This window comes from Actinoplanes sp. NPDC049118 (assembly GCF_040648555.1).
In the GTDB taxonomy this organism is placed as follows: domain Bacteria; phylum Actinomycetota; class Actinomycetes; order Mycobacteriales; family Micromonosporaceae; genus Actinoplanes.
Genome location: NZ_JBEZDY010000002.1, coordinates 1 through 55,728, shown reverse-complemented (window position 1 = coordinate 55,728; position 55,728 = coordinate 1). Strand labels below are relative to the sequence as shown.

Here is a 55,728-nt window from a genome sequence, read left to right as displayed (position 1 = left end):
CAGGCCGCCCGGCGCCGAGGCGATGACGAAGCCGTGCTCGCCGGAGATGTCAGCGCCCATCCGGGCCAGGCCGGCCACGTGCATGTCGAGGCCGCGCGAGCCGATCGCGTCGCCGCCGGGGTGTGCCACCCGGACGTAGCCGCGGCGGGCCAGCAGCGGGCCCAGCACGCAGATGGACGCCCGCAGGCGGCGCACCAGGTCGTAGTCCGTCTCGCTGCCCGGCTCGGCGGGCACGTCGATGGTCGCGTCACCGCTTCCGAGCGACACGTCGCAGCCGAGCCGGCGTAGCACCTCGGCCATTATCGCGACGTCGGTGATGTGGGGGACGTTTGTGACCACGCTGCGCCCCTCGGCCAGCAGTGCGACCGCCATCAGCTTGAGTGCCGAGTTCTTCGCGCCACCGACCGTGACATCGCCGGAGAGACGCACGCCGCCCTTGACCCTGATCACATCCACGCGGGCAATCGTATGGGGCCGCGCACAGCCACCTCCGTAGGGTGGGGGGCATGGCTGTGCATCTCACCCGCATCTACACCCGCGCCGGCGACGCCGGCGCGACCCGGCTCGGCAACAACGAGGTCACCGCGAAGACCGATCCCCGGGTCGCGGCGTACGCGGACGCCGACGAGTGCAACGCCGCGATCGGCGTGGCGCTGGCAATGGGCTCCCTCGCCCCGGACGTGAAGAGCGTCCTGACGGCCGTGCAGAACGACCTGTTCGACGTGGGCGCCGACCTGTGCAATCCGCTGGCCGAGGACCCGCCCTACCCGCCGCTGCGGATCAACGAGGCCTACGTGACCCGCCTCGAGGGCTGGTGCGACGAGTACAACGACCAGTTGCCGGCGCTCGACTCCTTCGTCCTGCCGGGCGGCACGCCGGGTGCGGCGCTGCTGCACGTCGCCCGCACGGTCGCGCGCCGGGCGGAGCGGTCCGCCTGGGCCCTGCACGAGCTCGACGAGGCCCGCACGTCGCCGCTGCCGGCCAAGTACCTGAACCGGCTCTCGGACCTGTTGTTCATCCTGGCCCGCACCGCGAATCCGGGCGGGGACGTCAAGTGGGTGCCGGGCGGGGTCTCCTGAGCCTTCCCCAAGCGCGGCGCGGCCTGCCCGGCCCCTGTCCGGTCAGGTCTCGCCGGGCCTCCCGGCCCGAAAGCGAGCATGGCGAGAGGGCTGCGCGACGACGGGCCAGGGGTGTCTCACGATCGACCCGGACGTCGCCGACCGGGGCGTGGTTGATCAGCGCTCGGCGGGCCGGGGCGTGATCGACGGGCGGGGCGCGACCGAACCCGGCTGCCCAGGCGGGCCCGCCTCGAGCCACGAGAGGAAGCCGGTCACCGTCGACTCCGCCATGGCGATCTCGAGCTGAGCGCGGCCGGTCGTGCAGAGCAGGATCACGCAGTGGCCCGGCATGGTGAGCCGTTCCGGTCCCTCGGGCAGCCGCCGGCGGCCGACCTTGAGGGTGCGGCGGTCCAGCACGCGCTTGGGGCGGATGCCGAAGCTGAACATGCGGTGGAAGCGTAATTCGTCATCGACGAACTGGCCGATCCCGGAGGACCAGCCGCGGCCGAGGACCATCGTGCTGACCCGGACCTGAAGCCGGATGGTGCCGCCGCGGGCCATGAGCAGACGGCGGCGCAGGAAGACCGCGAGGAGGGCGACGAGCAGCGCGGCGAAGCAGATTCCGAAGACCACCAGAATCCGCATCGCCGACGTCAGTGGGCGTCGGGAGTGGCGGGGGTGGCGCTCTCGGCGAGTACCGTCACGCCGTCGGCGTCAACGGAGAGGAAACCACCGGCCACGTCGTAGGTCAGCTGCTCGCCACCGGCGAGCTTGACCCGCACCTGGGACGGCTCCTTGAGCAGGCCGAGGAGGGGCGAGTGGCCGGGCAGCACACCGAGCTCACCCTCGACGGTGCGGGCGACGAGCATCTCGGCCTCGCCGGACCAGACCTTCTCCTCGACGGCGACGACCTGGACGTGCAGCTGATTGGCCACGCTGTCTCCTTGTAAAGCCTGCGGACGCTCTTGTCATGAAGTCTAAACGGCTGGGTGACATAGCGGTGCCTGGGGTGGCGACCGCCACTGCGAACCATCAGAGTTTCTGGAAGAACTCCGGATGGTTGATCAAAAACGTCGTGATCGTGTCGTCGTTGACGGAGGCGAAGAAGTCGTCGGCGGACGGCTCGAGTGCCTCGCCGAGATACTTCTTGTTCTCGATCAGGCTCCGGCCGGGCAGCTTGACCAGGGTCATGTCGTCGGAGCGCAGGCTCTTGAGCGCGAGGCCCCAGTCGACGACCGTGTGGCCGTTGCCGTCGAAGATCAGCGCGTCACCGGCGGCCCGCAGCACGTTGTCGAGCTTGACCGGGTTGGTCACCACGTTCTTGCTCAGCGCCTGCGAGGCCATGGCCTTGATGAACTGCTGCTGGTGCCGCTGGCGGTCGTAGTCGCTGCGGGGCAGGCCGTAGCGCTGCCGCACGTAGTCGAGCGCCTGCCACCCCTCGAGGTGGTACGTGCCCTTCTTGTAGGACGCCTGCGGCCCGATGTAGGGGTGCTCGCAGTTGTTGGCCGCGCACTCGGGCCGGCGGTCCCGCGGCTTGCCGTTGGGCTTCAGGTGCTCCGACTTCACGTTCTGGTCGATCGTCATCGTGACGCCGCCCATCGCGTCGACGATGTCCTTGAAGCCGTTGAAGTTGATGATCGCGCCGGCGTCGAACCGCTTGATGCCCGTCAGCTTGCTGACCGTCTTGGCGAGCAGGTCGAAGCCCTGCGCCACGTCGTGCTTCCCGTTGCCGATCGAACTGCCGTACGACATCGCGGCGTTGATCTTCGAGGTGCCGCCCCGGAAGCCCGTCTTCTCGAAGGGCGGGATCTCGACCCGCAGGTCGCGCGGGATCGAGAAGAGGTAGGCCTGCTTCAGGCCCTTGGGGATGTGCACCACGATGATCGAGTCGGAAAGCGGCGCCGTGTTGGTGTTTCGCGGGTCGATGCCCACCAGCAGGATGTTGACCGGGCCCTTGATGTCGCTCTTCTTGGTGGCGCCCTCGGCAGCGTTGCCGAAGAGGTCCTTCTGCTCGACGGCGTTGGCGTAGCGGGCCACGAGCACCTGGCTCGTGACGAGCGCGCCGCCGCTGACGACCATCAGGACGCATCCGAAGATCGCGCAGAGCCGCGCCCACAGAGGCGCGCGCCGGCGGGTCCCGGATTTACTGCTCTTGGCCACTCGAACCCCAACCATGCCGGTCGATCCCATCCGCGATCAACGCCATGATCGCGGGGCTACACACCTAGCAGTGCCAGAGTATCCGATCAACAAAAGAAACTTTCACGTCCGAATACCTGCACTGCGTAGCTAAACGGACATAACGGGCTCTGGGAAACGCGTAAGCCGCGCCGACAAGCGTCGGCGCGGCTCACGTGAGATCCGCAAAGATCAGCCCTTCATGAGCTCGTGCGCGTTCTTCTCGAGGTCCTCGAGGCCACCACACATGAAGAAGGCCTGCTCGGGGTAGTTGTCGTACTCACCCTCGCTGATCTTCTTGAACGCCTCGATGGTCTCCTTCAGCGGGACCGTCGAGCCGGGAACGCCGGTGAACTGCTCGGCGGCGTACGTGTTCTGCGAGAGGAAGCGCTCGATGCGGCGGGCCCGCTGCACCGTGACCTTGTCCTCCTCGGAGAGCTCGTCCATGCCGAGGATGGCGATGATGTCCTGCAGGTCCTTGTACTTCTGCAGGATCCGCTGCACCTCACGGGCGACCGCGTAGTGCTCGGCGCCGACGAACTCGGGCGCCAGGATCCGCGAGCTGGAGGCCAGCGGGTCCACGGCGGGGTAGATGCCCTTGTCGGAGATCGACCGCTCGAGGTTCGTGGTCGCGTCCAGGTGGGCGAACGTGGTCGCCGGGGCCGGGTCGGTGTAGTCGTCCGCGGGCACGTAGATCGCCTGCAGCGAGGTGATCGCCTTGCCCCGGACCGACGTGATCCGCTCCTGCAGCTCGCCCATCTCGTCCGCCAGCGTGGGCTGGTAACCCACGGCGGACGGCATCCGGCCGAGCAGCGTCGACACCTCGGAGCCGGCCTGGGTGAACCGGAAGATGTTGTCGATGAAGAGCAGCACCTCCTGGTTCTGCACGTCCCGGAAGTACTCCGCCATGGTCAGCGCGGAGAGGGCGACGCGCAGGCGGGTGCCCGGCGGCTCGTCCATCTGGCCGAAGACGAGGGCGGTCTTGTCGAGCACGCCACCCTCGGCCATCTCCAGGATGAGGTCGTTGCCCTCGCGGGTGCGCTCACCCACGCCGGCGAACACCGACGTACCACCGAAGTTACGGGCGACACGGATGATCATCTCCTGGATGAGCACCGTCTTGCCCACGCCCGCGCCGCCGAACAGGCCGATCTTGCCGCCTCGCACGTACGGCGCGAGCAGGTCGAGCACCTTGATGCCGGTCTCCAGCATCTCGGTCTTCGGCTCGAGATCCGCGAACGCCGGGGGCTTGCGGTGGATCGGCCAGCGCTCGGTGATGTCCAGCGTGGAGGGGTCCACGTTGAGCACCTCGCCGAGGGCGTTGAACACGTGGCCCTTGGTCACGTCGCCGACGGGCACCGAGATCGGCGAGCCGGTGTCCCGGACCTCGGCACCGCGGACGAGACCGTCGGTGGGCTGCATCGAGATGGCGCGGACCAGGTTGTCACCCAGGTGCTGGGCGACCTCGAGGGTCAGCGTCTTCGTGCCCCCGGAGAGGGTCACGTCGACGTGCAGCGCGTTGAAGATTCCCGGCATGCCGTCACGGGGGAACTCGGCGTCGACGACCGGGCCGATGACCCGGACGACGCGGCCGACGCCGGTCTCCGTCTTGGTGGGCTCAGCAACAGCAGTCATCACTCATCACTTCCCGCCGCGGCCAGCGCGTTGGCGCCGCCGACGATCTCACTGATTTCCTGGGTGATCGCAGCCTGCCGCGCGGAGTTCATCTCGCGCGTGTACCGCTTGAGCAGGTCGTCCGCGTTGTCCGACGCGCTCTTCATCGCACGGCGCCGGGACGCCGACTCGCTGGCCGCCGAGTCCAGCAACGCCGCGTAGATCCGCGTGTTGAGGTACTTCGGCAGCAGCGCGTCGAGCAGCTCCTCGGCCTCGGGCTCGAACTCGTAGGCCGGACGCAGCCCGGGCTCGCGCTCCTGCTCCTCGACCTGCATCGGCGCCAGGAAGCGCGCCTCCGCGGACTGAGTCATGAGCGACTTGAACCGGGTGCTGACGATGTGCAGCTCGTCGACACCCTGGATGCTGTCCGGGCCGAACGACTCGTCGTTGTCCGCACCGGCGACGAACGCCTCGAGCAGCGCGTCGCCGATGGTGCGGGCGTCGGAGAACGAAGGCCGTTCCGAGAACCCGGTCCAGCTGGTCTCGATCGGCCGGTTGCGGAACCGGTAGTACCCGACGCCCTTGCGGCCGACGATGTACAGCGCCACGTCCTTGCCGTCCGCCCGCAGCCGCGCCATCAGCTGCTCGGCGGTGCGGATCGCGTTGGCGTTGTAGGCGCCGGCCAGGCCCCGGTCGCTGGTGATCAGCAGAACACCGGCCCGCTGCACCCGCTCGCGCGACTGCAGCAACGGGTTCTCGATCGTCGCGTTGGACGCAAGCGCCGTCAGGACCCGCGTGATCGCCTCCGCGTACGGCTTGGAGGCGGCCACCCGCTCCTGAGCCTTGGCGATGCGGCTCGTCGCGACGAGCTCCTGCGCCTTGGCGATCTTCTTGGTGGACTTGACGGTGCGGATGCGCCGCCGAAGTGCCTGTACCTGACCGGCCATGGCTTAGCTCTCGTCCCCGGGACGGACCTCGCGGGTCACGGTCTCCCGGCTCTCGCTGCCGTCGGCCATCGGCTCGGGCTGGGCCTCGTTACCCACGTTGCCGCGGGTCTCGCCCTGCTTGAACAGCACCTTGAACTCGTCGACGCCGCTCTGCAGCGTCTCGACCTGCTCGTCGCTCAGCTGGCCGGTCGACTCGATCGCCGTGAAGGTCTCGCCGCGGTTGCGCTTGATCCAGTCGAGCAGCTCGGCCTCGAAGCGCCGCACGTCGCCGACCGGAACGTCGTCGAGCTGGCCCGTGGTGCCGGCCCAGATGATGATGGTCTGCTCGGCGACCGAGTACGGCGAGTACTGCGGCTGCTTGAGCAGCTCGACCAGGCGCACGCCCTTGTCCAGCTGCGCCCGCGACGCCTTGTCCAGGTCGGAGGCGAAGGCCGAGAAGGCCTCCAGCTCGCGGAACTGGGCGAGGTCGAGGCGGAGCCGGCCGGAGACCCGCCGCATGGCCTTGACCTGCGCCGAGCCGCCGACCCGCGACACCGAGGTGCCGACGTTGATGGCCGGGCGCACACCCGAGGCGAACAGGTCGGCCTCGAGGAAGATCTGGCCGTCGGTGATCGAGATGACGTTCGTCGGGATGTAGGCCGAGATGTCGTTGGCCTTCGTCTCGATGATCGGCAGGCCGGTCATCGAGCCACCGCCGAGCTCGTCCGAGAGCTTCGCGCAGCGCTCGAGCAGGCGGCTGTGCAGGTAGAAGACGTCGCCCGGGTACGCCTCGCGGCCCGGCGGGCGGCGCAGCAGCAGCGAAACGGCGCGGTACGCCTCGGCCTGCTTGGTCAGGTCGTCGAAGACGATCAGGACGTGCTTGCCGGCGTACATCCAGTGCTGTCCGATGGACGAGCCGGTGTACGGGGCGATGTACTTGAAGCCGGCCGGGTCGGACGCGGGCGAGGCCACGATCGTCGTGTACTCCAGCGCGCCCTGCTCCTCGAGGGTGCCCCGGATGCTGGCGATCGTCGTCGCCTTCTGGCCGATGGCGACGTAGATGCAGCGGACCTGCTTCTCCGGGTCCCCCGACTCCCAGTTGGCGCGCTGGTTGATGATCGTGTCGAGCGCGACCGTGGTCTTGCCGGTCTTGCGGTCGCCGATGATCAGCTGGCGCTGGCCGCGGCCGATCGGCGTCATGGCGTCGATCGCCTTGATGCCGGTCTGCAGCGGCTGCTTCACGGGCTGCCGGGACATGACGTTCGGCGCCTGCAGCTCGAGCTCGCGGAAGCCCTCGCTCTCGATCGGGCCGCGGTCGTCGATCGGCTCACCGAGCGCGTTCACCACGCGGCCCAGGTAGGCGTCGCCCACCGGGACCGAGAGGACGCGGCCGGTCCGCTTGACCTGCTGGCCCTCCTCGATGCCGGCGAAGTCACCCAGAACAACGGCGCCGATCTCGCGGACGTCGAGGTTCAGTGCGACGCCCAGCGTGCCGTCGGCGAATTCGAGCAGTTCGTTCGCCATCGTCGAGGGCAGACCCTCGACGTGCGCGATCCCGTCGCCCGCATCGGAGACGATGCCGACCTCCTCACGGGAGACCTCGGGCGTGTAGGACGAGACGTAGCGCTCTAGCGCCCCCCGGATCTCGTCCGAGGAGATGGTCAGCTCGGCCATCCTCTGCCTTCTCTTGTCGGCTCGGGGCGTCGCCGCCGCCGAGGGCGTGCTCGGGACGTCGCCGCCACCGAGGGGAAGTAACTATTTAGCGAACGCCTGCCGGGCTTCGTTGAGTCGCCGCAGGATCGTGCCGTCGTAGAGGTCGGAGCCGACACGGACGCTGAGGCCGCCGATGATGCTCGGATCCAGGTCGAACTTCAGCGAAACCTGCCGACCGTAGATGTCGGACAACTTGGCGGCGAGCCGCTGCTCCTCGGCGTCGCCGAGCAGCTTGGCGACCGTCACATAGGCCACCTCGCGGTCCCGCTTCGCGCTGGTCAGCTCGACCAGCCGGACCAGCGAGGTCTCGAAGTTGCGCCCGCCGAAACCCTCGAGCGCCACCGCGATGAGCTGGATCGTCGCCGCCTGGGCCTTGCCGTCCAGCAGGTCCCTCGCCAGCTTAACCCGGCGCTCGGCCGGTGCGCCCGGGTCACTGAGCGTGACCGCGAGCTCGGCGTTGCCCCCGACGATCTGACCGAAGCGGAACAGCTCGTCCTCGACCTCGGCGATCGTGCCGGCCTTGTCGGCCGACGCCAGGACCATGTCCACCCCGAGCCGCTCCACCGCGTCGAGCAGCTCCGACGGCCGGGAGAAGCGCGCGGACACCAGGGTCGCGAGCGCGTCGACGGTGACCGTGCCGAGCTTGCCGGCGAGGATCGAGCGGAGCAGTTCCGCCCGGTCGTCGCCGCCGCGCGACGGGTCGGTCAGCGCACGGCGGAGCCGGAGCTCGCCGCGCAGCAGCCGGGCCACCGACAGGATCTCGTCGGCGGTCGTGGCGAGCTGCGCGGCCGTGGCCTGCCGCGTGTCCGCGGCCAGCTTCTCACCGGCCGCCGCGTACGACTCCCGGTTGACGCTCGCCATCAGCGCCGCCCGGTGCCGGTGCCGGCCCCGAGCTCGCTGATGAAGCGGTCGACGGTGCCCCGGCTGCGCGCCTCGTCGGCGAGCGACTCACCGACGATCTTGCTGGCCAGGTCCACCGCGAGCGTGCCCACCTCGGCGCGGAGCTCACGGACGATGCTCTCGCGCTGGGCGGCGAGCTGGTCGCGCCCGGCCGCGATGATGCGGTCGGACTCTTCCCGGGCCTTGGCGAGGACGTCCTGACGGATGCCCTCCGCGTCGGCACGCGCCTCGTCACGGATGCGAGCAGCCTCGGTGCGGGCCTCGGAGAGCTGGGCGCGGTACTGCTCCAGCAGCTCGTTGGCCTCCGCCTGAGCGACCTCGGCGCGCTTGATGCCACCCTCGATCGCGTCCACCCGGGCCGCGAAGGTCTTCTCCATGATGGGGAAGACGAACTTCATCAGCACGAAGCAGAGCACGGCGAAGGCGATCGTGCCGACCACGACCTCCTGCCAGATCGGGATGATCGGGTTGTGGCCGGACTCCTCGGCCACCTCGGTGGCTAGGTACGAAAGCATGTGAACCTCCGTTCGGCGGAGCAGCTTAGAGCTGGCCCTGCCAGATGAAGCCGAAGGCGATGCCCAGCAGGGCCAGCGCCTCGATGACGGCGAAGCCGATCCAGACGAACGGCAGGGTCAGGCGCGCCGACTCCGGCTGGCGGGCCGTCGACTGGATGTAGGCCGAGAAGACCAGGCCGACACCGATGCCGGGGCCGATGGCAGCGAGACCGTAGCCGATGGCGGCGGTGCTGCCCGTAAGGGCGGCAATAACGTCCATTACTGATTCCTCCTGGTATCTCGCGTGACTGTCACGCGGGACGACAACGGGGTGTTAAGCAGGCGGGCGGCTCAGTGCTCGTCGGCGAGCGAGCCCGCCACGTAGCTCGCGGTCAGGACCGTGAACACGTAGGCCTGGAGCACGATCACCATGAACTCGAGGAACGTCAGCGCGATCGTCATCACCCACGAGACGAGCGAGAACGGCAGGTACCAGACGTTCGTGCTGAGCATCGCAAAGCCGCCGAGCGTGAACACGAGCAGCAGCATGTGCCCGGCGAACATGTTGGCGAAGAGACGGACCGCCAGCGAGAACGGGCGGACCAGGAAGTTCGAGAAGAACTCGATCGGAATCAGCAGCGGCAGGATGAACCACGGCGCCGGCGGGATCAGAGCGGTCTTGAAATATTTTACGAAGCCGTGGTGCCTAATGCCGACGGCGATGAACAACACATAGCTGATCACCGCGAGAACCGCGGGGAAAGCGATGTGCGACATCGGCGAGATCTGGATGAGCGGCACGATACCGAAGAAGTTGTTCAGCAGGATGAAGCAGAACAGCGTCGTCAGATAGGGCGCGAAGGCGACGCCGCGGGGCCCGATCATCTCCACGGAGATGTTGTTGCGGACGAAGCCGTAGAGGCTCTCCGCGAGCCACTGCTTCTTGGTGGGGACGAGCTGCGGCTTCCGGTTCGAGACCAGGAAGAAGATGATGAGCGCCGCGACGGACACCCAGACCAGCAGGGTGATCTTGGTGAACCAGTAGGAGTGCTCACCCCACGGCGCGATGCTGGGCAGGTAGAAGTCCTCGACGCTCGGCGGGAACGGAACATCCGCTGCGAGGACGATCGACTGACCGGTCACCGTAGCCCTTTCCTGTCAGGCGCCGAGACGGCGCACGATGAGGTAGACACCGCCGGCGGTGCCGATAACGACACCGATTCCGGCGAAGATGCCCTTGGTCCCGACGTAGTGGTCGACTAACCAGCCGATGCCACCCCAGACCAACATTCCCCCGAGGAGATAGCTGAGCGCCGTCATTCCCATGCCCGTGTCGGGCGGGTTTTGACCGTCGTCGCCATGGGGGTTGCCGGGGGGTTTTTGACCAGTCATGACGGCCCGAACGATATCAGCAGGCCAGACGAAGCTAAGCGGGACCCCCCGCACAACCGCAGTTGTCCAGGCGTAAGGGGTCTCGCAACTCGCCATCACGCTACTCCTCCTCCGCCAGAACCGGACAACTTCGCCGTGCCGCAGTCACCGGATCGTGGACAGACAGCGCCTAAAGGGTCACTGACCAGTGGAAACGCGAGTGCAGAAGATCACTTCGAGAGGCTCGTGCGAGCCACCCACCAGATCTGCACGGCGGTCCAACCGAGCACGCCCGCGACGATTCCCCAACCCATCGCGAGTCGGCCCGGCCACTCCGAGGAGATCACAAACGCCATGATCACGCCGAGCAACGCGTACTTCACCACATAAGTCATCAGGCCAAGAGGCATCAGCAACGCCGGGCGTACGGTGTCCGCCCACGCCAGCACCAGGGTCGACATGGTGAAGCTGACCGTGACCACGGCCACTCCGGCGGCCGCGCCCATCGCCGCCGGCACACCGCCGACGAGGAAGCCGACGGACGCCCCGCAGAGCATCAAGGCGACGGAGAAGGCGGTGAGGAAGGGCAGATGCTCGACGCGCCAGCGCGGATCCGCGGGCAGCGGCGGCAGGTCGGGCAGCGGCCGCCCGTCCTCGAGGTCGTCGTCGACGGCGCCGGGCTGGGCCGGCACCACGCGGTCGGCGGAGTCGTTCACGCCGGCACCCCCACCTGTGCGTACGCCGGGAAGCCCCGGACCAGGACGGCTACCTCGCCGGCGGCGTCACGCAGCGCGGCGGCGCCGTCGGCGGAGTTCGGATCCGCGCGCACCGCGGTGGCGATCAGGCCGGCGATCTGGCGCATCTCGCCCTCCCGCATGCCCTGGGTCGTCACGCTCGGCGTACCGACCCGGATACCCGAGGCGGTCATCGGCTTCTCCGGGTCGTAGGGGATCGCGTTCTTGTTCAGGGTGATCCGGGCGAGGTCGCAGCGCGCCTCCGCGTCGCGGCCGGTGACCCCGATGTCGCGCAGGTCGACCAGGGCCAGGTGGGTGTCGGTGCCGCCGGAGACGGGACGCATGCCCTCACCGGCCAGCCCGGCGGCGAGCGCCTGGCTGTTCCTGACCACCTGGCGTGCGTACTGCTGGTAGTCGGGCAGCGCCGCCTCACGCAGGGCGACGGCCTTCGCCGCGACGACATGCATCATCGGCCCGCCCTGGGAGAACGGGAAGACGGCCTTGTCGATGCGCGCGGCGAGCTCCTCACGACACAGGATCATTCCGCCCCGTGGTCCGCGCAGCACCTTGTGGGTGGTGCAGCACACCACGTCGGCATGCGCTACGGGCGACGGCACGGCCCGGCCGGCGACCAGGCCGATGAAGTGCGCCGCGTCGACCATCAGATAGGCGCCGACCTCGTCGGCGATGTCGCGGAACACCTTGAAGTCGATCAGCCGCGGGTAAGCGGTCGCGCCGCAGACGATCAGCTTGGGCCGGTGCGCGAGGGCCAGGTCGCGGACCTCGTCGTAGTCGATGAGCTCGGTGTCGCGCCGCACCGAGTAGCCGACCGGGTGGTACCACTTCCCGGAGAAGTTGACCTTGCTGCCGTGGGTGAGGTGACCGCCGTGCGGCAGGTCCATGGCCAGCATGGTGTCGCCGGGCTGGATCAGCGCCGCGTACGCCGCCATGTTGGCCGCCGAGCCCGAGTGCGGCTGCACGTTCGCGTGCTCGGCGCCGAACAGCGCCTTCGCGCGCTCGATCGCCAGCTCCTCGGCGCGGTCCACCTCCGCGCAGCCGCCGTAGTAGCGCCGGCCGGGATAGCCCTCGGCGTACTTGTTGGTCAGCGTGGAGCCGAGCGCGGCCAGCACCGCCGGCGAGGTGAGATTCTCGCTCGCGATGAGCTGCAGGCCGCCGCGCTGACGCTCCAGCTCGCCCAGGACCACTTCCGCGATCTCCGGGTCCTCACGCTCGAGCGCACCGAAGTCGGGGCCCCAGAAGGTCTCCATGGCGCGCTCCCTCACGTCGGCGACGCTGCCGGATTCGAGCATATGGCTTATCGGGCCCTGCCTGCGGGCACAGTGGGGGTTATGCATTGTCTGGTCACGGGCGCCACCGGCTATATCGGCGGCCGCCTGGCGCCCCGGCTGCTCGAGGCGGGCCACTCCGTACGCTGCCTGTCGCGCAGCGCCGCCCGCCTGCGGGACGTGCCCTGGGCCGACCGGGTCGAGGTCGTCGAGGGCGACCTGTCCGACCCGGGCACCCTGCGGGCGGCCTTCGACGGCGTCGACGTGGCGTACTTCCTGGTGCACTCGCTCGGCCGGCCCGAGTTCGAGCGCCTCGACCGGGAGGCGGCCGGCAACTTCGCGGCGGCGGCCAGGGCCGCCGGGGTCTCCCGGATCGTCTATCTGGGCGGACCCGAGCCACCCGCCAGCGAGCATCCCTCGGCACACCTACGCTCCCGCGCCGAGGTCGCGAGGATCCTGCTGGGCAGCGGGGTGCCGACGGCGGTGCTGCGGGCACCGGTGATCATCGGCTCGGGCTCGGCCTCCTTCGAGATGCTGCGCTACCTGACCGAGCGGCTGCCGGTGATGGTCACCCCGCGCTGGGTGCGCAACCGGATCCAGCCGATCGCCGTCCGCGACGTGCTGCGCTACCTGATCGGCTGCGCCACGCTCCCCGGCGACGTCAACCGCGGCTTCGACATCGGCGGCACTGACGTCCTGACCTACCTGGAGATGATGCACCGGTACGCCCGGGTCGCCGGGCTGCCCCGGCGGATCATCGTGCCGGTACGCCCGCTGAGCCCCTGGCTCTCGTCGCACTGGGTCGGCGCGGTGACGCCCGTGCCGAACTCGATCGCCCGGCCCCTGGTCGGCAGCCTGATCCACGAGGCGTTCGCCCGCGAGAACGACATCGCCCGGTACGTGCCGGCCGACGGCCTGCTCGGCTTCGACGAGGCCGTCCGGCTCGCCCTCGGCAAGATCCGCGACGCGAACGTCGAGACCCGGTGGTCGAACGCGGCCGGCCGGGACGCGGCCGCGGAACCGCTGCCCAGCGATCCGGACTGGTCGGGCGGCAGCATCTACGTCGACGAACGCAGCCAGCCGGTCGAGGCGCCACCGCACGCCCTGTGGCGGGTGATCGAGGGGGTCGGCGGCGAGAACGGCTGGTACTCGTCCCCGCTCGCCTGGTCCGTACGCGGCTGGCTGGACCGGCTTGTCGGCGGCGTCGGCCTGCGCCGGGGCCGCCGCGACCGGGACCACCTCTACGTCGGCGAGGCGCTGGACTGGTGGCGCGTCGAGGAGATCAAGCCGGGCGAGTTGCTGCGGCTGCGGGCCGAGATGCGGGTGCCGGGCCGGGCCTGGCTGGAGATGTCCGCGGAGCCCGGTCCCGAGGGGACCAGCGTCTACCGGCAGCGCGCCATCTTCGTGCCGCGCGGGCTGGCCGGACATGCCTACTGGGCGAGCGTGCTGCCCTTCCACGGCGTCATCTTCAGCGGCATGGCCCGCAACATCGCACTGGGCGCTACGGCGCGGCCGCCCGACGCACCCTGTCCCGCTCGACCGGCCGGCCGGTCGAATCGCGAGAGCCGTGACATGGAATACCGCAACAAATAATGAATGCGGCGATCCAACTGTACGGAATGGTCGCCGATGTCGCCGCGGCGCGGATTGATTGTGGTCGCCGCCGGGCCCGACGGCGACCACAATTCAATACGAAATCACATGGCGGTGAGGCGCTTCAGGCCACTCGTCCGGCTAGCAGGTAACAACCTTGTCGTAGGACGCGAACGGCTGATTGAAAGCGTTGACGTCCTTGGAGGCGCCCGAGTTCACCGTGAAGCAGCCCGAGTCACGGGCGTTCCGCCAGACCACCCTGAGCCGGTGGCTGACCGAACAGTTGTTGTGCATCGTCACGGAGTTGAAGCTGTGCACGGTCACCGAGACGCAGCTCGGCTTGGGTGCCGCCATCGCCGGCGCGGCGACGCCGGCGACCGTCGCCCCCGCAAACCCCAAGACCGCGACCGCCCGAACCAGATTCTTCTTCATGAAGACTCCATCCTCTCGTTTCCCCGTTTTCCCCGTTTCGCGGGCACGCGAAAGCAACGACAAAGGACAACAGGGGCGCCCCTGTCGTGCAATGCACACAATGAAGCCTCGGCCGTTGATGAAGGCCTTCGCCGAGGTTAGCGCGGAAGACGGCAGCAGGATACGGATGGCCTATACAGATGAATCGGCCATGGACATGCATGGATCTGCTGCGCTCGCATCGAAATCTCCCCGTTAGCTGACGCGTGTTCGCAGATCCACGTTGTCATATATCAATATCCGACGCAACCCCGCCGTATCAATCCCGTGCGGACACATTGGAGTGAGGTGATCCCACGACGCAGGTCCGCGGGCGGGTGCTCACGCGGCCGCGCGTCGCAGCCTGTCCCGCACGGCCAGCCATTCCTCGGTCTCCGGCGGGGCCTGCACGATGATCGTGCCCACCCCGGCGTCGTCCAGCCGGTGCAGGGCCGCGTAGAGGTCGGCCGCGTACTCGCGCGGATCCGCGCTGAGCACCTCGGCGACGAGTTCGTCGGAGAAGTCCTCGACGCTCTCGTAGCTGAGCACCGCCACCGGACCGGTCAGGTCGCCGTGTTCCACCTCGCGCACGTCCTTCGCGAGGATCACGGTCGCCCTCGGCGCGTAGTGCCGGGCGCCCATGCCGGGCGAGGACCGCACCGCGCCGTCGACGACCTCGTCCGGCAACGCGATCGCGCCGGTCACCTCGCGCAGGTCCCGCAGGCCGAGCGCGCCCGGGCGCAGCAGCCTCGGCGTCTCCCCGGTCAGGTCCAGGACCGTCGACTCGATGCCCAGCGAGGCCGGGCCGCCGTCCAGGATGAGCGGGACGTCGGGCAGGCCGCGCAGCACGTGCTCGGCCGTCGTCGGCGAGATGCCCTCCGAGCGGTTCGCGCTCGGCGCGGCAAGCGGCAGCCCCGAGGCCTCCAGCAGCTTCAGCGCGACCTCGTGCGCCGGCACCCGCAGCGCGATCGTGTCGAGCCGCGGACCGACCGCGCCCAGGTGCCGGGCCCGCTCCACCACCAGGGTCAGCGGGCCGGGCCAGAACTGTGCCGCCAGCTCGTTCGCCACGTCCGGCCACCGCTCGGCGAGTCCGCGGGCCTCCGCCACGCCGGACACGTGCACGATCAGCGGGTTCCACGACGGGCGGTTCTTGAGGCGGTAGACCTCCGCGATCGCCTTCTCCGAGAAGGCGTGCGCCCCGAGGCCGTAGACCGTCTCGGTGGGGAACGCGACCACCGACTCTTGGCGAAGCAGCTCCACCGCCCGGCGCAGGCCGTCGGCGTCCGGTTCGACGATCGTCACGCGGGCCTCGGCGCGGTCGGCAGCAACGCGTCCACGATCGCGTACAGCGACTCGTCGATGTCGTCGGCGATGCGCTGGAAGGTCTGGTCGCCCCGGCCCCACGGATCGTCCAGGTCGTCGCCGGGCAGCGGCTCGGTCCCGCCGCGGCGGCGACCGGCCGCGGCGACCAGGGCGGCGGCGCGGGCGGCGAACGCCCCGGCGTCCGTACCGGCCGGCGGCAGCGCCGAGAGGTCCAGCTCGCGCACCAGGCGGCCGAGGTGGCCCAGCACGAACGTGCGGTCGGCCGCGCCTGGCACCAGCGCGTGCACGTAGTCGCTCTGGTCGGCGGTGGCGGTGAGGATCAGGTCGGCCTCGTCCAGCTGCGCACTCGTCAGCTTGCGGGCCGTGAAGCCGTCGGTGCTCCCGCCGCGGAGGCTGATCTGCCGGGCCGCGGGCGGGTTCATCTCCTCGCCCTCGTGCCAGCCGCCCGTACCCGCGCTGGCGCTGCGCAGCAGGTCGCCCAGGTCCACGTCGGGAGCGACCTTGCTCAGCCGCTGGCCGGCGGCGAGCACCAGCAGCCGCTCGGCCATCGGGGAACGGCAGATGTTGCCCATGCACACGTGCAGGACGGTGAACGGCATCGTCAGGCTCCCACGGCCAGGATGTCGGGCACGACCTCACGCAACTTCTCGAACGGGATCGCACCGTCGCGCAGCACCCGCGGCGCGTCGCCGGTCACGTCGACGATCGTGCTGGGCGCCGGGTCGGCGGCCGGCCCCGCCTCCAGATAGACCCGGACCGCGTACTCGAGCTGGTCGCGGGCCTCCTCGGCGGTGGCCGGCGCCGGTTGGCCGATCTTGTTGGCGGTGGTGACGGCCATGGGGCCCACCTCACGCAGCACCTCGAGAGCCACCGGGTGCAACGGCATCCGCACGGCCACCACCCCGCCGGTCTCGCCCAGGTCCCACTGGAGGCTGGGCGAGTGCTCGACGACGATCGTCAGCGCGCCCGGCCAGAACGCGTCGGCCAGCTCTCGGGCGGCCTTCGGCAGCGAATAGACCAGCCCGTCGAGGGTGTGCCGCGAGCCGACCAGCACCGGCGGGACCCGGCGGTCCGTGCCGCGCGCGTTCTGCAGGGCGTTGACGGCATGCGGGGTGAACGCGTCCGCGCCGACGCCGTAGACGGTGTCGGTGGGCAGGACGACCAGCTCACCGCCCTTGACCGCCTCGACGGCCGCGGCGATGCCGCGATCCCGTTCGGCCACGGTCCGGCAGTCGTAGAGCATCACAGGTTGCAGTGTGCCATGGCGCGGGTCTCGTCCCTATCTGCGCCGGGCTGTCGCGTATCGCGGGCGGCCCGCCAGGTCGGTGTGTGCGACGACGTCGGCGAACCGTCCGTCCGCGCGTACCAGATCTGGCACCGCCGAGGCGTGCACGTCGTCGTGCTCGATGCCGAGCGAGCCGCCGGGCCGCAGCAGGTCCGCCGCCAGAGCGATCACCGGCCGGATCACGGCGAGGCCGTCGGCGCCGCCGAACACCGCCTCCGCCGGGTCGTGCTCGGCGACCTCGGCGGGCACGACGGTGCCGTCCGGCACGTACGGCGGGTTGCAGAGCAGCACGTCGACCTGCCCCCGGTACTCCGCGAGCAGGCCGGGATCGGTGACATCGCCCTCGACGACCCGCACCACCGCGAACGGCGCCGCGTTGCGGCGCAGATATTCGAGCGCCGCCGACGAGCGTTCCACCGCGAAGACCCGCCCCGGCGCGGCCTCGTCCGCGACGGACAGTGCGATCGCACCGGTGCCGCTGCACAGGTCGACCACCGTCGCGCCCGGCTCGGTGCGCTCGATCCCCCAGCCCGCCAGCAGCTCGGTCTCGGGCCGCGGCACGAACACGCCGTCGCCGACGGCGAGCTCGAGATGGCGGAACGCGGCCGTGCCGAGCAGGTGCTGCAACGGGATCCGGCGCGCCCGTTCCTCGACCAGCCCGGCGAAGCGGCGCAGTTCGTCGGCGCGCAGGGTGTCGATCAGCGGCAGCCGGCCGCGGCCGACACCCAAGGCATGCGCGGCGAGCAGTTCGGCGTCGGCGCGCGGCGATGCCACGCCCGCCTGGGCGAGCCGCGCGGCCGCCCGCGCGAGCGCCGGCGCCAACCGCGTCCGTTCCGTCCCCTCGGAGGGGTGTTCGTGCGTCGGCGTCACGGCATAATCATGGAACGTCGTATCTCGAAGGTGACCGGCCGGGTCACCGCGATCGACGAACGGCGTCGGCAGGAGGGGCCTGGATGGCCATGGCGGCACCATGACGTGGTTGGACCAGCTCCCGGATTCAGTCGACGAACTGGCCAACGCCGGCGAGCTTCAGCAGGGCGGCCGCTCCGCGGAGGCGCTGGCGATCCTCGACAAGGTGCTCGCCACGACCGTCGACCCGCTCACCCGGGCGTACGCGGTGGTTCAGCGCTTCGGCGCGCTCATCAACCTGGGCCGCGTCGCCGAGCTCGCCACCGCCATGACGGTGGCCAGCAACGCCGTCCGGGACACCTCGGATCCCTACCTGCGCGGCCAGATGCACGCCTTCGCCGCCCTCGGCGCATATCTGCAGGGCGCCCTCGACCGCGGCGTCACCCACCTCGTGCAGGCCTCGCGGGCGCTGGCGGCGGTGCCGGAGGGCGACAGCGAGACGGCGTGGGGCTGGCACGACCTCGCCATGGCGTACAGCTATCTGGGTTTCCACGGCCACGCGCTGACCGCGATCGAGCAGGCCCGGCAGGTCGGCGCGGCGGCCGGCATGGCGAGCGAGGTCTTCGCCGCGCCGGGGATCCGGCTGCGCAACGCGGTCTCGCTGGACCACCAGGGCGACACCGACGGCTGCCTCCGGGTCCTGCGCGACATCGACGCGGAGCTGACCCGCTACGTCGCCACCGGCGCCGACGTGCGCCTGCGCCCGAGCAGCCGGCCCGTGTACGGCTACGCGCTCGCCCGCCGCGCGGCCCTCGGCGAGTCCACCGAGACCAATGTGGCCGCGCTGCTGACCGGCGGCGGCGACAGCGTCCGCTCCCGCGACCTGCGGCATCTCGGGACGGTGTGCCTGGACATCGCGGCGGACCGGCCCGGCGACGCGCTGCGCAAACTCGACGCCGTGCCCGTCTCCCAGGAGATCCTCGGGCCCTCCGAGCCGGCCCGGCTGCGCAGCATCTGCTACGCCTCGGCCGGCGACCACGAGGCCGCGCACATCGCCGACCGGCACGCGTTCCGCCTCGCCGCCCAGCGCATAGACCGGCTCCGGGACGGCTACCTCGACGGGGTGGCCGCCCGCCTGGACGCACAGGAGACCCAGCGCGATGTCGGCCGCTACAACGACGAGACCCTCACCGACCCGCTCACCGGCCTGCCCAACCGCCGGCAGCTCGAGCGCTACGTGGCGGCGATGCTGGCCCGCGGCGAGCGCGCGGCGATCGGCGTCTGCGACCTGATCGGCTTCACCGCGGTCAACGCGCGGCACGGCCGGCACTGCGGCGACCTGGTGCTGCAGCGCATCGCGGGCGTGCTCAACCGGGTCATGCGCCGCGGCGACTTCGTGGCCCGCTTCGCCGGCGACGAGTTCGTGGTGCTGCTGCCCGGCGCGGGCCCGAACCAGGCAGCCGAGGTCTCCCGGCGGATCAGCGCGGCGGCCGCCGGGGAGAACTGGCAGGTGCTGGTCCCCGGCACGCCGATCGGCCTGGCCGCGGGCTGGTCCGAGGTCGGCACGAACGGCCGCAGCCTCAGCGCCGCCCTGGCCACGGCCGCCTCGAACCGGACCCCGGCCTAGTCGTCGAGCATCCAGCGATGCATCGCGGCCGCATACGGGATCAGCTCCGCCTCGATCTCGGCGGCCGCCTCGGTGCTCACCGCGACGGCGGCCGGCGCCTGCGGCAGGCCGGCCATCCATTGCCGCCGGCGTCCGGGCGCCGGATGGCTGGCCAGCAGGGAGGCACGGGACCTGATGGAGAGCTGCAGGTGCAGCTCGGCCGAGTCAAGCCCGCGGTCGCGGGCCAGGGTCAGCATGCGCCGCCAGTGATCGCCCGCTCGCCGCCCCTCGGGCACGTGCGGTTGGACGTAGCCGCGTAGGTCGGGCACGAGCGGGAGCAGGTTGACCAGTTCCAGCGCCGCCTCGGATCCCGCTGCCCGGACAGACATCGCGTCCGCGCGCAGTTCGGCCCGCCGGCTGTCCCGGGAATCCAGGATGTGCACGCCCAGGTGAACGGCGAAGAGCAGCAGGGACACGAGGCCGCCGGCAGTCTGCCAGAGCAGGAGGAAGAAGGCGTACAAGCCGGACAGCTCCGGGTCGACGGCATTTCGGGGCGGCGGCCGCAGCAGCGCCGAGAGGGTCCCGAACGCGGTCCGGGCGGGTTGCGTCAGCAGCCGGCGGCTGCTGTCCTCGTGATGCAGGTGCCCGAGCTCGTGCCCGATCAGCGCGACGAGCTGCTGCGGTCCGAGCGCGAGCAGCAGCGGCACGCCCAGGACCAGCACCTTCGTCCGGCGGATGCCGACCACGCCGGCGAAGGCGTTCCAGGAGTAGTCGAGGGCCAGGACATCCGGAACCGGGGTGCCGGACTCCCGCGCGATCCGCTCGACCAGACCGTGCAGGGCGGGCGCCTGAGCCGCCGACACGACGTGGCTTTCCCGCACCAACTGCTTGAGCCGGCCGAGCCGCGGCCGCAGCAACCAGGCGGCGCCGAGCAGCAGCGCCCCCAGCAGGACCAGCGGCAGGCCCCCGCCGTGCACGATGAGCCGGACTCCCGCCGCGACGGCGGCGAACAGCAGCAGCATCAGGACCGCGGAGATGAGGACCAGAAGGCGAAAGCCGGCCTGCGGTACGGGAGCCTCGGGGTCCCGCAGGTACGCCTCCACGATGCGCCGGTCGACCCGGAAGCCCGCCCTGCTGTCCCACCTGTCGATCCGGCGCCACACCCAGCCGACGTTCTCGGCGGGAGCGAAGTCGTCGAGATTCCACTCGCAGGCTCCGCACCACGGAGCCGCGTCGGCCACCCTGCTCAAGGCGGCTTCACAACGGGGGCAGAGGTCCGGGGTCGTCACAGGCACGAGCGGGGATTATTCGGCTTCTCCCCGCTCTCGTCCAGCGAATGACCGGGCGCTCCCGCAACGCCCGCGCCCGGGACCTACCCTCGCCGTATGACCGTCATCGAGCTGGGGCTCGTCACGGACGGCGGCGACCGGCCGCCGTCCGCCCGTTCCCGGCGTCCCATCGGCCGGGCCGAGCTCCGGCGGGTGCTGGTGGCGGCCGTCGCGATCGTCTGCGTGCTCACGGTCACCGGCTCGGCGCGGCCCGAACCACACGGGCCGGCCCGGCTCTGGAGCACCCCGTTCCGCGAGGGCGCCGACACGTTCATGGTGGCCGGCGGCGGCGCCTACGTGCTCTCCCAGTCCGGCGGCACCCGGCTCACCGCGCACGACCTGCGCACCGGGGTGGTGCGCTGGTCGAACCCGGTTCCCGACAACGCCGACGTGCTCGGCCTGATCCAGGCGGGGGTGCTGCTGTTGCCGGCCGCACACACGACGGTGCGGTTCAAGGACCCGGACGGCCTGGAGGTCTACCGCGAGTTCAGCCGGGACACGATCGCCGTCGACGCGGTCACCGGGCGGCAGCTGTGGCGCCGGCCCGGCGAGCTGGCCGCGGCCACCGGCGACCGGGCCCTGCTGACGGAGTGGAACGACGACGGCAGCCGGGTCCGCGCGATGCAGATGGTCCGGGTCGCGGACGGCGGCACGGTGTGGTCGCGCCGCGCCGCGGACCTGGAGACCTGGGTGACCGACGGCCGGTTCCAGATCAGGGCGGACCGCCTCGTCACGGCGTCCGCGAAGGGCGACGTCGAGGTGTTCGACCTCGCCGACGGCTCGCCGGTGTCCGCGGCGACGCTGCCATGGGGACGGCCGCCGGCACAGGACTCCCGGGCGACGGCGCTCACGGTCGAGGGCCACCGCCTCTACGTCGAGCACTCCGACCAGGAGCGGACGACCGTCACCGCGTACGACACGGAGACGCTGCGGCGGCTGTGGCACATCGAGCCGCGCTCACCCGGCGGCGCGTTCGGCTGCGGACCGGTGCTCTGCCTCAACGGCCCGGACGGTACGGCCGGCTACGACCGCGACACCGGCGAGCTGCGCTGGCGGATACCCGGCTCGGCGAACGCCTTCCCGCTCGTCACCGGGCAGTTGCTGGTGGACGACGACGAGAGCGGCGCACGGCACCACCTCATCGACGCCGCGACCGGGCGGCGGCTCGCCGATCTGGGCACCGCGGCACCCGTGTGGAACCTCGGCACCACGGCATCGCCGTACCTGCTGGCCCGGACCCGGGAGCCGGCCGGGCTCATGTCGGTCAGCCGCTTCGACGAGCGCTCCGGCGAGGTGCTGCTGCTCGGCGCGATGCCGCCGGTCATCGAGTACGGCTGCCAGAGCGAGGGCACCCTGCTGGCGTGCATGACGCAGGACAGCCGACTGGCCGTCACGGACGTCGGCTGATCTCCGTCTCGCCGGCCAGCCGGGCGGCCCGGTCGGCCTCCGCGAGCGCGTCCAGCACCGCGTCCAGCTCGCCACCGAGCACCAGATCCAGGTTGTACGCGGTGTAGCCGATCCGGTGGTCGCTGATCCGGTTCTGCGGGAAGTTGTACGTGCGGATCCGCTCCGAACGGTCGACGGTGCGCACCTGCAACTTGCGGGCGTCGGAGGCGGCCGCGTCGGCCTGCTCCTGCGCCATGGCGAGCAGCCGGGAGCGCAGGATGCGCATGGCCGACTCCCGGTTCTGCAGCTGGCTCTTCTCGTTCTGGCAGCTCACCACGGTGCCGGTCGGCAGGTGGGTGATGCGCACGGCCGAGTCGGTGGTGTTGACGGACTGGCCACCGGGCCCCGAGGAGCGGAACACGTCGACCCGGATGTCGCCGGGCTCGATGTGCACGTCGACGTCCTCGGCCTCGGGCAGCACCAGGACGCCCGCGGCGCTGGTGTGGATGCGGCCCTGCGACTCGGTCACCGGCACCCGCTGGACGCGGTGCACGCCGCCCTCCCACTTGAGGCGGGACCAGACGCCGTGGCCGCCCTCGGGCACGCCCTTGGTCTTCACGGCCACCGAGACGTCCTTGACCCCGCCCAGGTCGGAGTCCTGCACGTCGATGACCTCGACGACCCAGCCGTGCTTCTCCGCGTAGCGGGTGTACATCCGCAGCAGGTCGCCCGCGAACAGCGCCGACTCCTGCCCGCCCTCGCCGGCCTTGATCTCGACGATGACGTCCTTGGCGTCGTGCGGGTCGCGCGGGATGAGCATCTCGCCGAGCTTCGCCTCCAGCGGGGCGAGCGCGGCGGCGACCGCGTCGACCTCCCCGGCGAAGGACGGGTCCTCGGCGGCGAGCTCCCTGGCCGCGGCCAGGTCCGCGCGGGCGGCCTCGAGCTCGGCGTTGGCGGCGTAGAGCGGCGCCAGCTCGGCGAAGCGCCGGCCGACCCGGCGCACCAGCGCCTGGTCGGAGTGGATGGAGGGGTCCTCCATCTGCTTCTCCAGCTGCGCATACTCCTCGAGCAGCGTAGACAACCGATCCGTGCTCATGCCATCACCTCCGCTGGCGCTCCGGCGCTGTCATGAGTCTTGGATTGAGTTGATGATTCGCTCGCAAGCTCGCTCATGCCGCCTCCTTGGTCACCCGGACAGACACACGAACGGCGCCCGACCCCGGAATCCCGGGGTGGGCGCCGTCGAGGCAGCTACTTCTTCTTGGCGGCGGTGACCTTCGCGTACTTCGCCTGGAACTTGGCGACCCGGCCCGCGGTGTCCAGCACGCGCTGCTTGCCCGTGTAGAACGGGTGGCAGGCGCTGCAGGTCTCGACGCGGATCTCACTGCCCTTGGCGGTGCTACGGGTCGTGAACGTGCTACCGCAGGAGCAGACGACCTCGGTGGTGGTGTACTCCGGGTGGATACCGCTCTTCATGATTTCTCGGTCCCTCTCGATGATGTGGTCGCCGGGTCGCCGTCACCGCCGAACCACCCCGCCAGGGCGGACGACTCGAGCGTGAACCGGAACCATTACTGGCCGATGGACCAGTCTGCCATGTCACAGGCCCCGATCAGAAATCAGGAGGCATTACTGGGTCCGTGGTCGATAACGTGAGCGGCCCTCGTCGCATTCCCGCGGCGGGCGCATCCGGAAGGAAGGCTGTCATGGCGCTGCTCGCGGACGTCCTCGACCCGGCTGAACTGGCCACCGCGGTCGAAAACGGACACGTGCGGGTTCAGCGTCACCCGACGCGGCCGTATGTGATCTACAACTACACCGAGGCCTGCCAGTACGCCGCCGCGTGGACGCCGATCACCCTGGCCTGCCGCGGCCTGATCGTGGACGGGGACACCGTCCTCGCCCGCCCCTACGCCAAGTTCTTCAACCATGATCAAGACCACGCGCCGCGGTTTCCGCCGGAGGCGGCGGTGACCGTCACCGACAAGGCGGACGGCTCGCTCGGCATCATCTACCGCGACGGCGCGGAGCTCGCGGTCGCCACCCGCGGTTCGTTCGCGTCGGACCAGGCCCGGCATGCGACCGAGGTGCTGCGCACCCGGTACCCGGACTTCGCGCCGCCCGACGGGCTGACGGTGCTGGTCGAGATCGTCTACCCGGGGAACCGGATCGTGCTCGACTACGCCGGGCTGGACGACCTGATCCTGCTCGGCGCCGTCGAGATCGCCACCGGCCGCACCTTCGGACCGTCCGCGGTGCCGCACTGGCCGGGACCGGTCGTCGACTCCTTCGCGTACGCGACGCTGGCCGAGGCGCTCGCCGCACCGCCGCGCGGCGGCCGGGAGGGACTCGTCGTGCACTTCGCCGGCACCGACGAGCGCGTGAAGATCAAGTACGCGGACTACGTCCGGCTGCACCGGCTGGTGACCGGGCTCTCCGCCCGTACCGTGTGGGAGGTGCTCGTCTCGGGCGGCGACCTGGACGCGCTGACGGAGCCGCTGCCGGACGAATTCCACGCGTGGGTGCGGGGCGTCGCCGCCGGACTGACAGCCGAGGTCGAGGCGCTGGCCGGCGCCGTCGAGGCGGAGTTCGCGGCGATCGTGGCGGGCCTGCCCGACGGCTGGGGCCGGCGCGAGTTCGCGGCCCAGGCCGTGCGCAGCGAGCACCGCGGGGCGCTCTTCCTGCGCCTCGACGACAAGGACTACCGTGCCGGCCTGTGGCAGCTCGTTCGGCCGGCCGGCGATCTGACCCCGACCGGCACAACTGTGAGTGAGCAATGACCAGACTGCTGATCACGCGTGGCCTGCCCGCCTCGGGCAAGACCACGTTCGCGCGCAAGCTGCAGCCGCGGGTCGTCCGCGTCAACCGCGACGACCTGCGGCGGATGCTGCACGGCGAGCGGCTCTTCACCCAGTGGGCGGAGGGGCAGGTCACGCGCGCGCAGCGGGCCGCCGTCGAGGCGCTGTTGCGTGCGCACACGGACGTGATCGTCGACGACACCAACCTGCGAGCCAAGACGGTACGCGAGTGGGCCGAGCTGGCGGCGCGCTTCCACGCGACGTTCGAGGTGCACGACTTCACGGACGTACCGCTGGAGGAGTGCCTGCGCCGCGACGCGGACCGCACCGAGCAGGACCGGGTCGGTGAGGAGGCGATCCGCCGCATGCACCAGCGGTACCTCGCCGGCAAGAACACCCCGCTGCCGATCCCGTACGTGGATCCGGGTGGTCCGGGCGCCGCCTACGACCCGGACCCGGGCCTGCCGCCGGTGGTGCTCGTGGACATCGACGGCACCGTCGCGCTGATGAACGGGCGCAGCCCGTACGACTGGAGCCGGGTCGGTGAGGACGCGCCGAACCCGGCGGTCATCGCGGCGGTCCGGGCCATGCACGCGGCCGGCCACGCGATCGTCTTCTGCTCGGGGCGTGACGAGGAATGCCGGGCCGAAACGCAGGCCTGGCTGGACCTTTACGTCGATGTGCCGTACGAAGGACTCTTCATGCGGCCCGCGGGCGACTCGCGCAAGGATGCGATCGTCAAGCGGGAGATCTTCGACGAGGAGATCCGTGACCGCTGGCGGGTCATCGGTGTCTTCGACGACCGGCAGCAGGTCGTTCGCATGTGGCGCGCCCTGGGGCTGACCGTGTTCCAGGTGGCAGAGGGAGACTTCTGATGGACGGGCAGGCCGGAAAGTACCCGCGGACTTTCCACCTGCCCGACTCACCGGGTGCCACCGGCGACGACCGCGTGCAGCAGGATCTGTCCTGGTTGGACGGTGAACTGGTGGTCACGGAGAAACTCGACGGCGGCAACCTGACCTTCACCCGCGACGCGATGTACGCCCGCTCCGTCGACTCGGGCACCAACCCGTGGGACAGGGCCGCCAAGGCCCTCTGGGCGATGACGGCCTACCGGATCCCGGACGACTGGCGGGTCTGCGGCGAGTCGATGTGGGCGCGGCGCAGCATCGCGTACACGGATCTGCCGGGCGTCTTCATCGTCTTCGGCATCTGGGACGAGACGAACACGCTGCTCGGCTGGGACGACACCGTCGACTGGGCGCAGCGGCTGGAGCTGCCGGTCGTACCGGTGCTGTACCGCGGCGGCAGCCTGAGCGAGGCACGGGGCGCGTGGGCCACGCTGCGCGAACCCGAGTCGTCGGAGGGTTTCGTCGTCCGGAGCGCGGGACGCATCCCCGCCGCGGAGTTCTCCCACCGGCTGCTGAAGTGGGTCCGCGCGGACCACGTCCGCACCGATGCGGCCTGGCGCCACCGGGACGACTTCCCGCTCAACGAATTCGCCTAGCTCGCCCGGCTCAACCCGAGAACGGGCAGGTGCGGGTGCCGGACTGCGCCAGGGCCTGCGCCTCCGGGTCCAGGTAGAAGTTCGGGCGCAGGTCCAGCTCCTCGTAGTAGCGGTGGAAGACCGGCGTCGCCCCGCCCGAGATGGGCGGCACGATCCAGGTCCAGTCGGCCGGGACGGGCCGGCCCGCCTTCTCCTCGTTGCGCAGGTGGGTCAGGAAGCGCTGCGACTCGGTGTGATGATCCGCGATCTTCATGCCGGCCTTCTCGTACGAGTACAGCACCGCGCGGTTGAGCTCGATCAGCGCCTGGTCCCGCCACAGCGTCGACTCGCGGCTGGTGTCCAGGCCCATGCGCGCGGCGACGATCGGCACCATGTTGAACCGGTTCTCGTCGGCGAGGTTGCGGGCGCCGATCTCCGAGCCCATGTACCAGCCGTTGAACGGCGCCAGCGGGTACTGCACGCCGCCGATGGTCAGGCGCAGGTTCGAGATCGCCGGCACCACGTGCCAGCGCAGCCCCAGCTCGGCGAACCAGCCGAACTCGGGGTGGGTGAGCGGCACCTCGAGGATCGCGCGCTCGGGTAGCTCGTAGAGGCGTACGCCCTCGGCCGGGGTCTCGACCGCGATCGGCAGCACGTCGAAGGCCTCGCCCTTGCCCTGCCAGCCGAAGCCCTGCATCGCGGCGGTGAACTCCTCGTTGCGCGGGTCGCCGACGAAGCTGCCGTCGTCGGTGCGGTAGCCCGCGTACCGGATCAGCTGCTCGTTCCAGACCCGGGCGTACGGCTGCCCGGGCAGGGCGGGCGCGAAGATGCTGATCACCGGGCGGATCGCCCCGGCTCGGTCCCCGCCGCCGGCGACGCGGAGGTGGTGCACCAGCAGCGAGAAGATGTCGTCCGCGGTGCGCGCCCGGCGCCGGTCGAGCACGACCAGGCTGCGCCAGTAGAGCCGGCCGATGCAGCGGCTCGAGTTGCGCCAGGCCATCTTGGCGCCGTACGCCAGCTCCTCGGTCGTGTGGGCGTAGCCGCCGGTCGCCGCGATCTGCGCACGCACGATGGCCAGGCGCGGCTCGACGGGCCCGAGGCGGGGGTTCTCGAGATAGCACTGGCGGAGGAAGTCCTCGGCCTCTCCCGGATCGACTGGTGCGATCGGATCCCATCGTTCCGTCGGATGGTCCCGGTACCCAGGAACGATCATCGGGCGTCCTCCCACCGTTGAGCCGAGTGCTCAGGGAGGTTCGCACAGCGCCATATGGCCTTAAACGCACTGAATGTGCGACGGGGGCAGCCGTTGTGCGACGGCTGCCCCCTTCGGTCGTTTTCGGGCGTTTACTCCCCCGGCGTCGACTTCGCGATCTGCATCAGGAACTCGATGTTCGTCCGGGACTGCTTGAGCCGGTCGAGCAGCAGGTCCAGCGCGGCCGAGGACTCCAGCGAGCTCAGCACCTTGCGCAGCTTGTGGACGATCGCCAGCTCCTCCTTGCCGAGCAGGATCTCCTCCTTGCGGGTGCCGGACGGGTGGATGTCGATGGCCGGGAACGTACGCCGGTCCGCGATCTTGCGGTCGAGCTTGAGCTCGGCGTTACCCGTGCCCTTGAACTCCTCGAAGATCACCGTGTCCATCATCGAGCCGGTCTCCACCAGCGCCGTCGCGAGAATGGTCAGCGAGCCACCGTTCTCGATGTTGCGCGCCGCGCCGAGGAAGCGCTTCGGCGGGTAGAGCGCGGTCGAGTCGATACCACCGGACATGATGCGACCGGAGGCCGGCGCCGCCAGGTTGTACGACCGGCCGAGCCGGGTCACCGAGTCGAGCAGCACGACCACGTCGTGGCCCAGCTCGACGAGGCGCTTGGCCCGCTCGATCGCCAGCTCGGCGACGGTGGTGTGGTCCTGCGGCGGCCGGTCGAACGTGGCCGCGATGACCTCGCCCTTGACCGAGCGCTGCATGTCGGTGACCTCTTCGGGCCGCTCGTCGACCAGCACGACCATCAGGTGGCACTCGGGGTTGTTGTGGGTGATCGCGTTCGCGATCGCCTGCAGCACCATCGTCTTACCGGCCTTCGGCGGCGAGACGATCAGGGCACGCTGGCCCTTGCCGAGCGGCATGACCAGGTCGATGACCCGCGTGGTGAGGATGTGCGCCTCGGTCTCGAGACGCAGCCGCTCCTGCGGGTACAGCGGGGTCAGCTTGTAGAACTCGGGCCGCCTGCGGGCCTCCTCGGGCTCCATCCCGTTGATGGTGTCGAGGCGGACCAGCGGGTTGTACTTGTCGCGACGCTGGTCGCCGCCGCCCTCGCGGGGCGCGGCGCGCACGGCGCCGGTGACCGCGTCGCCGCGGCGCAGCCCGTGCTTCTTGACCTGCGACATCGAGACGTAGACGTCGTTGGGGCCGGAGAGGTAACCCGTGGTGCGGACGAACGCGTAGTTGTCCAGCACGTCGAGGATGCCGGCCACCGGCACGAGGACGTCGTCCTCGTTGACGTGCGGCTCGCGGCCGCTGTCGCGCCCGCCCTCGCGGCCGCCGTCCCGGCCGCCGCCACCGCCTTCGCCGCCGTCCCGGTCGCGGCCACGCCGACGGTCACGGAACCGGCTGCGCCGGCTGCGCCGACCGCCGTCGCCGCCGTCGCCGTCCTCGTCGTCGTTGCTGTCGTTACGCGGGCCGTTGTCGCCGCGCGTGACGCCCTCGTTGCGCGGACCGCCGTCGTTGCGCGGACCACGGTCGCCACGATCGTTGCGCTCGCCGCGGTCGCTGCGCTCGCCGCCCTCGGACCGCTGCGGGTTGCGCTGCCGGTCCCGGTTGCGCGACTCACCACGCTCGGACCGGTCCCCCCGGTCGGCGCGCTCGGTGCGCTCGCCCTCGCCCTGGCCGTCGGCCGGGGCACTGTCCCGGTTCTGGTCACGGCGGCTGCGCCGGCCGGACTCGCCCTCGGTCGCGGGCTGCTCCGTCGTCGCCGGGGCCGCGGACTGAGCGGCAGCGACAGGCTGAGCGGCAGCGGGCTCGGCTACGACGGCCTGAACCACCGGAGCCTGCACCGCCGGAGCCGGGGCCTCGGATGTGACGGCCGCAGCGGCCGCCACGGGCTCGGTGCGCGCCGGCTCGGCCGCCGGAGCGTCGGAGCCGTTCGTGGTGCGCGGGCGCGGGGCGCTCTTGGCGGGCGCCGCCGGAGTCACGCCGTTCTGGCGCTCCGAGATGGCGGTGATGAGCTCGCCCTTGCGCATCCGCGCGGTGCCGGAGATGCCGAGGGACGCGGCGAGGCTCTGCAACTCGGGCAGCAGCATCGCCGACAGCCCCGTGCCGCCGCGGCGACGCTTGGTGACCGCCGCGGTGGTGGCGCCGTCGTCAGCGACGTCAGAAACACCCGACGTCACGTCGGTGGTGTCGCTCAATGGATTCCTTCCGTCGAAAAAACCAAGTCCACCCGGGTCTGCAGCCTGGTGGCCGGGTGCCCTCGGAACCCGCTTCGCAACTGCGGCGCGGGAGTTTGCAGCACGGCAGCTCGACGGTGTCCCGACCCGTCGGACGTTGACGGGTAGGTCTCGGCGAGTGCAGCGATCTGATGATCCGCTGCTCGGCGTGTGTTTTGAAGAGAAGTGAGACCGGCAGAGTGCCATGAGTCTCGGGGGTGCGCGCCGAACCGCAGTGATCGCTTGCTTCGCGGCTGTGCTAGGTCTTGAGCGTAGTCAACTCTTACGACCTGCGGCAACAGGGCCCCGCTCGGCGTGTTCCACCATACTCCCCTTGGCAAGAGCACCGGTGCTATCCACGCCCAGCGACTCCGCGCGCCATTCCGTTCCGGGGTGGAAATCTCCGGGTATGGGGGTCAGCGCGAGCACGGTCGGCCCCGCCCCACTGACAACTGCCGCAACACCGACAGAGCGGAGCGCGGCGACCAGCGACGCCGTGCCGGGCATCCCCTCGGCCCGGTAGCCCTGGTGTAGCCGGTCCTCGGTCGCGGCGAAGAGCAGCGACGGGTCCCGCGTCAGCGCGTGCACCAGCAGCGCGGCCCGGCCCGTGTTGAACGCGGCGTCCGCGTGCGGCACGGCGGCGGGAAGCGCGGCCCGCGCCGTCGCGGTCAGTCCCCGTTCCTGCGGAACGAAGACCGTCGGCCGTACGCCCTGAGCGACGTCCAGCCGCACGGCCCGCGAGCCGGACCCCTCGGTCCAGGCGATGGTGAAGCCGCCGAGCAGACACGGCGCGACGTTGTCGGGGTGACCCTCGAGCCGCGCGGCGATGCGCAGCGCGGCCTCGTCGTCGATCTGCTCGCGCGCCAGGGCCCGGGCCAGCTGGACGCCGCCGACGATGGCCGCCGAGGAGGAGCCGAGCCCCCGCGCCTGCGGGATCCGGTTGACGCACTCCACGGCCACGCCCGGCGGGCGCCCGCCCAGCTCGTCGAAGGTGGCCAGCATGGCCCGCACGACCAGGTGGGTCTCGTCGCGGGGCAGGTCGCCGGCGCCCTCGCCGGTCACGGAGACCGTGTACGAATCGCCGGTGACCCGGGCGCTCAGGTCGTCGTGCAGCCCGAGCGCGAGGCCCAGGGTGTCGAAGCCCGGACCGAGATTGGCGCTGGTGGCCGGCGTGCGCACCCGCACCGGCTCGGAGACGAAGGTCAGGCCCATCGCCACATGCTAGGCGGTGATCATTGCCCGTTCGTCACCCGTCGGACCGGTTGTCACACCCACCGCTTAGGGTCGCGACCATGACGATCGGATATCTGTTCTCCGCCGTTGTGGGTCACCTCCCGATGCTGGCGGTGCTGGTCGTGGGATTCGCCGTGGTCGCGTCCCGCAAGGCCCAGCTCGATGCGCGCAGCGTCCAGCTGGCCCGGCTGGGGCTCGGCGCGCTGGTGCTCGGCTCGGTCGTGCAGCTGCTCTGGAGCCTGTTCATCCCGATGCTGCTCATGAGCGTCGACCATGCGTCGGCGCGATACGGCGGGCTGAGCCTGGTGGTCGGGCTGACCACGTCAGTCGCGTTCGCGGGCGGGGTCGGGCTGCTCGTCGCCGCCCTGGTGACCCGGGGTCGCGGCCAGGCCGTCACCGAGCCTCCCGTGCAGGCCTTCGGCGGCGAGTTCACCCAGGGGGACGGCCGCTTCGGCCGATGAGCCCGGCGCGTCCGCCGGCTCGGCGAGCGAGAGGCCGCGCGTCGCGATTCGCCAGCCGATGGCGTAGACGAGGGTGATCAGGCCGCAGGCGACCAGGATGACGCGCGCGTCGACGCGGTCGACGAAGACCGCGGCGCCCAGCTGGCTCACCGAGATGGCGAGCGTTGCCAGCATCATGTCGGTGGCGAAGACCCGGCCGCGCAGCCGGTCCGGCACCTCGCCCTGCAGCGCGTAGTTGGAGAGCACCCAGTTGGTGCCGCCCGCGAAGTGCGCCACGAAGACCAGCGCCAGCACGAGCGGGAACCAGGGCGCGAACGCGACGCCGAGGTAACCGATGCCGTAGAGGCTCATCGAGAGCGCCAGCCCCGGCAGCAGCCACGACCGGTGGTTGAGCACGGGCCGCATGACGAGCGGGCCGACCAGGGCACCGGCACCGCGCACGGCGAAGAGCAGGCCCGCGCCGAGGGCGCCGACGCCGTAAAAGCCGGCCAGCAGCGGAAACACGGTGAGCACGCCGTTGCCGAGCCCCACCGCGGACTTCACGGTGACCAGCGCCCGGATCCGCGGGCGGGCGCCGATGTAGCGCAGTGCCTCGATCAGCGCATGCCAGGCGCGCGCCGGCACCGCGTCCGGCTCTCGCGGCGCCTGCAACGGCCGGCGGATCAGCGCGGTGAACACCGCCGCGAAGAGCAGGCTGACGGCGGCGGCAGCGAAGCTGACGTACGGGCCGAAGGCGCTGCTGACGATGCCGCCGAGCGACGCGCCGACGATGGTCATCGTGCCCCACGCGGAGCCGGCGACCGAGTTGGCGGCGGCCAGGTCCGCGGGTTCGACCACGTTCGGCAGGGCGGCGGAGGCGGCCGGGGAGTAGAAGGCCTTGGCCACCGCGACCGCGCCGATGGCGACCAGGGCGAGCGGCGCGGTCGCCGCCGAGCGCACGGCGAAGAGCAACAGTGTGGCGAGCAGCGCCGCGACGTTCGACGCGATGAGGATCGTGCGCCGGTCGATCCGGTCGGCGATCGTCCCGGTGTAGGGCAGCAGCAGCGCGGTGATCCCGGTGTCGGCGGCCAGCACCAGCGCTCCCCAGACGCCGCTGCCGGTGAGCTCGGGCAGCAGCACGAGCAGCGGCACCATGACGAACCAATCGGCGCCGAAGACGACGAGCTCGGCCGCGAACAGGCGCCGGTAGTCGCGGTTACGGGTAAGGACCGAGAAGGGAGTCGCCACCTACCGGAATCTACCGGCAGCGGCGGCCGGCCCTGATCGGGCCGACCGCCGCACCGGTCGCAATGCTCAGGCGGTCGGGGGGTCGACCGGCCTGCGCGGCATCTTCAGGACCTCGAACTGGTCCGTGTAACCGTGCAGCGCACCGCTGGGCGCCTCGGGCTGGGAGCGGGCCGACTGACCGGCCGGCTCGGGGGCCTCGTGCGCACCGCCGCCGGAGGCCGGCACCGGGTCGTCGGCGGGTACGGCCGAGTCCGGCTCCTTCGCCGCGTGCCTCGGCGACTCCGGGTTCGCCTCGCCGGCACCACCGGCACCACCGGATCCGGCCGCCTTCCCCGCCCGCCGCCGTTCGCGCCGGGCCCGCGCCTTGGCCTTGGTGTTCTCCGCCATCGTGTAGAGCGTCGGCACCAGCACCAGCGTGAGCAGCGTCGAGCTCACCAGGCCGCCGATGACCACAATGGCCAGTGGCTGCGAGATGAAGCCGCCCTCGCCGGTCAGCCCGAGGGCCATCGGCAGCAGCGCGAAGATGGTCGCGATCGCCGTCATGAGGATCGGGCGCAGCCGGTGCCGGCCGCCCTCGATCACCGACTCCTGCACACCCAGTCCCTCGCGGCGGTACTGGTTGATCAGGTCCATCAGGACGATCGCGTTGGTGACCACGATGCCGACCAGCATCAGCACGCCGATGAGCGCCGGAACGCCGAGCGGGGTGCCGGTGGCGAGCAGCAGCCCGATCGCCCCGGTCGCCGCGAACGGGATGGAGACGAGCAGCAGCAGCGGCTGCAGCAGGCTGCGGAACGTCGCCACCATGATGACGAAGACGATCGCGATCGCCGCGAGCACGGCGAGGCCGAGGTCCGCGAACGCGTCCGCCTGGTCCTGGCTGACCCCGCCGATCTCGTACGTGCCGGCCGGCAGCTTCAGGGCCTCGAGCCGCTCGGTCAGCTCCTTGGTGGTCTCGCCGACGTTGGAGCCGGTCGCGGTACCGGTGACCGTGGCACTGCGGTTGCCGTCGATCCGGGTGACCTCCTCCGGGCCGTCGACCTCGTTGACGTCGGCGACCGCGTCGAGCAGGACGACCTGGCCGGTCGGCGTGGTCAGCGGCAGCTTGCGCAGCGCGTCGACGCTGGCCGGCGGCGCGCCGAGGGCGACGACGACGCTCTGGCTGACGCCGTCGACGCTGATCTCCCCGACCGGCGCCGGGCGGAATGCACCCGCGACCGACCGGCCGATCTCAGCCTCGGTGAGGCCCTGCGCCGCGGCGGCGGCGCGATCGACCGTGACGTCCAGGCGGGGGACGCTCGCCGCAAGCGAGCTGCTCACGTCGGTGACGCCCTTCGTCCCGGCCATCGCGTCCTGCACCTGCTTGGTCGCGGACTCCAGGGTCTCCTGGTCGGCGGCCTGCACGACGACCGCCAGCGCGCTGCCGTCGAAGCCGGTGCCGCTCTCGCTGCCGACGGTGACCTCACCGACGTCGGACATGCCCTCGAACTGCTTGCGCAGGTCGTCGGAGACCTTGCTCGCGTCGGCGTCCTCCTTCAGCGCCACGTTGAAGCTGGCGCCGCTGGCACCGCCGGAACCGACGAACGGATTGAAATCGCCGCTGCCGACCGTCACCTGGTAGTGCTCGACGTCGTCGTTGGCGACGATGACCGCCTCGACCTTCTTGGCGGCCGCGTCCGTCGTGGCGAGGTCCGTGCCGACCGGCAGGTCCTGCGAGACGACGATGGTGTCCTGGCCGGACTCGTCGAGGAAGTTCGTCTCGAGCTTGCTGGCCAGGCCCAGCGTGCCGATGAGCACGACAACGCCGACCGCGACGGTGATCCACCGGGTGGTCTTGCTACGGATGACCCAGCGGATGATCGGCAGGTAACCCCGCTGCAACGGGCTACGGAGCTCCTTGGCCTCGGCGGCCTGGCGGACCTCTACGGACTCGGAGCCGCCCGCGGCGGGCCGCAGGAACCAGTACGCGAGCACCGGCACGACGGTCAGCGACACGAAGAGCGAGGCGACCAGCGCGACCGTGACCGTGATGGCGAACGGCGCGAAGAGCTGGCCGACGAAGCCGCCGACGAGCGCGATCGGCGCGAACACGGCGACCGTGGTCAGCGTCGAGGCGGTCACCGCGCCGGAGACCTCCTTGACGCCCGACATGATCGCGTGGACCTTCGCCTCGCCGTACTCCAGATGTCGTTTGATGTTCTCCAGCACGACGATGGAGTCGTCGACGACGCGGCCGACCGCGATGGTCAGCGCGCCGAGGGTGAGCAGGTTGAGCGAGTAGTCGCCGAGGTAGAGCGCGATCAGCGCGATCAGCACGGAGAGCGGGATCGAGACGACGGTCACCAGCGTCGAGCGGATCGACAGCAGGAAGACCAGGATCACGATGACGGCCATGAGCAGGCCGAGCATGCCCTCGGTGGTCAGGCTCTCGATCGACTTCTCGACGAACGGCGCCTGGTCGGTGATGACCGTGAGCGTGGCTCCGGAGGCGTCCTCCAGGTCGGCGAGCTTGTCGCGCACCTCGTGGGAGATGTTGACCGGGTTGCCGTCCGGGGAGGCGGTGACCGCGATGCCGAGGCTGTCGACCCCGTCCGTACGGGTGTAGGACGTGGCCGGGGCGAGCTGCTCGGTGACCGAGGCGACGGCGTCCAGCCGGACTGGACCCCTGGCGCCCTTGAGGTAGAGACCCTTCACCTCGTCGACGGTCTGGATCGGGTCACCGACCTGGACGCTCAGTGACTTGGTGCCGTCGGTGACCGCGCCGGCCGGGATGGAGACGCCGTTGCTCTGCAGCAGGGTGGCGATCGAACGGGGGTCGACGCCCGCGGCGGCCAGCTTCGCACGGTCGGGCACGATGAGGATCTGCTGGTCCCGGGTGCCGGTGACGGCGACCTCGCGGACGCCCTCGATGGCCTTGAGCTCAGGGACGACGGTCTCCTGGAGCCGGTTCGCCAGCGCGGCCTGGTCGTTCTTGCCGTCGGAGGCGGCGAGGACGATCGCCGGGATGTCGTCGGTGCTGCCGGCGAAGATGATCGGCTCGACGTCGCCGGGCAGCGTCGGCTGGATCCGGTTGATCGAGGTGGTCAGCTGGTTGACCGCGTCGTCGAGGTCGGTGCCGAACTCGAAGAGGACCTGGACGGTGGTCGAACCCTCGCTGGTCGTCGACTCGATGGAGTCCAGGCCGTCGGCGCCCTTGATGGCGTCCTCGATCGGCTTGGTCACCTGCTGTTCCATGATCTCCGGGCTCGCACCGGGCAGCACCACGCCGATGAACGCGCCGGGGAACTCGAGCGAGGGCAGCAGCTGCTGTTTGAGCGAGGGCACCGTGTAGATACCGAAGCCGGTGATCACCACCGCGATGAGGGCCACGAGCCCTCGGTTAGCGAGACTGAGCCTGGTCAGAAACGACATCTGCTCCCCCGAGAAAGTTCGGCCAAGGCATATAGTTTGCCCGACGCGAACAAATCAATTGACGCCGGGGTGCTCTGGTGACGTCCCGTCACACGACGGACGCGCAGTGCTCATCGGCGCGCAGCACAGGGGGTGCGGTGACCGAAAATGAACGACTCATCGCGGACATTATGGGCGCGCAGGAACGGCTGCAGCACCTGTTTGCGCACGACCGGTCGGATCCGCTCTTCTCATCACAGCTGACGATGCCGCAGCTCAAGATCCTGCTGCTGCTGTACCGGATGGGCGACACCTCCGGGCGCGAACTGGCCGGCCTGCTGGGCGTCAGCCTGGCGACCATGAGCGGCATGGTCGATCGGCTGGTGGCGCACGACCTGGTCACCCGCGCGGAGGATCCGCACGATCGCCGGGTCCGCCGGATCAGCCTCAGCCGGTACGGCGCGGAGATGATCGGCAAGATCATCACGGCGGGGGCGGAGAAGCAGGCCCGCCTGCTGCGCCGCCTCACGCCCGAGGAGCTGCGCGCGGTGCACGACGGCCTGCACGCGATGGTCCGGGCGGCGACCGAGGAGGCGGAGGCCACGGCCGGCGACCCGGCCGCGAAGGCCGGCCCGGCCTGAACCCCGGGCCGGGGACGGCGCTCGGCCCGGCCCGGACTCAGACCCGATCGGACGCCGGCCGTGTCAGGCTCAGACCTGATCGGACGCCGGCCGTGTCAGGCTCAGACCTGATCGGACGCCGGCCGGGCCGGGCTCAGACCTGATCCGGCGCCGGCGCCGGCCGGGTCCGGCTCAGGCCAGGTCGAGGGCGCGGGCCGCGGCCAGCACGTCGTTGTTGATCGTGGTAGGCGACGGTGCGGTGCTGATCGCCCACTCCGGATCCTTGAGGCCGTGACCGGTCACCGTGCAGACGACCGTGCCGCCGGCCGGGATCATGCCGGCCTCGGCCTGCTGCAGCAGGCCGGCCACGCTCGCGGCGCTGCCCAGCTCGACGAAGACGCCGACCTCCCGGGCGAGCAGCCGGTACGCCGAGAGGATCTCCCGGTCGGTCACCGCCGAGATCAGGCCGCCCGACTCGTCCCGGGCGTCGAGCGCCTTGGTCCAGCTGGCCGGGTTGCCGATCCGGATCGCGGTGGCGATGGTCGACGGCTCCGCAACGACCCGGCCGTTGACGATCGGGGCGGCGCCGGAGGCCTGGAAGCCGAACATCTTGGGGAGGATCTTGCTGTTGCCCGCCGCGTGGTCCTCCTGGTAACCCATCCAGTACGCGGCGATGTTGCCCGCGTTACCCACCGGCAGGCAATGGATGTCGGGCGCGCCGCCGAGCGACTCGACGATCTCGAACGCGGCCGTCTTCTGCCCGTGCAGGCGGAAGATGTTGACCGAGTTGACCAGCGAGACCGGGAAGTCCTGCGACAGCTTCGAGGCGAGCGCGAGGCAGTCGTCGAAGTTGCCGTTGACCTGCAGCAGCTTGGCGCCGTGCACGAGCGCCTGCGCCAGCTTGCCCAGCGCGATCTTGCCTTGGGGCACGAGCACCGCGCAGGTGAGCCCGGCGCGGGCCGCGTACGCCGCCGCGGAGGCGCTGGTGTTGCCGGTCGAGGCACAGATGATCGCCTTCGACCCCTCCTCGACGGCCTTGGACACGGCCATCGTCATGCCGCGGTCCTTGAAGGAGCCGGTCGGGTTGGCCCCCTCGACCTTGAGGTACACGTCGGCGCCCGTCCGCTGCGAGAGCACGGGAGCGGGCACGAGCGGCGTGTTGCCCTCGTGCAGCGTGACCACCGGGGTGGCCTCCGAGACCGGGAGCCGGTCGCGGTACGCCTCGATCAATCCCCGCCACATGGTCGTTTCCTCTCCGCTGACTCGCTCCAGGATGCATCAGCCCGCCGAATGGCGGGACCATGCGCCCACTATGCGGGACCGTGGGACACGGCCTCCACGTTGTTGCCGTCCGGGTCCCGGACGAATGCGCCGTAGTAGTCCGGGTGGTACTCGGGGCGGACGGCCGGCTCGTGCAGCACCTCGGCGCCCGCCGCGACCGCCGCCGCGAAGAACGCGTCGACCGCCGCCCGGTCGGCCGCCCGGAAGGCGAGATGCGACTCCCGGAAGCCCTGGCCCGAGTCGAAGACGCCGATCCAGAAGTCGGGTCGCTCCGCGCCGTAGCCCATCGCCACCTCGAAGTCCATCAGCCGGCGCAGGCCCAGCGGGGCCAGGACCGCGTCGTAGAAGGCCGCGCTGGCGGCCAGGTCCGCGCACTGGATGCCCACGTGATCGAGCATCGCCTCAGACCCCACCCTCGACCCGCAGGACGCTGGCGATCGACCGGACGATGTCGAGCGAGCGCAGATCCTCCACCGTGGCCGCCAGGTTCGCGTCGGGCGCGCCGTGCGTCACGATCACCAGGGTCGCGTCCTCCTCCCGGCCGGACTGCCGGACGGTCGCGATGGACACCTCGTGCTTGGCGAAGACGCCGGCAACGGTGGCGAGCACGCCCTGACGGTCGGCCACGTCGAGGCTGATGTGGTAGCGGGTCACCGCCTCGCCGATGGGCCGGATCGGCAGCTGGGCGTACGAGCTCTCGCTCGGTGCCCGGGTGCCCGAGAGGCGGTTGCGCGCCGCCGCCACGATGTCGCCGAGCACCGCGCTCGCGGTGGGCGTACCCCCGGCTCCCCGGCCGTAGAACATCAGCTGCCCCGCGGCCTCGGCCTCGACGAAGACCGCGTTGAAGGCGTCACCGACGCCGGCCAGGGGGTGGCTGCGCGGGATCATCGCCGGGTGCACGCGGACGCTGACCGACTCGCTGCCGGACGAGTCCGGGCCGCGCTGGGCGATGCAGAGCAGCTTGATCGTGCAGCCCATCTCCTTGGCGCTGGCCACGTCGGCCGCAGTGACGCCGGTCATGCCCTCGCGGAACACGTCCGCGGCGGTCACCCTGGTGTGGAACGCGAGCGAGGCGAGGATGGCGGCCTTGGCGGCGGCGTCGAAGCCCTCGACGTCGGCGGTCGGGTCGGCTTCCGCGTACCCGAGCTCGGTGGCCTCGTCGAGCGCCTCGCCGAAGCCGGCCCCGGTGGCGTCCATCGAGGACAGGATGTAGTTGGTCGTGCCGTTCACGATGCCGGTGACGCGGGTGACCCTGTCCCCGTGCAGGGACTCGCGCAGCGGGCGCAGCAGCGGGATGGCGCCGGCGACCGCGGCCTCGAAGTAGAGGTCGGCGCCGCCCTCGGCGGCGGCGTCGTGCAGCGTCGCACCGTCCTCCGCGAGCAGCGCCTTGTTCGCCGTGACGACGCTCTTGCCGGCGCTCAGCGCCTCGATCAGCCAGCCCCGGGCCGGCTCGATGCCGCCGACGACCTCGATGACCACGTCGACGTCGTCCCGCTTGACCAGGCCCAGCGCGTCGGTGGTGAACAGCGCGGGGTCGATCGCGGAGCCGCGCTGCCGGCCGGGCCGGCGCACCGCGATGCCGACCAGCTCCAGCGGGGCGCCGATCCTGGCGGTCAGGTCCTCGGCCTGTTCGTGCAGCAGCCGTACGACCTCGGTGCCGACGGTGCCGCAACCGAGCAGAGCCAGCCGAACCGCGGGCTTGTCAGAACTCATCCCACATCCAATGCGAGCAGATCATCTTCTGTCTCCCGGCGGACGATCACGCGAGACACACCGTCGCGCACGGCGACCACCGGCGGCCGGGGCACGTGGTTGTAATTGCTGGCCATACTCCGGCAGTACGCGCCCGTACCGGGCACGGCGAGAAGATCTCCGGGCTGCACGTCGGCGGGCAGGAATTCATCCTTCACGACTATGTCCCCGGATTCACAATGCTTTCCCACGACGCGGGCGAGCAGCGGGGGCGCGTCGGACTTCCGGCCGGCCAGGGTTGCGGAGTAGGAGGCGTCGTAGAGGGCGGTACGGATGTTGTCGCTCATCCCGCCGTCGACGCTCACGTACGTCCGGATGCCGTCGACGTCCTTGACCGTGCCGACCTCGTACAACGTGAGGACGGCCGGCCCGACGACGGCCCGGCCCGGCTCGATCGAGAGCCTGGGCCGCCTGAGGTTCTCGGCCGCGCACTCGCCGTCGACGATCTTGTTGATCCGCTTCGCCAGGTCGCCGGCCGGCGACGGGTCGTCCTGCGTCGTGTAGGCGATGCCGAAGCCGCCGCCGAGGTCCAGCTCGGCGAGTTCGACGCCGCGGGCGTCGCGGATCTGCGCCTGCAGTGCGAGCACCCGCCGGGTGGCGACCTCGAAGCCGGAGGTGTCGAAGATCTGCGAGCCGATGTGCGAGTGCAGGCCGCGCAGGTCGAGCACGTCCTCGTCGAGCACCCGGATCGCGGCCTCGAACGCGGCACCGCCGGCCAGCGAGAACCCGAACTTCTGGTCCTCGTGCGCGGTCGCGATGAACTCGTGCGTGTGCGCCTCGACGCCGACGGTCACCCGGACCAGCACCTTCGGCCGCCGGCCGCTCTCCCGGGCCAGCGCGGTGAGCCGGTCGATCTCCTGGAACGAGTCCAGGATGATCCGGCCGACGCCGGCGTCCAGCGCGCGGGACAGCTCGGAGATCGACTTGTTGTTGCCGTGGAAGCCCATCCGCTCGGCCGGGAAGCCCGCGGCCAGCGCCACCGCCAGCTCCCCGCCGGAGCAGACGTCGAGGAAGAGCCCCTCCTCGTCGATGACCTTCACCACGGCCTTGCAGAGGAACGACTTGCCGGCGTAGTAGACGTCCGCACCGGCGAACGCGGCCGCGAAGTCGCGGCAGCGCGACCGCAGGTCGTCCTCGTCCAGCAGGTACGCGGGGGTGCCGTGCTCCGCCGCCAGGTCCAGGACGCTCACGCCACCGATCTCCAGGGCCCCGGAGGCCGCGCGCGTCACCGTCCGCGGCCAGAGCTGCGGCACGAGCGCGTTGACGTCCTCGGGGATCCGCAGCCAGGCCGGCCCCCTGTTGCCGAGGTCACCGTGCAGCGCCCCGGCCTCGTGTGCCCGCATGGCTACATCCTCTCGGGCGCGGAGACGCCCAGCAGCGCCAAACCGTTCGCGATCACCGTTCGGGTGGCGTCATTCAGCCACAGGCGGGCCCGCATCAGGTCGGTGATCTCTTCGTCGCCCATCGGCGTGACCCGGCACTTGTCGTAGAACCGGTGGTAGTCGCCGGCCACGTCCTCGAGGTAGCGGGCCACCCGGTGCGGCTCGCGCAGCTCGGCGGCGCTGGCGACGACCGCCGGGTACTCCCCCAGCGCCTTGAGGAGGTCGTTCTCCTTCTCGTGCACGAGCAGCTCGGGCCGGAAGTCGGCCGGCTCACCGCGGGTCAGCCCGACCGCGGCGGCCTGCACGGCCACGTTGGCGGTCCGGGCGGCGACATACTGGACGTAATACACCGGGTTGTCGCTTTTCGCCCGGGTCCACAGGTCGATGTCGATGTCGATCGGCGAGTCCGACGAGTAGCGCGCGAGGGCGTACCGGGTGGCGTCCACGCCCAGCGCATCGACGAAGTCCTCGAGGGTGATGACCGTGCCTGCCCGCTTGCTCATCCGCAGCGGCTCACCGTCGCGGACCAGGTTGACCAGCTGGCCGATCAGGATCTCGAGGTTGGCCTCCGGGTCGTCGCCGAAACACGCGGCCATGGCCTTCATCCGGCCGATGTAGCCGTGGTGGTCGGCGCCCAGCATGATCACGACCCGGTCGAAGCCGCGCTTGCGCTTGTCCAGGTAGTAGGCGCAGTCCGCGGCGAAGTAGGTCCAGTCGCCGTCCGACTTGCGCAGCACGCGGTCCTTGTCGTCGCCGAAGTCGGTGGTCCGCAGCCAGGTCGCGCCGTCGGCCTCGACGACGTGCCCCTGCTCACGCAGCCGGTCCAGCGCCTCCTGGAGCTCGCCGCGATCGTGCAGGTCCTTCTCGTTGAAGTACGTGTCGAAGTGCACGCCGAACTCGTCCAGCGACGCCCGGATCTCGGCGAACATCAACTTCACGCCCTCGACCCGGAACACCTCGAGCGCCTCGGCCTCGCCGAGCTTCAACACGTCGGGCGCCTCGGCCACCACCGCCGTCGCGATCTCCGCGATGTAGGCGCCGCCGTAACCGTCCTCGGGGGCCGGCTCACCCGCCGCCGCCGCGTAGAGCGAACGGGCGAAGCGGTCGATCTGCGACCCGGCGTCGTTGAAGTAGTACTCGGTGCCGACGTCGGCGCCGGCCACCCGCAGGAGCCGGGAGAGCGCGTCGCCGACGGCCGCCCACCGGACACCACCGATGTGCACGGGGCCGGTGGGGTTGGCGGAGACGAACTCGAGGTTGATCCGTTGCCCGGCGAGGCGGTCGCTGCGGCCGTACTCCTGCCCCGCCAGCACCACGTCGCGCGCCAGCACGCCGGCGGCGGCCGCGTCCAGGCGGATGTTGAGGAAGCCCGGGCCCGCGATCTCCACCGACTTGATGCCGGGCCGGCTGCTGAGCTCGGCGGCGAGGGCCGCGGCGAGCTCGCGCGGCGGAACACCGGTCTTCTTGGTGAGCTGCATCGCCATCGTCGAGGCGTAGTCGCCGTGCTCGGGGTTTCGGGGCCGCTCCACCGTCGTCGTCGCCGGCAGCAGCGACACGTCGAGGCCGCGGGCCACGAATACGGCACGCGCAGCTGTGAGAACGGTGGAAGCGAGGTCTGCGGGAGTCACCGAGCCATGCTATCCGGGTAGACTTTGGCGCCCGGCGGCGTACCGGGGCCTGCTCGCGGGCCCGGCCCGACCTTTCCATCGAATTGACGAGGCACGATGAGCATGAGTACCCCGGGTCCCGAGCGGGTCCCGTCCACCGTGAAGGTCGACAAGACGTCGGGCCAGGGTAAACCCCCCGCGCAGAAGTCCACCGGGTCCAAGCCCGGCAACCGCCCCCAGGGCAAGGGCGGCAAGGGCCGCAAGTCGGTCACGCCGGTCAAGGTCAGCGGCAGCCGCAACTGGGGCCCGATCGCGCTCGCCGGCGTCGTGGTCCTGGTCGCGGTCGGCATCATCGGGTATGGCGTGTACGCGTCCGTCAAGGGCTCCGAGCCGTGGCAGGACAAGGCCGCCGCGATCAAGGACATCGTCAACTACCGCGCGCAGAAGAACCCCGCGATCGACTCGCAGGAGCACAAGGACGGCCCGCAGACGTACGTGACGAACCCGCCGGTCGGCGGCGCACACAACGCCCAGTGGCAGAACTGCATGGGCGACGTCTACGCCGAGCCGATCGCCAACGAGCACGCCGTACACAGCCTCGAGCACGGTTCCGTCTGGGTGACCTACAAGCAGGGCCTGGCCGCCGACCAGGTCGAAAAGCTGAAGGAGAAGGTCGAGGGCCGCGACTTCATGCTGATGAGCCCGGTGGCGAACCTCGACAAGAACATCTCCCTGCAGGCGTGGGGCTACCAGCTCAAGCTCGACAACGCGAACGACGAGCGCATCGACGAGTTCATCAAGGCCCTGCGCCTGAACGCCTCGCTGGAGCCCGGCGCGCCCTGCTCGAGCGGCAACACGACGACCGGCCCGCTGCAGGCCGCACCCGCGGGTAACTGATGACGGTTTCGGCCGAATCAAGCGCGTCGGACGCGGCCGACTCCCCGGACCACGGCAACGCCCCGACCGGCCGCGGCCGGCTCGGGGCGGTGTGGCTCGCCGTGGTGCTGGTCCTGGGCTTGGCGGCCGGTCTGGCGATCGGCTTCCTCGTCCCCCGCCTGAGCACACCCGGCGACGACTCGCCCGAGGCGGGCTTCCTGCGCGACATGAGCACCCACCACGCCCAGGCCGTGGAGATGTCGATGATCGCCCACGCCGACTCGACCAACGCCTCGGTCGTCACCCTCGCCAGCGACATCGCGCTGACCCAGCACGGCCAGATCGGCTACATGCAGGCCTGGCTCCGCGACTGGAACCTGAGCCCCAGCAGCAGCCAGCCGCCGATGGCCTGGATGAAGGGCACCGAGGGCTCGGTGCAGAACGGCCTGATGCCGGGCATGGCGACCCCGGAACAGCTGGCCACCCTGCGCGCGGCGACCGGCAAGGACCTGGACGTCCAGTACCTGACCCTGATGCGACAGCACCACCTGGGTGGCATACACATGGCCCAGGAGATCCTGGAAGTGTCGGACGACGAGGACGTGACCTGGCTGGCCGAAACAATGGTCCGCAGCCAGCAGAACGAGATCAACCTGATCGACTCGATGCTGAAGCAACTCCAGTAGGCGGCGCGCCGCGGAACCGATTGGCGAGGGCTCCGCGGCGCCTGCTAGGCTCATCGTCGCTGAGCCCCCGTAGCTCAGGGGATAGAGCGTCGCCCTCCGGAGGCGAAAGCGCAGGTTCGAATCCTGCCGGGGGCACAAGTTTTCACCAGGACTTTCGGGCCGCTGAACAGCACAAACGCTGTCAGCGGCCTTCCTCATCTGTCCGGCTGTGTCCGGCCGTCACCGGCCCTCTACGGCCGTCCGCGGCAAATACGCGGCCAAGTTCACGGCCGTGGCCCGGCCGAGGGTTCCGGTTCCGTCTGAGGTGCCGGCGGCCATCCCGAGCGCGTCTTCGACCCTCTGCATGGTGGCCTTCTCGCCGTCGAGGCACTTTGCGTAGATCCGCAACAGGATCTCGGGCGACTGGCCGGCCCACTCGTCGACCTGAGTCGACGGCACTCCCCCGTTGAGCTAGGTCGAGACCGCGGCGTGGCATAGGTCGCAGGGTGTGCCGGCCAGCGAAGAGCCGACTTGGACGCGGCCGACGCCACGTCAGTGGGGAGCTTCAGGCCAGGCGGCATGAGTACGACCGCAAGAGCGTGCCTACGGTGGCCGCCTAGTGGGGGCTACCGTCGCCAGCTTCCATCCGGATTTCGCTCAGGCAATTGGGACGGATGGGATAGCACCCCTTGTGACCCAGCCGCGAACCACCCGGCCCATCGGCCGATGTAGTCATCAAGATCATCTGCCACGAGGGCCGTGAAGGGCCATGCGACCTGATATTCGGCGATGCCGGTCCACAGCGCTCAGGCCGCGCTGTCGTCGTCACGAACTCATTCTCTCCGATCGAGCGGAGCACGCACCTACGCCGCAAGCGAGGCTGGGCTCACCGGCTTGCCGGATCCGGACTTGAAACTGGCGACCACCTTCTGTACGGGTTCAAGGCGCGGCTTCGGGGCACGGCGCTGCCGCCTTCGGCTCCGCGCCGGGACCCGGCCGCGCAGACCGAAGCTCAGCCAGGCACGACGAAGCCCCAGCCCCATGAACGGGCGGCCGGGGGTCTGGGGGAAGCGTGCGTAGATGCGCGGATCAGTGCCCAGTGTGCCGCTGCGGATCGAGCTGCCAGTCGAGGTGGCCATCCTCGACTACAGCGTGCCGACCACCAATATCCGTGCCGCTGACCAACGCGGCGGCAACCTTGGCGAGCATTTCGGTGACGCTTGACCAGACAGGTTCGCCAGCAAATGAGATGTCTTCCCGGTCCATCCTGCCCACGCAGCCGTGTTGCGGTCCCTCTCGGAGGTCAAGGAACAGGTGGCTGCCGCCTAAGTTGTGGGCGATGGGAAGCCAGCTCGGCAGCCATGGAAGGTCCGCGGCAGTCCCGGCCAGCTCATTGTCCAGCTCACCCAGGTTGGGATAATGGCGATCGAGGTCTTTGATCAGCATCCGATGACGGCTCAAGGCGTAGCTGACTGAGGCCGGCGCCCAGACCACCGGGATCAGCGACGGGACCGGGCAGTCCTCCTCGGTGCCGTCACTGAGCCGCCACCAGGCCAGCTGATCGGCCGGCAGAGATCTGCCCGTTGCCTGTTCCACGGCGCGGAGGCCTTCCTCGGCTGCCGGACCTCGAAAACTCGAGCGATCGGCCGGGCAGTACGCCTCGAACCAGCCGAGGATTGTCTCCCACGAGAGTTCAACGGTGTGTTCCACGTATTCAGGATCGCCGAGCAGCCGCCTACCGAGCCGAAATCTGCCCGCTTCAAGCCTTCTCACGTTGCCGACCGGACCGTCGGAGAGCGCTGGCTCCCTCGCCGCTTGCCTGGATCATGACAGCCGGAGGCCGCAGATTGATCAACTGTTGTAGATTTCCTGGCCGGAGGGCAGGGGCCTCCACAACGACTTGAGGAGCCGACATCAGTTTGCGACACACCAAGAAGTTCATCGCCGGTACGGCCATCCTGGCGATCTGGGCAATGCCGACGGTAGCCTCAGCGGCACCCCCCGGGCCGAGCTTCGCCCCGGTCGTTTGTGAGCGGGGTACGAAGAACGTCCGGTTCTCATCCCACACGAAGTCGAACGTGATTACTCACAAGAAGAAGGTCAGCATCCCGGACGGTGCGACTGGGCAGAAGAGCATCACCACCACTGTCGAAACGACGGTGACCGCGGGCGTCACCTACAACACCGGCGCCACGCTGTCCGCCGACGTCGTCATCGCGTCCCTGGAGGGCACGACGGGCCTGGAGCTGGCGGCGAACCTCTCCAAGACGTCTACCTCGTCGCAGACCTTCACCATGAACTTCAACAAAGTGGGAACCTATGTGGTCTTCGACGGCGTCGAGATGGCATCGGGCAACTGGGTCGGTACGAAGTGCAACAGCAACGGCACGGCGGTCGTGAGTGCCGGCAGCGGCAAGGCAAAATCCTGGGCAATCGGCCACGAAGGCGCGATCAACTGTGCCTCTAGTTACAGGGCGGGTTCCATGCAGGCGAAGGCGAAGACATTTTGCTGACCGCCCGGCAGAGCGTTCGGCGGGCGGCAGCCGGGCTGCTCTGCGCGGCCAGCGTACTGGCGGCGGCAGCCTGCACCGCGGGTGACGTGCGTCGAGATCCGGCCCCGTCGTCGACCCCAGCGTCCCAGGCGGGTCCGAACGGCGCCGGCGGGACCTCCTCGGGCCCGGCCCCGTCCGGCGTTGCCGCCGCAGGTTGCACTGTGCCGGTTCCCGAAGCAGAGGCCGGAAAGCGTGTGCTGCGCAGGCTGGGCAAGGACACTACGTCGTTCGGTGTGGAAGCGTTCGGGCTGGATCGGCAGGCCTGCCAGGCCGCAACACGGTTGACGTCCCTGCCGGCATCCACGACGTGTACTGGCGTCTTTCCCTGGATCGACGGGGATGTCGAGCATCGCAGGCAGGTTCTCGGCGCCGCCGGTGCACGTCTCGTGGCAAACGCCAACATTGATGGACGCCTGCACCAGAACCTGGTCGTCTTCGACAAAACCTCGCCTGCACTGACTCAACTCGCCCGCTCCGCGTCGACCTGCGGCAGAGAGCAACCCAAGGGGAAGGACGGGATGCGCCGCTGGCAGATCGCGGCAGACGATCAGCGCGAGAACTGGTTACTCATGTCAGGCGGCACGGTGTTGCACCTTCGATTCGACATGGCGATCGGCGACGGTTTCACCCCCGCTGAGACCCAACGGATCGCCGACGACGCCATACGGTTCGCCGTCAACGCCAACACCTGACCATCGCACCACTTCCCAGCGGTACCGGTACCCGACGGGTAGTGGCCATGGCCTGGTACTGGGCAGGTGATTGTCGAAGTGGCCGGGGTGGTAGTCCCGACGACTAGGAACACAGACAGGGTCGGGCCTTCGGTCGCGCTGGTCTAATCGGCTTGCTCGCACCGAAAGCCCATCCCATGTCACCCTCCAAGCCGGTACGGGCATGTTGCCTCCCCGTTAGGTTCGGCGACGGCTCGGAACTACCCAGGTCAGCGCTTTGGGCAAGCCCGCGTCGCGGCGCCAACCGCTAACGTCACCCGCGGGCAGCGAGCATACGGCAGGAGATCGTCGACGAAGCGAAGTCCCGCGCGATCCAAGCCGACGACCGGTAGGAATCGACTTACGACGGTCCGCTGTTGTCCCTTGCTTACCGGCGCGCACGGAGCTGCCGGTATGAATCCTAAGTCGCCACTTCAGATCGATGCACGACTGGGCCGTAGCTTTGGTGCCTGCGTTCGGATGGCTGAGACAAGCCTCATCCGTGCGTATTTGCCACCATTTGGTCGTATTCCATGGTCAACTCGGCGCGCGCGGCGTCGGTGCTTTCGATAGCCGCCTGAAGGTGATCTATTCCAGTAACGATCGCGTCAAGCTTGTTCTTAGCCGTATTGGAAATAGACGTTGATCGAGATGGTTCAACCTCTGCTCGACAACTCGTCGCCTTGTCGGCCTTCGCTCGCGCCTCGGCGCCATGATGGGTGGCGGCGCAATCTGCGTATGCCAGCTTTCGTCGACGCTCCGCAATTGCGTATTCCTCTTGTGCGGCGGCCTTGGCATCAAGTAGTTCTGTGAGCCTGCCGGTTTGTTCCTGATGAAGTCGAGTAATGGAAAGCAAGCCTTCCTGCAGGGGCACAAGCCGATTTCTGTCGTCGGCTATTTGGGCTTGCTCAGCCTGCCTGATGGTCTCGTCGCTAACGTCGGCTTCGAGGAAATTCTTGGTGTGAGATAGAAAGTTGCGGATAGAAAGGAGAACGAGCTTGGCGCGAGTTTTCTCCTTGCATTCGAGAACTAGCTCGGGTCGCGCCATTATCGTTTGGCCTTTTAGGCGCAAGTACCAATCATCCTTTGTGTCACTGGTCACGAACACCAGTACGTGCGGACTCCTTTGCTGCGCTTCCCGGAGAGTCTGGCACCAGACAAAATAGTCGCCATGCGGCTCGTCCTTCTTGCTGTCCCGGTACCCCGGCGGCAGCTTCCTCTCGATTCGTCTAGCGCTCTCCATTTTCTCGGTCTCGGAGTCCTCCTCGCTCAGTGCGTCGCCTGCCCGACCGTCGAGAATTCTGGCAATCCGTGCCAAGATTTCGTCTGGAGCAGTCGGTGTGTCCCGACGCCATGACTATCGCGTAGGCCAACGACGGAGGTGTTGAGGCGTGTAAAGGTGACGGTAAGGCTATTGAGCAGGCCGTCGCGCTCGTCATCGGCGAGCTCAATCCGATTGCTTAGTTCTCGAATCTTCTGTCGGAGTTCTGGCACAATCTCGGACTCGTGGCGACCCAATGTATCTAGGACATCCTTGTAGGCGGCATCGTAATCAGCGATTACGTTAAGCCGATTACGATAAAATTCGAGCCCTACCTGGTGAGGAACCCAAAGTCGATCGCCAAGAAGTTCGAGTACCGCGAGCAGTTCTTCGCGCGCTTTCGGGGCGAATCGGTATGCGCTTAGTAGGACGTTCGAGTCAAGAACGACGAGTCCGTCCACGATGCCCCGGCGGATCGTTTCGCCATCAGGCGGAACAAAGTGCTCGAATGGCTCGCTGAATCTCGACACAATAACCTTCCTCGTTGCGAGATCGTTAACGCTGATCATGTTGCTTCCGGACATGGGTGTATCGATCAGCACAATCTCGCGGAGTTCGTCCATCTTGGGGAAGCCGTTTCCCTCGCGATCCATATTGCTGTCCGACCCCGCTGGGTCGGATGGGGCGCGGACCGGCGAACTTGCTGAGGCCGCCACAGCGGCCGGAGACGGTCCTGGTGTCAGGCGCTCTGCCAGCACTACTAGTGCGTTCGTTTGCCGCGTTTGCCGCCTTGCTGGCAGGGCTCCCGAGACCACCGGCCGAGTTACCTGGAAGAAGATCAAGGTGCGGCCCAGCGGCCGGCTGGTGGGAGCGGAGTGGGAGCGGGTCGGGAGCGGAAGGTCTCCGTAAGGCGCGGTCGAACACGCCGGCAGGCCGGTCGTGAAGCCGGGTTTGAGCTGCGGATACTTGACCAGACCACGGTGCGTGGGCAACGGTGACCTTGGTTGTGGTCTCGGTGCTCACAGGCTCAGCGCCATCGGGCGCCTAGCGGTGCGATTCTCTGCCCACGGAGCGGCCTGTCGGCCAGCAGTAAGGAGCATGCACGGAGGCGAACGTCTCTCCGAGGTGTTCCGCCGCAGGTGAGCGGCAGTTGCAGGCTTCCGTCGCGAAGAACGCCTCTCACCTGCCGCTAAGGCCGGCGCTCCTTGTGGCCACCGCCGCAGGCGCCTTCTTCGATCGTTGGCGGGTACCTCAGTTGTTGGCGGGGTCCTCGCCCTGTACGGGCTGGTAGCAGGGGCTGCCGACGGTCACGGCGATCTGAATCGGTGGTTTGCTGCTGGAGAGGGTGATACTGAGTCCGGTTTTCGGGTCGCGGCCGCTGAGTACGCCGCCGTCGTCCTGGACCTGGAAGGCGTTGATCTGCCAGCCCTGGGTTTGCCATTTGTCGTGGATGGTGTGCAGAGCGGCGGCGTGTTTGTCGGCGGGGAGTTTGACATGGGCGAAGCCCGCGAGGTCCCAGCGGCCGTCGTCGGCGGTTTCGCCGTTGCGGCCTTGGCAGGCGGTGGTGTTGGTGTGCCAGTCTTCGAGCGGGCCGCCGGCCAGGGCAGCGATGCTGTCGGCCTGGCTACGGGCGACGGCTTCGACCTCGGCCTCGCTCTTGGTTTCCAACGGTGCGTCCTTTCCCCCGGGCTGGTCGTTGCTGCAGGCGCTGCCGAGCAGCAGAGTCGTGGCGGCGAGCAGGATGCCGTAGCGGTGGCTTCGGCGGGTCATGACGGTGGGACCTTCCCGGAGGTGATGATGACGCGGTTGTAGGCACCCGTGACGACCGCCGCTTGATTGTGCAGGCTCAACGAGTCGTTGTCCCAGTATCCCGAGTGACCCTGGGTGTCGATGCTCAGCACGTTGCCGCCGAACTGTGGGTAGTGCGGTCCGGGGCCGTGGACGTGCTCGTTGGCGGTCTCGCCGATCCAGTCGCCGATGAGCGGGATCTTCCTCGCGGTGTTCTCGGGGCGGGCGACGAAGTTGTCGTCGGCCGCGGCGCCGGCCCAGACGTGGTCCGTGGGCACGTTGAAGTATTCGGCGCCGGCGACCCGCATACCCGGGCTGCCGACCGCGACCATGTCGGTGACCGCCAGGCCGTCGCCGTGGCTGGCGGCCTCGCCGAGCACGGTGCTGCCGTAGCTGTGCCCGATCGCGGTGATGTGATCGGACACGCCCGCTTGGTGGGTGGCGTGCAGGCCGTTGACGAACCCGTCCAGGGCGGCGGCTCCGGCGCGGGACTTGCCTCCGGCGGTGGCGGTGACGATGTCCTCGTCGAGTGACGGGGTGTCGTAGCCGAGCCACCCGACGACCGACACCGTGCTGCCCGGCGCCATCTGCAGGGCGTCGCTCTGGATGCGGCCGGACCGGTCGATGAGCAGGCCGATGTCGTCGAGCTTGTTCCCGACGCCGGGCACGAGCACGGCGGTGTGGTCGGCGGTGTCCGGGTTACCGATCGCGACGGCCGCTTTGCCGTCACCGACCGGGTCGATGGTGAGCAGGTACAGCCGCGTGGTGTCGGGGCCTTGCTCGGAGCGTTCGAGTTTGTCGAGCAGCATCAGTGCCCGGTCGTGCTGGTCGTTGCGGTGGTCGCGGTAGTTGTTGACGTTGTCGCCGATGTAGTCGCGCAGGGCGAGCCGGTTGGCGTAGTCGCGGTCGCCGGAGGGCATGCCGTCCAGGGCGCCGAACCGGGCCGGGTAGGCGGTCAGGTAGAGCTGCTGCTGTTCGGGGGTGAGAGTTTTCCACCAGGCGTTGACCTGCCGGGGGTCGGTACCGGCGGCGGGGATGGTTGCCTCGGTCAGGCCGAGGGCGTCGGCGGCGGCGCGGGCGTCGTCGCTGGCGTCGCCATACTCGTACGGTTCCTGACCGAACACCTCGGTGATCAGCTCGTCGAGGGCCCGCGAGCAACGCCTGTCCGCGTCGGTGGCTCGGGTGAGGATGTCCGCGACCCGGTGGGCGAGGTCGCGGGCGACGTTCATGCGCTGCTGCATGACCAGGGCCGAGTCCGGGTCGTGGATCTCAGCGTACGTCTGTTGCGGTGGGGTGACGCGGCCGTCGTCGCCTACGGTGAAGCCCTGCCCGGCGGCCTCTCCGATCAGCGCCTGTAGTTGGCGTTGCAGGCCGCGGAGTTCGTCGGCGGCGCCGCTGAGCAGCGCGCCGATGGTGCGGACCTGCATGGCCGCGACCTCGAACTCGTCATCGACCTTGTCCAGCAGGTGAAACGCGGCGTCCGCGGCGGGGCCGGCCCACGGCGAGGCCCGTAGCGGGCCGATCAGCTCCGCGGAGGTGTCGCCGGACAGGTCCTCGGCCCGCTTACCGAACGTGATCCAGGCGTCCGCGGCGGTGTCGAGGCTGCCGAGCTGGGCATCGCGGAGTTCTCCAACTGTCACCATGACGGTCAGCCCTCGCGCAGGTACGCGAACCGGTACGAGCTGGCCGTGTCGCTGTGCCGGTAGTCGGCCGCGGTGGCGGTCAGCGCCTCGCCGATCCCACCGAGGTAGCGCTCGAACTTGCCGAACTCGTCGACCCGTGACGCCAGCACCCGCTCCAACGACGAGCGCAGCGCAAAACCGGCGCCCAGGCCGGCGACCGCGGCGCGGCTGTCCGGCTGCACGGCGGCCACCGCCTGATGCAGCCGCTGCGCCAGATCACGGCACCGGCCGGCGGCCTTGTCCAGTACCTGCGGATCGACCTGTGTCTCCATACCGCCCCCATGCCTCGGTTGGGAACCTACAACCTAGGTGATAGAGGCACGTGAGTACGCACACCTAGATCATCCGGCCCGGGACGGTAGTGGGCATGCGCACAACCTTGTGGGCGCTACGTTGGCGTCAGCTTTGCTCGCCCAGGCTTGTCTTACCGGATGGGTACCGAAGCGGCGTTGTAGTGATCGCCGCGCGGACCTTCCGCCACTGCTCAGGGCCGATGCAAGGCGGTGACGCCGCGTCGCCCTCCGGAGGCGAAAGCGCAGGCTCGAATCCTGCCGGGGGCACTTTTTACACCGCTTTCGGATCTATGTCCGAATCGGAACTTTGCCGAGCGAACCTTTGAGCTGCGACAATGCGGCTTCACAGTTGGGGTTGTTCTCGCGGTCAAGGGCGCAGGTCGGCGCTGCCAGCCGCAGCAAACTTGATCCTGTCCCCCACTGGGATTACCGCGATTTCGCATCGGCGCTGTCCGTGCTCAGGTGAAGTATGGGTAAGTCACGCGACCTGGAGTTCGACTACGAGATCACCGTCGTGGACGGCGAACGCGGGCGACGGCTCGCAGCAGTCCAGACAGCGGCGATTCAAGAAGTTCTTGAATCGCTCCACTGCCCCGTGAAAGCGTCAGCGGCGGGACACCCGCCTCGTGGCGACACCTCCGCCGACAACACCGACACCGAGCCGGACCGGCAATGAAGACTCGACCTGTCCCGCGCGGTCATACCGAGCACCCGCCGAAGCGGGATCGGTTGTCTCAACCTTGCTGGTCCACCAGCATCGCCTGTAGTCGTTGGGCGAATGCCGGCACGCCAGCTTTGGACAACGAGTCAGCCAGGTCGGCCGGAGTCATCGGCGGGCGACTCTTCTCGCCTGCCATCCGGACAACGGTATCGAGAATCTCGCCGGGCCAGGCGTCGAGCAGTCCGCACAGGTAGTCGTCCGGCGTGCAGGCGGCCTTTGCTAGATGCGTGCTAGAGGGCACCGGCGGCTTCGCCGATGTTGACTTTGCGGGATTCGGTGGCGTGTTTAAAACGATTAAGCTGATATTGCGCCATGGCGCGCCAACCGTTGTATAGGTCCCGCCGATCTACCCAACATCTTCAGCAACAGCACCGGCGCGGTCAGCGGCTTTATCCCGCTGGCGTTTCGTTCAAGCCCAAACCACGCAGGATGTTATCGCGGTTCGCGTTTCCGCGCAGCGCGGTCAAGGAATTCAAGCGGCCCAGCAAAGTCGTGGAAGATGCGGGGCATTTCAAGTCTTGAATCGCCGACAAGGTCTTTTCAAAACGTTGGATGCGGCTTTCAAGGTCCGTTCCACTCGGAAAGTTCGCATTCTTGAGCGCTACCTGCGCGTTCACTTGGGCCTGAGTGGGTGGGCAGCGACCGGGAACTTTTACCCCGGTAGGGCCCACGCGGTCGGCCGTCGCGTTCGGATTGCCCGGGCTGAAACCCAGCGCCGGCACCAAAGCGTTAATGTTACCGGAGCTGGCTCCGGCGTTCCCCGTCGCTCCACTCGCGGCCGCGTCACCGGATCCTGTGGCGGCGGCTTTATCCGCTGGCGTTTCGTTCAAACCCAAACCACGCAGGATGTTATCGCGGTTCGCGTTTCCGCGCAGCGCGGTCAAGGAATTCAAGCGGCCCAGCAAAGTCGTGGAAGATGCGGGGCATTTCAAGTCTTGAATCGCCGACAAGGTCTTTTCAAAACGTTGGATGCGGCTTTCAAGGTCCGTTCCACTCGGAAAGTTCGCATTCTTGAGCGCTACCTGCGCGTTCACTTGGGCCTGAGTGGGTGGGCAGCGACCGGGAACTTTTACCCCGGTAGGGCCCACGCGGTCGGCCGTCGCGTTCGGATTGCCCGGGCTGAAACCCAGCGCCGGCACCAAAGCGTTAATGTTACCGGAGCTGGCTCCGGACTCGGCGGCCTGGCTCATCCCCGTGCCGACCGCGAGCGCCGAGCCGAGCAGCGCTGCGGCGGCACCTGCAATCACCAGCTTGCGCGTCCGGCTGCTGACTCCGCGTCGATACATGCACGGCTCCTCTTCTTCGTCTCGGTACTGCTTGTGCCGAGATATACGAGCAATGATGTGGCAGCAGTTCATGACGCTGAGCAAGCGTTCCTTAAAGTTTCTTTAACGCCACTCCCGGGGCGTGCAGCCGCCAGCATCGTCGCGCCCACGTCCGCGGGCACCCGGCCGCGCCATTCTCACCGGTGCCGAACCCGTCGCGGTATCAAGACTCGTCTTCCTAACCCTGATCATCGCCGGCGTGATTGGGCTCAAGGTCAGTCACTGAGATCCACGCCGAGCGACTGTCAACACCAGCGCACAGCCGGACCGACGGATAGCCCACCCGGCGGCCGAGGCGTGCCACTGGCGCCCAGGCCCTTCGATGGTGCGCCCCATCCCTCCGCTGACCGGGGCACCAACCTGCGCACCAACGGAATAAGGAAGGCCAAGGTCAGTCGTAACAAATCGCAGCGCAGGCACACCGTGCAGCCGACCCGCGAGCGCAGGGCCGTCTCCAGCCGGGGGCACAAGTTTTCACCAGGACTTTCGGGCCGCTGAACAGCGCAAACGCTGTCAGCGGCCTTCTTAGTCTCTCCGGCCAACCTGCTGCTTTACAACTCATGATCGCCGGCCCGGCGATGGCGGCGACACCGAGCCAGGATGCGCCCGCCGGCGCGGCGGCCGCGGCAAGCCCGGTGCAGGCGGCGGCCGGCCGCTGGCACCACCTGTGGGGGCCGGCGATGATCACGCAGAAGTACCTGAACAAGCACAAGAAGTGGGTTTCCAGGACCTTCGTCCCGGACACGGCGCTGACCGGAAGCAACTTCCGCTGCTGGAACCGGGCGGCTACCACCGCGGCGAGGGCCTGCGCGTCGTCCTGGACACCAAGGGCAAGCGGCACAGCACCGAGATCAAGGCGTACGACTACCACCGCTGAGGTAGGCACCGCTCGCCGGTCGGAGGGTCCGGCCGGCGAGCGGTCGGCGCTGGATGTGGCCCGCCTTGTATTTCCGACTGCCACCGAGTCACAAGAACGCACCCCCTGCGGGGGTCGAAGGAGTTGTCACCACCCGCTAGTCTGCGACTCTGCGTGCTGCCCCGGCAGCATTCGGTGATCAACTTGGAGGGTCGGCGGCCGATGGTGGATCTGATCGTGGCGGCGTT

The 55,728-nt window shown here is 69.6% G+C and carries 54 protein-coding genes, 2 tRNA genes and 1 pseudogene (1 of these 57 only partly in view); 17 read left to right on the top strand and 40 right to left on the bottom strand.

Annotated features, from left to right (window positions below; genetic code table 11):
• On the bottom strand, window positions 1-465 hold the 5' end (the start) of the coding sequence (gene murA, locus AB0B58_RS02800) for a UDP-N-acetylglucosamine 1-carboxyvinyltransferase (protein ID WP_360217435.1). 822 nt of this gene lie to the left of the window's left edge; 465 of the gene's 1,287 nt are visible here — the first part of the coding sequence; it begins with the start codon at window positions 463-465; its stop codon lies off the left edge, out of view.
• A gap of 41 nt (window positions 466-506) precedes the next feature.
• Here murA and AB0B58_RS02795 point away from each other — a divergent pair, with 41 nt between their 5' ends.
• Entirely contained in the window at window positions 507-1,079 is a 573-nt protein-coding gene (locus AB0B58_RS02795) for a cob(I)yrinic acid a,c-diamide adenosyltransferase (RefSeq protein ID WP_360216402.1), read from the top strand.
• A 156-nt stretch (window positions 1,080-1,235) separates the two neighbouring features.
• Here the strand turns inward: AB0B58_RS02795 and AB0B58_RS02790 are convergent, their stop codons facing one another.
• From AB0B58_RS02790 to glyA, 13 genes are all read right to left on the bottom strand, one after another.
• Complete coding sequence (locus AB0B58_RS02790; RefSeq protein ID WP_360216398.1) at window positions 1,236-1,703, bottom strand: DUF2550 domain-containing protein; 468 nt, start codon at window positions 1,701-1,703, stop codon at window positions 1,236-1,238.
• An 8-nt stretch (window positions 1,704-1,711) separates the two neighbouring features.
• Window positions 1,712-1,993 carry a F0F1 ATP synthase subunit epsilon gene (locus AB0B58_RS02785; protein WP_360216395.1) on the bottom strand — a complete coding sequence of 94 codons (282 nt, stop codon included), beginning with the start codon at window positions 1,991-1,993 and terminating at the stop codon, window positions 1,712-1,714.
• A gap of 97 nt (window positions 1,994-2,090) precedes the next feature.
• On the bottom strand, window positions 2,091-3,233 hold the full coding sequence (locus tag AB0B58_RS02780) for an LCP family protein (RefSeq protein ID WP_360216392.1): 1,143 nt from the start codon (window positions 3,231-3,233) through the stop codon (window positions 2,091-2,093).
• 195 nt (window positions 3,234-3,428) lie between these two features.
• Window positions 3,429-4,874 carry a F0F1 ATP synthase subunit beta gene (gene atpD / locus AB0B58_RS02775; RefSeq protein WP_184989817.1) on the bottom strand — a complete coding sequence of 482 codons (1,446 nt, stop codon included), beginning with the start codon at window positions 4,872-4,874 and terminating at the stop codon, window positions 3,429-3,431.
• The gene (locus tag AB0B58_RS02770) at window positions 4,871-5,797 is read right to left on the bottom strand and encodes a F0F1 ATP synthase subunit gamma (protein ID WP_360216388.1); all 927 of its coding nucleotides are present in this window, start codon (window positions 5,795-5,797) and stop codon (window positions 4,871-4,873) included. The genes atpD and AB0B58_RS02770 overlap by 4 nt, the downstream gene beginning before the upstream one ends.
• A 3-nt stretch (window positions 5,798-5,800) precedes the next feature.
• Window positions 5,801-7,450 carry a F0F1 ATP synthase subunit alpha gene (atpA, locus tag AB0B58_RS02765; RefSeq protein ID WP_360216385.1) on the bottom strand — a complete coding sequence of 550 codons (1,650 nt, stop codon included), beginning with the start codon at window positions 7,448-7,450 and terminating at the stop codon, window positions 5,801-5,803.
• 81 nt (window positions 7,451-7,531) lie between these two features.
• Window positions 7,532-8,353 (bottom strand): F0F1 ATP synthase subunit delta, encoded by an 822-nt coding sequence (locus tag AB0B58_RS02760; protein WP_360217432.1) that lies wholly within the window; start codon window positions 8,351-8,353, stop codon window positions 7,532-7,534.
• Window positions 8,350-8,904: a F0F1 ATP synthase subunit B gene (locus AB0B58_RS02755; protein ID WP_360216382.1), complete on the bottom strand. Its 555-nt coding sequence runs from the start codon at window positions 8,902-8,904 to the stop codon at window positions 8,350-8,352. Before AB0B58_RS02755 ends, AB0B58_RS02760 begins: the two co-directional genes overlap by 4 nt.
• Before the next feature lie 25 nt (window positions 8,905-8,929).
• A complete protein-coding gene (locus AB0B58_RS02750) occupies window positions 8,930-9,163 on the bottom strand; it encodes an ATP synthase F0 subunit C (protein ID WP_360216379.1) in 234 nt (77 codons plus the stop codon).
• A gap of 71 nt (window positions 9,164-9,234) precedes the next feature.
• Window positions 9,235-10,026, bottom strand: coding sequence for a F0F1 ATP synthase subunit A (gene atpB, locus AB0B58_RS02745; RefSeq protein ID WP_360216376.1), 792 nt, complete (start codon window positions 10,024-10,026; stop codon window positions 9,235-9,237).
• Between the two features lie 15 nt (window positions 10,027-10,041).
• Window positions 10,042-10,275: a hypothetical protein gene (locus AB0B58_RS02740; RefSeq protein WP_360216373.1), complete on the bottom strand. Its 234-nt coding sequence runs from the start codon at window positions 10,273-10,275 to the stop codon at window positions 10,042-10,044.
• A gap of 209 nt (window positions 10,276-10,484) precedes the next feature.
• Window positions 10,485-10,970, bottom strand: a complete 486-nt coding sequence (locus AB0B58_RS02735) for a hypothetical protein (protein WP_360216370.1) — start codon at window positions 10,968-10,970, stop codon at window positions 10,485-10,487.
• The gene (gene glyA, locus AB0B58_RS02730; protein WP_360216367.1) at window positions 10,967-12,256 is read right to left on the bottom strand and encodes a serine hydroxymethyltransferase; all 1,290 of its coding nucleotides are present in this window, start codon (window positions 12,254-12,256) and stop codon (window positions 10,967-10,969) included. The genes AB0B58_RS02735 and glyA overlap by 4 nt, the downstream gene beginning before the upstream one ends.
• A gap of 81 nt (window positions 12,257-12,337) precedes the next feature.
• Here glyA and AB0B58_RS02725 point away from each other — a divergent pair, with 81 nt between their 5' ends.
• Window positions 12,338-13,867 carry an SDR family oxidoreductase gene (locus AB0B58_RS02725; protein WP_360216364.1) on the top strand — a complete coding sequence of 510 codons (1,530 nt, stop codon included), beginning with the start codon at window positions 12,338-12,340 and terminating at the stop codon, window positions 13,865-13,867.
• A 141-nt stretch (window positions 13,868-14,008) separates the two neighbouring features.
• Here the strand turns inward: AB0B58_RS02725 and AB0B58_RS02720 are convergent, their stop codons facing one another.
• The 5 genes from AB0B58_RS02720 to prmC form a co-directional block, all read right to left on the bottom strand.
• A complete protein-coding gene (locus tag AB0B58_RS02720) occupies window positions 14,009-14,299 on the bottom strand; it encodes a hypothetical protein (RefSeq protein ID WP_360216361.1) in 291 nt (96 codons plus the stop codon).
• 360 nt (window positions 14,300-14,659) lie between these two features.
• On the bottom strand, window positions 14,660-15,619 hold the full coding sequence (locus AB0B58_RS02715) for an L-threonylcarbamoyladenylate synthase (RefSeq protein ID WP_360216358.1): 960 nt from the start codon (window positions 15,617-15,619) through the stop codon (window positions 14,660-14,662).
• Window positions 15,616-16,239, bottom strand: coding sequence for a phosphotyrosine protein phosphatase (locus tag AB0B58_RS02710; RefSeq protein WP_360216355.1), 624 nt, complete (start codon window positions 16,237-16,239; stop codon window positions 15,616-15,618). The genes AB0B58_RS02715 and AB0B58_RS02710 overlap by 4 nt, the downstream gene beginning before the upstream one ends.
• Window positions 16,240-16,241: 2 nt before the next feature.
• Entirely contained in the window at window positions 16,242-16,883 is a 642-nt protein-coding gene (locus tag AB0B58_RS02705) for an L-threonylcarbamoyladenylate synthase (protein WP_360217429.1), read from the bottom strand.
• Between the two features lie 36 nt (window positions 16,884-16,919).
• Window positions 16,920-17,795 (bottom strand): peptide chain release factor N(5)-glutamine methyltransferase, encoded by an 876-nt coding sequence (gene prmC / locus AB0B58_RS02700; RefSeq protein WP_360216352.1) that lies wholly within the window; start codon window positions 17,793-17,795, stop codon window positions 16,920-16,922.
• A gap of 100 nt (window positions 17,796-17,895) precedes the next feature.
• Here prmC and AB0B58_RS02695 point away from each other — a divergent pair, with 100 nt between their 5' ends.
• Window positions 17,896-19,401, top strand: a complete 1,506-nt coding sequence (locus AB0B58_RS02695) for a GGDEF domain-containing protein (protein ID WP_360216350.1) — start codon at window positions 17,896-17,898, stop codon at window positions 19,399-19,401.
• Here AB0B58_RS02695 and AB0B58_RS02690 read toward each other — a convergent pair.
• Window positions 19,398-20,621, bottom strand: a complete 1,224-nt coding sequence (locus tag AB0B58_RS02690; protein ID WP_360217426.1) for a M48 family metalloprotease — start codon at window positions 20,619-20,621, stop codon at window positions 19,398-19,400. The genes AB0B58_RS02695 and AB0B58_RS02690 overlap by 4 nt on opposite strands.
• Window positions 20,622-20,765: 144 nt before the next feature.
• On the opposite strand from AB0B58_RS02690, the gene AB0B58_RS02685 reads away from it, so the two are divergent.
• Window positions 20,766-22,115, top strand: a complete 1,350-nt coding sequence (locus AB0B58_RS02685) for a PQQ-binding-like beta-propeller repeat protein (protein ID WP_360216347.1) — start codon at window positions 20,766-20,768, stop codon at window positions 22,113-22,115.
• Here the strand turns inward: AB0B58_RS02685 and prfA are convergent.
• Together prfA and rpmE are read right to left on the bottom strand one after the other, a co-directional pair.
• Window positions 22,099-23,190, bottom strand: a complete 1,092-nt coding sequence (gene prfA, locus AB0B58_RS02680) for a peptide chain release factor 1 (protein ID WP_360216344.1) — start codon at window positions 23,188-23,190, stop codon at window positions 22,099-22,101. The genes AB0B58_RS02685 and prfA overlap by 17 nt on opposite strands.
• A gap of 155 nt (window positions 23,191-23,345) precedes the next feature.
• Window positions 23,346-23,570, bottom strand: a complete 225-nt coding sequence (gene rpmE, locus AB0B58_RS02675) for a 50S ribosomal protein L31 (RefSeq protein ID WP_360216340.1) — start codon at window positions 23,568-23,570, stop codon at window positions 23,346-23,348.
• 230 nt (window positions 23,571-23,800) lie between these two features.
• On the opposite strand from rpmE, the gene AB0B58_RS02670 reads away from it, so the two are divergent.
• Genes AB0B58_RS02670 through AB0B58_RS02660 form a run of 3 tightly spaced genes read left to right on the top strand, consistent with a single transcriptional unit; the run spans window position 23,801 to window position 26,399 of the window.
• Complete coding sequence (locus AB0B58_RS02670) at window positions 23,801-24,874, top strand: RNA ligase (RefSeq protein ID WP_360216337.1); 1,074 nt, start codon at window positions 23,801-23,803, stop codon at window positions 24,872-24,874.
• Window positions 24,871-25,767 (top strand): AAA family ATPase, encoded by an 897-nt coding sequence (locus tag AB0B58_RS02665; RefSeq protein WP_360216334.1) that lies wholly within the window; start codon window positions 24,871-24,873, stop codon window positions 25,765-25,767. The genes AB0B58_RS02670 and AB0B58_RS02665 overlap by 4 nt, the downstream gene beginning before the upstream one ends.
• On the top strand, window positions 25,767-26,399 hold the full coding sequence (locus AB0B58_RS02660; protein WP_360216331.1) for an RNA ligase family protein: 633 nt from the start codon (window positions 25,767-25,769) through the stop codon (window positions 26,397-26,399). The genes AB0B58_RS02665 and AB0B58_RS02660 overlap by 1 nt, the downstream gene beginning before the upstream one ends.
• A 10-nt stretch (window positions 26,400-26,409) precedes the next feature.
• On the opposite strand, the gene AB0B58_RS02655 is transcribed toward AB0B58_RS02660, so the two are convergent.
• The 3 genes from AB0B58_RS02655 to thrB all read right to left on the bottom strand — a co-directional run bounded on the left by AB0B58_RS02655 (window position 26,410) and on the right by thrB (window position 31,010).
• The gene (locus AB0B58_RS02655) at window positions 26,410-27,591 is read right to left on the bottom strand and encodes a nitric oxide synthase oxygenase (RefSeq protein WP_360216328.1); all 1,182 of its coding nucleotides are present in this window, start codon (window positions 27,589-27,591) and stop codon (window positions 26,410-26,412) included.
• Window positions 27,592-27,722: 131 nt separating this feature from the next.
• Window positions 27,723-29,780 carry a transcription termination factor Rho gene (rho, locus tag AB0B58_RS02650; RefSeq protein ID WP_360216325.1) on the bottom strand — a complete coding sequence of 686 codons (2,058 nt, stop codon included), beginning with the start codon at window positions 29,778-29,780 and terminating at the stop codon, window positions 27,723-27,725.
• A 294-nt stretch (window positions 29,781-30,074) separates the two neighbouring features.
• Entirely contained in the window at window positions 30,075-31,010 is a 936-nt protein-coding gene (gene thrB / locus AB0B58_RS02645) for a homoserine kinase (RefSeq protein ID WP_360216322.1), read from the bottom strand.
• Window positions 31,011-31,090: 80 nt separating this feature from the next.
• On the opposite strand from thrB, the gene AB0B58_RS02640 reads away from it, so the two are divergent.
• Entirely contained in the window at window positions 31,091-31,492 is a 402-nt protein-coding gene (locus AB0B58_RS02640) for a hypothetical protein (protein WP_360216319.1), read from the top strand.
• 66 nt (window positions 31,493-31,558) lie between these two features.
• Here the strand turns inward: AB0B58_RS02640 and AB0B58_RS02635 are convergent.
• A pseudogene (locus AB0B58_RS02635) lies at window positions 31,559-32,719 on the bottom strand (MFS transporter); the annotation flags it as partial.
• A 66-nt stretch (window positions 32,720-32,785) separates the two neighbouring features.
• Window positions 32,786-36,130, bottom strand: coding sequence for an efflux RND transporter permease subunit (locus tag AB0B58_RS02630; RefSeq protein WP_360216316.1), 3,345 nt, complete (start codon window positions 36,128-36,130; stop codon window positions 32,786-32,788).
• A 137-nt stretch (window positions 36,131-36,267) separates the two neighbouring features.
• On the opposite strand from AB0B58_RS02630, the gene AB0B58_RS02625 reads away from it, so the two are divergent.
• A complete protein-coding gene (locus AB0B58_RS02625; RefSeq protein WP_360216313.1) occupies window positions 36,268-36,750 on the top strand; it encodes a MarR family transcriptional regulator in 483 nt (160 codons plus the stop codon).
• Between the two features lie 171 nt (window positions 36,751-36,921).
• Here AB0B58_RS02625 and thrC read toward each other — a convergent pair whose 3' ends face one another.
• The 5 genes from thrC to argS all read right to left on the bottom strand — a co-directional run bounded on the left by thrC (window position 36,922) and on the right by argS (window position 42,772).
• Window positions 36,922-37,971: a threonine synthase gene (thrC, locus tag AB0B58_RS02620; protein WP_360216310.1), complete on the bottom strand. Its 1,050-nt coding sequence runs from the start codon at window positions 37,969-37,971 to the stop codon at window positions 36,922-36,924.
• A gap of 68 nt (window positions 37,972-38,039) precedes the next feature.
• Complete coding sequence (locus tag AB0B58_RS02615) at window positions 38,040-38,408, bottom strand: VOC family protein (RefSeq protein ID WP_360216307.1); 369 nt, start codon at window positions 38,406-38,408, stop codon at window positions 38,040-38,042.
• 4 nt (window positions 38,409-38,412) lie between these two features.
• The gene (locus tag AB0B58_RS02610; protein ID WP_360216304.1) at window positions 38,413-39,723 is read right to left on the bottom strand and encodes a homoserine dehydrogenase; all 1,311 of its coding nucleotides are present in this window, start codon (window positions 39,721-39,723) and stop codon (window positions 38,413-38,415) included.
• Entirely contained in the window at window positions 39,720-41,105 is a 1,386-nt protein-coding gene (gene lysA, locus AB0B58_RS02605) for a diaminopimelate decarboxylase (protein WP_360216301.1), read from the bottom strand. The genes AB0B58_RS02610 and lysA overlap by 4 nt, the downstream gene beginning before the upstream one ends.
• Before the next feature lie 2 nt (window positions 41,106-41,107).
• Complete coding sequence (gene argS / locus AB0B58_RS02600) at window positions 41,108-42,772, bottom strand: arginine--tRNA ligase (RefSeq protein ID WP_360216298.1); 1,665 nt, start codon at window positions 42,770-42,772, stop codon at window positions 41,108-41,110.
• Window positions 42,773-42,868: 96 nt separating this feature from the next.
• Here argS and AB0B58_RS02595 point away from each other — a divergent pair, with 96 nt between their 5' ends.
• The 3 genes from AB0B58_RS02595 to AB0B58_RS02585 all read left to right on the top strand — a co-directional run bounded on the left by AB0B58_RS02595 (window position 42,869) and on the right by AB0B58_RS02585 (window position 44,448).
• The gene (locus AB0B58_RS02595; RefSeq protein ID WP_360216295.1) at window positions 42,869-43,648 is read left to right on the top strand and encodes a DUF3105 domain-containing protein; all 780 of its coding nucleotides are present in this window, start codon (window positions 42,869-42,871) and stop codon (window positions 43,646-43,648) included.
• Entirely contained in the window at window positions 43,648-44,313 is a 666-nt protein-coding gene (locus AB0B58_RS02590) for a DUF305 domain-containing protein (protein WP_360216292.1), read from the top strand. Before AB0B58_RS02595 ends, AB0B58_RS02590 begins: the two co-directional genes overlap by 1 nt.
• Window positions 44,314-44,376: 63 nt before the next feature.
• Window positions 44,377-44,448, top strand: a tRNA-Arg gene (locus AB0B58_RS02585).
• 933 nt (window positions 44,449-45,381) lie between these two features.
• Here AB0B58_RS02585 and AB0B58_RS02580 read toward each other — a convergent pair.
• Window positions 45,382-46,002, bottom strand: a complete 621-nt coding sequence (locus AB0B58_RS02580; RefSeq protein WP_360216289.1) for an SMI1/KNR4 family protein — start codon at window positions 46,000-46,002, stop codon at window positions 45,382-45,384.
• Window positions 46,003-46,211: 209 nt separating this feature from the next.
• Between AB0B58_RS02580 and AB0B58_RS02575 the strand changes: the two genes are divergently transcribed.
• Window positions 46,212-46,805, top strand: coding sequence for a hypothetical protein (locus AB0B58_RS02575; RefSeq protein WP_360216286.1), 594 nt, complete (start codon window positions 46,212-46,214; stop codon window positions 46,803-46,805).
• A gap of 200 nt (window positions 46,806-47,005) precedes the next feature.
• Window positions 47,006-47,536, top strand: a complete 531-nt coding sequence (locus AB0B58_RS02570; RefSeq protein ID WP_360216283.1) for a hypothetical protein — start codon at window positions 47,006-47,008, stop codon at window positions 47,534-47,536.
• A 514-nt stretch (window positions 47,537-48,050) separates the two neighbouring features.
• Here the strand turns inward: AB0B58_RS02570 and AB0B58_RS02565 are convergent.
• The 5 genes from AB0B58_RS02565 to AB0B58_RS02545 all read right to left on the bottom strand — a co-directional run bounded on the left by AB0B58_RS02565 (window position 48,051) and on the right by AB0B58_RS02545 (window position 52,557).
• The gene (locus AB0B58_RS02565; protein ID WP_360216280.1) at window positions 48,051-48,872 is read right to left on the bottom strand and encodes a PIN-like domain-containing protein; all 822 of its coding nucleotides are present in this window, start codon (window positions 48,870-48,872) and stop codon (window positions 48,051-48,053) included.
• Complete coding sequence (locus AB0B58_RS02560) at window positions 48,824-49,468, bottom strand: PIN-like domain-containing protein (protein ID WP_360216277.1); 645 nt, start codon at window positions 49,466-49,468, stop codon at window positions 48,824-48,826. Before AB0B58_RS02560 ends, AB0B58_RS02565 begins: the two co-directional genes overlap by 49 nt.
• Before the next feature lie 598 nt (window positions 49,469-50,066).
• A complete protein-coding gene (locus AB0B58_RS02555) occupies window positions 50,067-50,585 on the bottom strand; it encodes a hypothetical protein (protein WP_360216274.1) in 519 nt (172 codons plus the stop codon).
• Entirely contained in the window at window positions 50,582-52,246 is a 1,665-nt protein-coding gene (locus AB0B58_RS02550; protein WP_360216271.1) for an alpha/beta hydrolase, read from the bottom strand. The genes AB0B58_RS02555 and AB0B58_RS02550 overlap by 4 nt, the downstream gene beginning before the upstream one ends.
• Window positions 52,247-52,251: 5 nt before the next feature.
• Window positions 52,252-52,557 carry a type VII secretion target gene (locus AB0B58_RS02545; RefSeq protein ID WP_360216268.1) on the bottom strand — a complete coding sequence of 102 codons (306 nt, stop codon included), beginning with the start codon at window positions 52,555-52,557 and terminating at the stop codon, window positions 52,252-52,254.
• A gap of 217 nt (window positions 52,558-52,774) precedes the next feature.
• Here AB0B58_RS02545 and AB0B58_RS02540 point away from each other — a divergent pair.
• Window positions 52,775-52,845: transfer RNA gene (locus AB0B58_RS02540), tRNA-Arg, on the top strand.
• 202 nt (window positions 52,846-53,047) lie between these two features.
• Window positions 53,048-53,254: a hypothetical protein gene (locus AB0B58_RS02535; RefSeq protein ID WP_360216265.1), complete on the top strand. Its 207-nt coding sequence runs from the start codon at window positions 53,048-53,050 to the stop codon at window positions 53,252-53,254.
• Window positions 53,255-53,312: 58 nt separating this feature from the next.
• Here the strand turns inward: AB0B58_RS02535 and AB0B58_RS02530 are convergent, their stop codons facing one another.
• Complete coding sequence (locus AB0B58_RS02530; RefSeq protein ID WP_360216262.1) at window positions 53,313-53,540, bottom strand: hypothetical protein; 228 nt, start codon at window positions 53,538-53,540, stop codon at window positions 53,313-53,315.
• Between the two features lie 148 nt (window positions 53,541-53,688).
• Window positions 53,689-54,585: a hypothetical protein gene (locus tag AB0B58_RS02525; RefSeq protein WP_360216259.1), complete on the bottom strand. Its 897-nt coding sequence runs from the start codon at window positions 54,583-54,585 to the stop codon at window positions 53,689-53,691.
• 754 nt (window positions 54,586-55,339) lie between these two features.
• Between AB0B58_RS02525 and AB0B58_RS02520 the strand changes: the two genes are divergently transcribed.
• Complete coding sequence (locus AB0B58_RS02520) at window positions 55,340-55,501, top strand: hypothetical protein (RefSeq protein ID WP_360216256.1); 162 nt, start codon at window positions 55,340-55,342, stop codon at window positions 55,499-55,501.
• Window positions 55,502-55,728: the final 227 nt, after the last annotated feature.

Excerpts from the sequence above, each read along its gene's own strand:
- AB0B58_RS02795 (WP_360216402.1), top strand. The coding sequence starts at position 507 with ATGGCTGTGCATCTCACCCGCATCTACACCCGCGCCGGCGACGCCGGC.
- AB0B58_RS02790 (WP_360216398.1), bottom strand. The coding sequence starts at position 1,703 with ATGCGGATTCTGGTGGTCTTCGGAATCTGCTTCGCCGCGCTGCTCGTC.
- AB0B58_RS02780 (WP_360216392.1), bottom strand. The coding sequence starts at position 3,233 with ATGGTTGGGGTTCGAGTGGCCAAGAGCAGTAAATCCGGGACCCGCCGG.
- AB0B58_RS02770 (WP_360216388.1), bottom strand. The coding sequence starts at position 5,797 with ATGGCCGGTCAGGTACAGGCACTTCGGCGGCGCATCCGCACCGTCAAG.
- atpA (WP_360216385.1), bottom strand. The coding sequence starts at position 7,450 with ATGGCCGAGCTGACCATCTCCTCGGACGAGATCCGGGGGGCGCTAGAG.
- AB0B58_RS02755 (WP_360216382.1), bottom strand. The coding sequence starts at position 8,904 with ATGCTTTCGTACCTAGCCACCGAGGTGGCCGAGGAGTCCGGCCACAAC.
- AB0B58_RS02750 (WP_360216379.1), bottom strand. The coding sequence starts at position 9,163 with ATGGACGTTATTGCCGCCCTTACGGGCAGCACCGCCGCCATCGGCTAC.
- AB0B58_RS02740 (WP_360216373.1), bottom strand. The coding sequence starts at position 10,275 with ATGACTGGTCAAAAACCCCCCGGCAACCCCCATGGCGACGACGGTCAA.
- glyA (WP_360216367.1), bottom strand. The coding sequence starts at position 12,256 with ATGGAGACCTTCTGGGGCCCCGACTTCGGTGCGCTCGAGCGTGAGGAC.
- AB0B58_RS02725 (WP_360216364.1), top strand. The coding sequence starts at position 12,338 with ATGCATTGTCTGGTCACGGGCGCCACCGGCTATATCGGCGGCCGCCTG.
- AB0B58_RS02720 (WP_360216361.1), bottom strand. The coding sequence starts at position 14,299 with ATGAAGAAGAATCTGGTTCGGGCGGTCGCGGTCTTGGGGTTTGCGGGG.
- AB0B58_RS02710 (WP_360216355.1), bottom strand. The coding sequence starts at position 16,239 with ATGCCGTTCACCGTCCTGCACGTGTGCATGGGCAACATCTGCCGTTCC.
- AB0B58_RS02705 (WP_360217429.1), bottom strand. The coding sequence starts at position 16,883 with ATGCTCTACGACTGCCGGACCGTGGCCGAACGGGATCGCGGCATCGCC.
- AB0B58_RS02695 (WP_360216350.1), top strand. The coding sequence starts at position 17,896 with ATGACGTGGTTGGACCAGCTCCCGGATTCAGTCGACGAACTGGCCAAC.
- AB0B58_RS02685 (WP_360216347.1), top strand. The coding sequence starts at position 20,766 with ATGACCGTCATCGAGCTGGGGCTCGTCACGGACGGCGGCGACCGGCCG.
- prfA (WP_360216344.1), bottom strand. The coding sequence starts at position 23,190 with ATGAGCACGGATCGGTTGTCTACGCTGCTCGAGGAGTATGCGCAGCTG.
- rpmE (WP_360216340.1), bottom strand. The coding sequence starts at position 23,570 with ATGAAGAGCGGTATCCACCCGGAGTACACCACCACCGAGGTCGTCTGC.
- AB0B58_RS02670 (WP_360216337.1), top strand. The coding sequence starts at position 23,801 with ATGGCGCTGCTCGCGGACGTCCTCGACCCGGCTGAACTGGCCACCGCG.
- AB0B58_RS02665 (WP_360216334.1), top strand. The coding sequence starts at position 24,871 with ATGACCAGACTGCTGATCACGCGTGGCCTGCCCGCCTCGGGCAAGACC.
- AB0B58_RS02660 (WP_360216331.1), top strand. The coding sequence starts at position 25,767 with ATGGACGGGCAGGCCGGAAAGTACCCGCGGACTTTCCACCTGCCCGAC.
- AB0B58_RS02655 (WP_360216328.1), bottom strand. The coding sequence starts at position 27,591 with ATGATCGTTCCTGGGTACCGGGACCATCCGACGGAACGATGGGATCCG.
- thrB (WP_360216322.1), bottom strand. The coding sequence starts at position 31,010 with ATGGGCCTGACCTTCGTCTCCGAGCCGGTGCGGGTGCGCACGCCGGCC.
- AB0B58_RS02640 (WP_360216319.1), top strand. The coding sequence starts at position 31,091 with ATGACGATCGGATATCTGTTCTCCGCCGTTGTGGGTCACCTCCCGATG.
- AB0B58_RS02630 (WP_360216316.1), bottom strand. The coding sequence starts at position 36,130 with ATGTCGTTTCTGACCAGGCTCAGTCTCGCTAACCGAGGGCTCGTGGCC.
- thrC (WP_360216310.1), bottom strand. The coding sequence starts at position 37,971 with ATGTGGCGGGGATTGATCGAGGCGTACCGCGACCGGCTCCCGGTCTCG.
- AB0B58_RS02615 (WP_360216307.1), bottom strand. The coding sequence starts at position 38,408 with ATGCTCGATCACGTGGGCATCCAGTGCGCGGACCTGGCCGCCAGCGCG.
- AB0B58_RS02610 (WP_360216304.1), bottom strand. The coding sequence starts at position 39,723 with ATGAGTTCTGACAAGCCCGCGGTTCGGCTGGCTCTGCTCGGTTGCGGC.
- lysA (WP_360216301.1), bottom strand. The coding sequence starts at position 41,105 with ATGCGGGCACACGAGGCCGGGGCGCTGCACGGTGACCTCGGCAACAGG.
- AB0B58_RS02595 (WP_360216295.1), top strand. The coding sequence starts at position 42,869 with ATGAGCATGAGTACCCCGGGTCCCGAGCGGGTCCCGTCCACCGTGAAG.
- AB0B58_RS02590 (WP_360216292.1), top strand. The coding sequence starts at position 43,648 with ATGACGGTTTCGGCCGAATCAAGCGCGTCGGACGCGGCCGACTCCCCG.
- AB0B58_RS02560 (WP_360216277.1), bottom strand. The coding sequence starts at position 49,468 with ATGGATCGCGAGGGAAACGGCTTCCCCAAGATGGACGAACTCCGCGAG.
- AB0B58_RS02555 (WP_360216274.1), bottom strand. The coding sequence starts at position 50,585 with ATGACCCGCCGAAGCCACCGCTACGGCATCCTGCTCGCCGCCACGACT.
- AB0B58_RS02550 (WP_360216271.1), bottom strand. The coding sequence starts at position 52,246 with ATGGTGACAGTTGGAGAACTCCGCGATGCCCAGCTCGGCAGCCTCGAC.
- AB0B58_RS02545 (WP_360216268.1), bottom strand. The coding sequence starts at position 52,557 with ATGGAGACACAGGTCGATCCGCAGGTACTGGACAAGGCCGCCGGCCGG.
- AB0B58_RS02535 (WP_360216265.1), top strand. The coding sequence starts at position 53,048 with ATGGGTAAGTCACGCGACCTGGAGTTCGACTACGAGATCACCGTCGTG.
- AB0B58_RS02525 (WP_360216259.1), bottom strand. The coding sequence starts at position 54,585 with ATGTATCGACGCGGAGTCAGCAGCCGGACGCGCAAGCTGGTGATTGCA.